Source organism: Bacillus sp. JJ1122, assembly GCF_036964885.1.
Classification (GTDB): Bacteria; Bacillota; Bacilli; order Bacillales; family Cytobacillaceae; genus Mesobacillus.
The window spans coordinates 72,078-116,699 of the sequence record NZ_JBALQL010000024.1 but is presented as its reverse complement, the minus strand read 5'-3'; the positions used below and the strand labels follow the sequence as shown (position 1 = coordinate 116,699).

The 44,622-nt window shown below is 42.2% G+C and carries 45 protein-coding genes and 1 pseudogene (1 of these 46 cut by a window edge); 43 read left to right on the top strand and 3 right to left on the bottom strand.

The features are described from left to right. The 20 genes and pseudogenes from V7201_RS14805 to V7201_RS14710 all read left to right on the top strand — a co-directional run. Window positions 1-195 (top strand): annotated as a pseudogene (locus V7201_RS14805) (hypothetical protein); the annotation flags it as partial. 187 nt (window positions 196-382) lie between these two features. Further along, window positions 383-1,945, top strand: a complete 1,563-nt coding sequence (gene rny, locus V7201_RS14800) for a ribonuclease Y (RefSeq protein WP_335377517.1) — start codon at window positions 383-385, stop codon at window positions 1,943-1,945. A 137-nt stretch (window positions 1,946-2,082) separates the two neighbouring features. Beyond that, complete coding sequence (locus V7201_RS14795) at window positions 2,083-2,880, top strand: TIGR00282 family metallophosphoesterase (protein ID WP_335377509.1); 798 nt, start codon at window positions 2,083-2,085, stop codon at window positions 2,878-2,880. Window positions 2,881-3,031: 151 nt separating this feature from the next. Then, entirely contained in the window at window positions 3,032-3,292 is a 261-nt protein-coding gene (gene spoVS, locus V7201_RS14790) for a stage V sporulation protein SpoVS (protein ID WP_010193268.1), read from the top strand. A 138-nt stretch (window positions 3,293-3,430) separates the two neighbouring features. Continuing rightward, on the top strand, window positions 3,431-4,372 hold the full coding sequence (locus V7201_RS14785) for a dipeptidase (protein ID WP_335377508.1): 942 nt from the start codon (window positions 3,431-3,433) through the stop codon (window positions 4,370-4,372). Between the two features lie 285 nt (window positions 4,373-4,657). Beyond that, window positions 4,658-6,391 carry a 2-oxoacid:acceptor oxidoreductase subunit alpha gene (locus V7201_RS14780; protein ID WP_335377507.1) on the top strand — a complete coding sequence of 578 codons (1,734 nt, stop codon included), beginning with the start codon at window positions 4,658-4,660 and terminating at the stop codon, window positions 6,389-6,391. A 1-nt stretch (window position 6,392) separates the two neighbouring features. Continuing rightward, entirely contained in the window at window positions 6,393-7,259 is an 867-nt protein-coding gene (locus V7201_RS14775; protein ID WP_335377506.1) for a 2-oxoacid:ferredoxin oxidoreductase subunit beta, read from the top strand. Window positions 7,260-7,682: 423 nt separating this feature from the next. Further along, the gene (miaB, locus tag V7201_RS14770) at window positions 7,683-9,227 is read left to right on the top strand and encodes a tRNA (N6-isopentenyl adenosine(37)-C2)-methylthiotransferase MiaB (RefSeq protein WP_335377505.1); all 1,545 of its coding nucleotides are present in this window, start codon (window positions 7,683-7,685) and stop codon (window positions 9,225-9,227) included. Window position 9,228: 1 nt separating this feature from the next. Then, on the top strand, window positions 9,229-9,669 hold the full coding sequence (locus tag V7201_RS14765) for a RicAFT regulatory complex protein RicA family protein (RefSeq protein WP_335377504.1): 441 nt from the start codon (window positions 9,229-9,231) through the stop codon (window positions 9,667-9,669). Window positions 9,670-9,888: 219 nt separating this feature from the next. Then, window positions 9,889-10,434 carry an outer spore coat protein CotE gene (locus V7201_RS14760; RefSeq protein ID WP_335377503.1) on the top strand — a complete coding sequence of 182 codons (546 nt, stop codon included), beginning with the start codon at window positions 9,889-9,891 and terminating at the stop codon, window positions 10,432-10,434. A gap of 470 nt (window positions 10,435-10,904) precedes the next feature. Continuing rightward, on the top strand, window positions 10,905-11,342 hold the full coding sequence (locus tag V7201_RS14755; RefSeq protein WP_335377502.1) for a hypothetical protein: 438 nt from the start codon (window positions 10,905-10,907) through the stop codon (window positions 11,340-11,342). 98 nt (window positions 11,343-11,440) lie between these two features. Then, window positions 11,441-11,878 carry an NUDIX hydrolase gene (locus tag V7201_RS14750; protein ID WP_335377501.1) on the top strand — a complete coding sequence of 146 codons (438 nt, stop codon included), beginning with the start codon at window positions 11,441-11,443 and terminating at the stop codon, window positions 11,876-11,878. Between the two features lie 222 nt (window positions 11,879-12,100). Further along, window positions 12,101-12,244, top strand: coding sequence for a hypothetical protein (locus tag V7201_RS14745; protein ID WP_335377500.1), 144 nt, complete (start codon window positions 12,101-12,103; stop codon window positions 12,242-12,244). 29 nt (window positions 12,245-12,273) lie between these two features. Beyond that, a complete protein-coding gene (locus V7201_RS14740; RefSeq protein WP_335377499.1) occupies window positions 12,274-12,600 on the top strand; it encodes a hypothetical protein in 327 nt (108 codons plus the stop codon). Between the two features lie 101 nt (window positions 12,601-12,701). Continuing rightward, complete coding sequence (locus V7201_RS14735) at window positions 12,702-13,208, top strand: GNAT family N-acetyltransferase (protein ID WP_335377498.1); 507 nt, start codon at window positions 12,702-12,704, stop codon at window positions 13,206-13,208. Window positions 13,209-13,360: 152 nt separating this feature from the next. Further along, on the top strand, window positions 13,361-13,987 hold the full coding sequence (locus tag V7201_RS14730; RefSeq protein WP_335377497.1) for a response regulator transcription factor: 627 nt from the start codon (window positions 13,361-13,363) through the stop codon (window positions 13,985-13,987). Window positions 13,988-14,221: 234 nt separating this feature from the next. Further along, complete coding sequence (gene mutS / locus V7201_RS14725; protein ID WP_335377496.1) at window positions 14,222-16,882, top strand: DNA mismatch repair protein MutS; 2,661 nt, start codon at window positions 14,222-14,224, stop codon at window positions 16,880-16,882. A gap of 29 nt (window positions 16,883-16,911) precedes the next feature. Then, entirely contained in the window at window positions 16,912-18,897 is a 1,986-nt protein-coding gene (gene mutL, locus V7201_RS14720) for a DNA mismatch repair endonuclease MutL (RefSeq protein ID WP_335377495.1), read from the top strand. A gap of 133 nt (window positions 18,898-19,030) precedes the next feature. Further along, window positions 19,031-19,477 carry a hypothetical protein gene (locus V7201_RS14715; protein ID WP_335377494.1) on the top strand — a complete coding sequence of 149 codons (447 nt, stop codon included), beginning with the start codon at window positions 19,031-19,033 and terminating at the stop codon, window positions 19,475-19,477. A gap of 122 nt (window positions 19,478-19,599) precedes the next feature. After that, window positions 19,600-20,118, top strand: coding sequence for a DinB family protein (locus tag V7201_RS14710; protein ID WP_335377493.1), 519 nt, complete (start codon window positions 19,600-19,602; stop codon window positions 20,116-20,118). Between the two features lie 84 nt (window positions 20,119-20,202). Here the strand turns inward: V7201_RS14710 and mreBH are convergent, their stop codons facing one another. Continuing rightward, complete coding sequence (gene mreBH, locus V7201_RS14705) at window positions 20,203-21,210, bottom strand: rod-share determining protein MreBH (RefSeq protein ID WP_335377492.1); 1,008 nt, start codon at window positions 21,208-21,210, stop codon at window positions 20,203-20,205. A 275-nt stretch (window positions 21,211-21,485) separates the two neighbouring features. Here mreBH and miaA point away from each other — a divergent pair, with 275 nt between their 5' ends. The 4 genes from miaA to V7201_RS14685 all read left to right on the top strand — a co-directional run bounded on the left by miaA (window position 21,486) and on the right by V7201_RS14685 (window position 24,483). Further along, on the top strand, window positions 21,486-22,439 hold the full coding sequence (gene miaA / locus V7201_RS14700) for a tRNA (adenosine(37)-N6)-dimethylallyltransferase MiaA (RefSeq protein ID WP_335377491.1): 954 nt from the start codon (window positions 21,486-21,488) through the stop codon (window positions 22,437-22,439). Between the two features lie 29 nt (window positions 22,440-22,468). Continuing rightward, window positions 22,469-22,699 carry an RNA chaperone Hfq gene (gene hfq / locus V7201_RS14695; RefSeq protein WP_207498257.1) on the top strand — a complete coding sequence of 77 codons (231 nt, stop codon included), beginning with the start codon at window positions 22,469-22,471 and terminating at the stop codon, window positions 22,697-22,699. Between the two features lie 396 nt (window positions 22,700-23,095). Further along, window positions 23,096-24,043, top strand: coding sequence for a stage V sporulation protein K (spoVK, locus tag V7201_RS14690; RefSeq protein WP_335377490.1), 948 nt, complete (start codon window positions 23,096-23,098; stop codon window positions 24,041-24,043). Between the two features lie 209 nt (window positions 24,044-24,252). Continuing rightward, window positions 24,253-24,483 carry a glutaredoxin family protein gene (locus V7201_RS14685; protein WP_335377489.1) on the top strand — a complete coding sequence of 77 codons (231 nt, stop codon included), beginning with the start codon at window positions 24,253-24,255 and terminating at the stop codon, window positions 24,481-24,483. Window positions 24,484-24,523: 40 nt separating this feature from the next. Here V7201_RS14685 and V7201_RS14680 read toward each other — a convergent pair whose 3' ends face one another. Then, on the bottom strand, window positions 24,524-24,991 hold the full coding sequence (locus V7201_RS14680; protein ID WP_335377488.1) for a hypothetical protein: 468 nt from the start codon (window positions 24,989-24,991) through the stop codon (window positions 24,524-24,526). A gap of 359 nt (window positions 24,992-25,350) precedes the next feature. Between V7201_RS14680 and V7201_RS14675 the strand changes: the two genes are divergently transcribed. Continuing rightward, window positions 25,351-26,370, top strand: a complete 1,020-nt coding sequence (locus V7201_RS14675) for an STAS domain-containing protein (protein ID WP_335377487.1) — start codon at window positions 25,351-25,353, stop codon at window positions 26,368-26,370. 57 nt (window positions 26,371-26,427) lie between these two features. Here the strand turns inward: V7201_RS14675 and V7201_RS14670 are convergent, their stop codons facing one another. Further along, on the bottom strand, window positions 26,428-27,033 hold the full coding sequence (locus tag V7201_RS14670; protein ID WP_335377486.1) for a trimeric intracellular cation channel family protein: 606 nt from the start codon (window positions 27,031-27,033) through the stop codon (window positions 26,428-26,430). A 182-nt stretch (window positions 27,034-27,215) separates the two neighbouring features. Here V7201_RS14670 and hflX point away from each other — a divergent pair, with 182 nt between their 5' ends. The 18 genes from hflX to V7201_RS14580 form a co-directional block, all read left to right on the top strand. Then, window positions 27,216-28,475, top strand: a complete 1,260-nt coding sequence (hflX, locus tag V7201_RS14665) for a GTPase HflX (RefSeq protein WP_335377485.1) — start codon at window positions 27,216-27,218, stop codon at window positions 28,473-28,475. A gap of 43 nt (window positions 28,476-28,518) precedes the next feature. After that, window positions 28,519-29,790, top strand: coding sequence for an aminotransferase class I/II-fold pyridoxal phosphate-dependent enzyme (locus V7201_RS14660; RefSeq protein ID WP_335377484.1), 1,272 nt, complete (start codon window positions 28,519-28,521; stop codon window positions 29,788-29,790). A 144-nt stretch (window positions 29,791-29,934) separates the two neighbouring features. Then, complete coding sequence (locus V7201_RS14655) at window positions 29,935-30,339, top strand: MerR family transcriptional regulator (RefSeq protein ID WP_335377483.1); 405 nt, start codon at window positions 29,935-29,937, stop codon at window positions 30,337-30,339. A 102-nt stretch (window positions 30,340-30,441) separates the two neighbouring features. Next, the gene (gene glnA / locus V7201_RS14650; protein ID WP_335377482.1) at window positions 30,442-31,779 is read left to right on the top strand and encodes a type I glutamate--ammonia ligase; all 1,338 of its coding nucleotides are present in this window, start codon (window positions 30,442-30,444) and stop codon (window positions 31,777-31,779) included. Window positions 31,780-32,309: 530 nt separating this feature from the next. Beyond that, window positions 32,310-33,635: a phenylacetate--CoA ligase family protein gene (locus V7201_RS14645; protein ID WP_335377481.1), complete on the top strand. Its 1,326-nt coding sequence runs from the start codon at window positions 32,310-32,312 to the stop codon at window positions 33,633-33,635. Window positions 33,636-33,655: 20 nt separating this feature from the next. Continuing rightward, window positions 33,656-34,609 (top strand): 1,2-phenylacetyl-CoA epoxidase subunit PaaA, encoded by a 954-nt coding sequence (gene paaA / locus V7201_RS14640; protein ID WP_335377480.1) that lies wholly within the window; start codon window positions 33,656-33,658, stop codon window positions 34,607-34,609. Window positions 34,610-34,752: 143 nt separating this feature from the next. Continuing rightward, the gene (paaB, locus tag V7201_RS14635) at window positions 34,753-35,100 is read left to right on the top strand and encodes a 1,2-phenylacetyl-CoA epoxidase subunit PaaB (RefSeq protein WP_335377479.1); all 348 of its coding nucleotides are present in this window, start codon (window positions 34,753-34,755) and stop codon (window positions 35,098-35,100) included. Continuing rightward, the gene (gene paaC / locus V7201_RS14630; RefSeq protein WP_335377478.1) at window positions 35,097-35,915 is read left to right on the top strand and encodes a 1,2-phenylacetyl-CoA epoxidase subunit PaaC; all 819 of its coding nucleotides are present in this window, start codon (window positions 35,097-35,099) and stop codon (window positions 35,913-35,915) included. Before paaB ends, paaC begins: the two co-directional genes overlap by 4 nt. Window positions 35,916-35,921: 6 nt before the next feature. Further along, window positions 35,922-36,404, top strand: a complete 483-nt coding sequence (gene paaD / locus V7201_RS14625; RefSeq protein WP_335377516.1) for a 1,2-phenylacetyl-CoA epoxidase subunit PaaD — start codon at window positions 35,922-35,924, stop codon at window positions 36,402-36,404. Between the two features lie 156 nt (window positions 36,405-36,560). Continuing rightward, on the top strand, window positions 36,561-36,869 hold the full coding sequence (locus V7201_RS14620; protein ID WP_335377477.1) for an EthD family reductase: 309 nt from the start codon (window positions 36,561-36,563) through the stop codon (window positions 36,867-36,869). After that, the gene (locus V7201_RS14615) at window positions 36,862-37,641 is read left to right on the top strand and encodes an enoyl-CoA hydratase-related protein (RefSeq protein WP_335377476.1); all 780 of its coding nucleotides are present in this window, start codon (window positions 36,862-36,864) and stop codon (window positions 37,639-37,641) included. The genes V7201_RS14620 and V7201_RS14615 overlap by 8 nt, the downstream gene beginning before the upstream one ends. Before the next feature lie 14 nt (window positions 37,642-37,655). Continuing rightward, a complete protein-coding gene (locus V7201_RS14610; RefSeq protein ID WP_335377475.1) occupies window positions 37,656-38,429 on the top strand; it encodes an enoyl-CoA hydratase-related protein in 774 nt (257 codons plus the stop codon). 35 nt (window positions 38,430-38,464) lie between these two features. Further along, a complete protein-coding gene (locus tag V7201_RS14605) occupies window positions 38,465-39,982 on the top strand; it encodes an aldehyde dehydrogenase family protein (protein ID WP_335377474.1) in 1,518 nt (505 codons plus the stop codon). 133 nt (window positions 39,983-40,115) lie between these two features. Beyond that, window positions 40,116-40,991, top strand: a complete 876-nt coding sequence (locus V7201_RS14600; RefSeq protein WP_438825054.1) for a 3-hydroxyacyl-CoA dehydrogenase — start codon at window positions 40,116-40,118, stop codon at window positions 40,989-40,991. A 12-nt stretch (window positions 40,992-41,003) separates the two neighbouring features. Continuing rightward, the gene (locus V7201_RS14595; protein ID WP_335377473.1) at window positions 41,004-42,212 is read left to right on the top strand and encodes a thiolase family protein; all 1,209 of its coding nucleotides are present in this window, start codon (window positions 41,004-41,006) and stop codon (window positions 42,210-42,212) included. After that, a complete protein-coding gene (locus V7201_RS14590; RefSeq protein WP_335377472.1) occupies window positions 42,213-42,989 on the top strand; it encodes an enoyl-CoA hydratase-related protein in 777 nt (258 codons plus the stop codon). 134 nt (window positions 42,990-43,123) lie between these two features. Continuing rightward, on the top strand, window positions 43,124-43,999 hold the full coding sequence (paaX, locus tag V7201_RS14585; RefSeq protein ID WP_335377471.1) for a phenylacetic acid degradation operon negative regulatory protein PaaX: 876 nt from the start codon (window positions 43,124-43,126) through the stop codon (window positions 43,997-43,999). Window positions 44,000-44,457: 458 nt separating this feature from the next. After that, window positions 44,458-44,622, top strand: the beginning of a protein-coding gene (locus V7201_RS14580; RefSeq protein WP_335377470.1) for a hypothetical protein. The gene runs 213 nt beyond the window's last position; 165 of the gene's 378 nt are visible here — the first part of the coding sequence; its start codon is at window positions 44,458-44,460; its stop codon lies beyond the right edge, outside the window.

Here is a 44,622-nt window from a genome sequence, read left to right as displayed (position 1 = left end):
CCTGTTGATTGTAGTGGAAGGCGCGTAGACTCCTGCGGGCGCAGCTGGTCAGGTGAGACCCCGCAGGAGCGAAGCGACGAGGAGGCTCAGCGCCAGCCCCGCGGAAAGCGAAGCGCCTGGAACGAAAATCAACAGCCTTGTTTAACAGAGCCAATAAAAATTAGAAAAAATAGAATAATGAATAAAAAGGTTTAGAATCCTTGGGGGACAAACCCTTGACAATAAAATTTAGCAGCTTTACAATTAAAAATGTATATTTTACATTTTCATGGTATTAAAAACGTTTAAAAGCATTAGAGCTGTATGTTGATGCTTGAAACAATGTACATGCCGACACTTTAAAAAACGTAACACAAGTTCATAGCAAGAGGAGGTGAAAATGATGGATCCTATTATTTTGATCATCTCCATTTTGCTTGGCCTATTCGTCGGTGCAGTTGTTGGCTATTTTTATCGTAAATCCGTTGCGGAAGCAAAAATTGCAGGTGCCAGAAACGCTGCTGAGCAGATTATCGAAGATGCGAAGCGCGGAGCAGAGGCTATGAAAAAAGAAGCCCTGCTAGAGGCTAAGGATGAAAATCACAAGCTGCGCACTGAAGCAGAGCGTGAAATTCGTGAGCGAAGAAATGAACTGCAAAAACAAGAAAATCGTTTATTGCAAAAAGAGGAGAATCTTGACCGTAAAGATGAAACGTTGAATAAACGGGAAAATCTTTTAGAGAAAAAAGATGACGCTCTTTCCAAAAGACAACAGCATATTGAAGAGATGGAAAGCAAAGTGGACGAGATGGTACGAAAACAGCAGGCTGAACTAGAACGCATCTCGGGCTTAACGCGTGATGAGGCTAAATCCATCATTTTGGAACGAACTGAGCAAGAACTTGCTCACGACATTGCACTAATGATTAAGGAAAACGAAAACAGGGCGAAAGAGGAATCCGATAAAAAAGCTAAGGAAGTTCTTTCACTAGCCATCCAAAGATGCGCAGCTGACCATGTTGCTGAAACAACTGTGTCAGTCGTAAACCTTCCGAATGACGAAATGAAGGGACGCATTATCGGCCGTGAGGGACGGAATATCCGTACCCTGGAAACGTTGACGGGAATCGACCTCATTATTGATGACACTCCGGAAGCAGTAATCCTTTCCGGTTTCGATCCAATCAGGCGTGAAACAGCCCGTTTAGCTCTAGACAAGCTAGTTCAGGACGGACGTATTCATCCGGCTCGAATTGAGGAAATGGTTGAGAAGGCACGCCGTGAAGTGGATGAGCACATCCGTGAGGTTGGGGAACAAACAACTTTCGAGGTGGGCGTTCACGGACTGCATCCAGACTTAATCAAAATTCTTGGCCGTTTGAAGTATCGAACCAGCTACGGACAGAATGTTCTAAAGCATTCAATGGAAGTAGCGCAGTTGTCCGGCTTGCTTGCTGCTGAGTTAGGTGAAGATGAGACATTGGCTCGCCGCGCAGGACTCCTGCATGACATCGGAAAGGCGATCGACCATGAAGTAGAAGGTAGCCACGTAGAAATCGGGGTGGAACTTGCTACTAAGTATAAGGAGCATCCTGTTGTCATCAATAGTATTGCTTCTCACCATGGCGATACAGAGCCAACTTCGGTTATTGCAGTACTCGTTGCTGCTGCTGATGCATTGTCAGCTGCAAGGCCTGGTGCCCGCAGCGAAGCGCTTGAAAACTACATTAGACGCCTTGAAAGATTGGAAGAAATTTCTGAGTCATATGAAGGAGTCGAAAAGTCGTTTGCAATTCAAGCAGGCAGAGAAATCAGGATTATGGTAAGACCAGATCAAATTGATGACTTGCAGGCTCACCGCCTGGCCCGTGATATCCGTAAGAAAATCGAGGAAGAGCTCGATTATCCAGGTCATATCAAGGTTACAGTCATCCGTGAGACTCGGGCAGTTGAATACGCAAAATAAAGCGGTGCTTTTGCACCGCTTTTTTTATTGATGATAATGTACTGTTATATGCTCATCTATAGATTTACTTAAAGATATGTGAGTATGATACAATTTGATTTACACGGCTTAAATTTGAGACAGGAAAGGGAATTTTGATGCGAATTTTATTTGTGGGAGACGTAGTAGGTTCTCCAGGACGAGATATGGTAACCGAATACCTGCCAAAGTTGAAAGAAAAATATCGGCCGACTGTGACGGTCATCAATGGGGAAAATGCGGCCAGCGGAAAAGGGATAACTGAAAAGATTTATCGCCAATTTCTTGAAGAGGGAGCACAGGCTGTAACGCTTGGAAACCATGCCTGGGATAACCGTGACATTTTTGAATTTATTGATAATGCCAAATATCTAGTGAGACCTGCCAATTTCCCTGAAGAGGTACCGGGAAAGGGCATTGTATATTTAAAGATTAATCAGGAAGAGCTTGCGATCATCAATTTACAGGGGAGAACCTTTTTAACTCCGATTGACTGTCCCTTTAAAAAGGCAGATGAGTTGATTGCAGAAGCAAGGAAAAGAACGCCGATGATTTTTGTGGATTTTCACGCTGAGGCAACAAGTGAGAAGCAAGCGATGGGCTGGTATCTCGACGGTAAAGTATCAGCAGTTGTAGGAACGCATACTCATGTCCAGACAGCGGATCAGAGAATCCTGCCTAATGGTACAGCATTTTTATCCGACGTGGGCATGACGGGGCCATATGACGGCATATTGGGCGTCGAGAAGGAAGCTGTCCTCAGAAGGTTTTTGACAAGCCTTCCCACGAGGTTTGAGGTCGCGAAGGACGGTCGCTCTCAGCTATCTGCTGTCTTGATTGACCTTGACAAGAAAACAGGCAAGGCAGTGAAGATACAAACAATCCTTGTTAATGATGACCACCCATTCTATACGTAACCAAAAGAATCTGTTTTCACGACTTTCTCCGCAGATTTTTTATTGTGGGTCATATGTAGGCTTCCTCCTGAATATAGTAGCAGTGGAACAAACAAACCTGGATGTCCACTTATGGCATCCAGGATCGGGACAATATAAGGAGGAGCCAGGAATGGAAATATTAAAAGTTTCAGCAAAATCTAATCCTAATTCTGTAGCTGGTGCGCTTGCTGGAGTACTGCGTGAAAGAGGCGGCGCAGAAATCCAGGCGATTGGAGCGGGTGCATTAAATCAGGCCGTAAAGGCAGTAGCGATCGCAAGAGGGTTCGTAGCACCTAGCGGCGTCGATCTAATTTGCATCCCGGCATTTACTGATATCCTGATTGATGGCGAAGAACGAACGGCAATCAAACTGATCGTAGAACCTAGGTAACTCTGGCGGAAGTCCGCCATAAAGATAGAATTTGTTTATTTAAGGATATATATGGTATAGATAATCTGCCTGTTTGCTTTTGCAAGCAGGTTTCTTTCGTTTTTTGCCGTATTATCAATATAAATAGGAGGAGTTCTTATGAAAATATTCGATGCTCACTGTGATGTATTATATAAGTTATTTATGAATCCAGACCTCGATTTCGGCAGTTCAAAGGAGTTGCAGGTAAATCTGGAGCAGTTGGTCATTTCAAAGACCAAAGTTCAATTCTTTGCCATCTATGTCCCGGAGTCGGTCCATCCTGATTTGAAATTTCAGGCAGCACTTAGGATGGCGGACTTATTTTACGAGAAGGTTCTCTCACCCTATCCGCAGATGAAGCTGGTAAAAAGCAAAGAGGATATACGTGAGTTGGGTGAAAAGGAAATAGGGGCGATGCTGACGCTGGAGGGATGTGACGCAATTGGCCAGGATCTGTTGAAATTGCGAACGCTGCTAAGGCTTGGAGTCAGAGCAGTGGGGTTGACATGGAATTATGGAAACTGTGTTGCAGACGGTGCATTGGAAGAACGAGGAGCAGGACTTTCAAGATTCGGCAAACAGGTAATAAAGGTGTTAAACGACACAAATACGGCATGCGATGTCTCCCATCTATCAGAGCGGGGATTCTGGGATGTAATCGAAACAAGCAGGCATATGTTTGCTTCGCATTCCAATTGTCATTCTCTTTGTCCGCATCCGAGAAACCTGCGGAATGATCAGGTCTTGGCATTAATTGAAAGGGACTCAGTAATGGGACTTACATTTGTGCCGGAATTTTTATCGGGAACTAAGGAAGCTGTTTTAGATGATGTTCTCCGTCACCTGGAATATGTATGTTCATTAGGAGGAGAGAACCATGTGGGGTTTGGCTCTGACTTTGACGGTACCGAATTTTCGGTAACAAAGCTAGCTGGAAACAATCAATACGAAAACTTATGGAATGAATTACAAAAATACTATTCTGATATACAAGTAAAGAAGTTTTTATTTTCGAATATGGCGGATCGACTCCCGTGGGGAAACGGCAAAAACCAATAGCATCAAGGGGTTCACCTGTTTTTTAGTTAAAAGCGGAAGGCGATGAACTTATAATATTTTAATAAATAAAAAAATATTCATATTTTCGTCAATATTTCCTTATAAAGGGTTGCTTTTTTTTTCACATAGGTCTAGAATTGTAAGCGTTTAGTACCATCCTTTTGCTAGATTTCAGATGCGATTTTGTTTGAAAACCGTTAATTCTAGTGAATGACTAGGAAAAGTGCTACACTTAATAACGAACGTTTTTACATATTTTTTTACGTATCTAAAGGGGTGTAAGAGATGATCAATCAACTTTCATGGAAAGTTGGCGGACAGCAGGGAGAAGGAATTGAATCTACCGGGGAAATTTTCTCTATTGCATTGAACCGTCTAGGCTACTACTTGTATGGCTACCGTCACTTTTCATCACGTATCAAAGGCGGACATACAAATAATAAGATTCGAGTAAGCACTACAGAGGTTCGATCTATTTCTGACGATTTAGATATTCTTGTAGCTTTCGACCAGGAAACAATCGATGTAAACTACAAAGAATTGCATGAGAATGGCGTAATTATTGCTGATGCTAAGTTTGACCCAAAGAAGCCAGAGGATACTCAAGCCGCGATGTATGCGGTTCCATTTACGGAAATGGCTACTGAACTGGGAACATCTCTTATGAAAAACATGGTTGCCATCGGTGCGACTAGTGCTATTTTAGATTTGGATATCCAGGTTTTTGAAGAAGTCGTCCAGGAAATCTTCGGACGCAAAGGACAACAAGTTGTCGATAAAAATATGGAAGCCATCAAAGCGGGCTACGAATATACGAAACAACAATTAGGCGATTCCGAGACTATGCAGCTTGAAAAAGCGGACGGTCTAAAACGCCTATTTATGATTGGTAACGATGCGATCGCACTTGGTGCTGTGGCAGCAGGCTGCCGTTTCATGGCTGCATACCCAATCACACCTGCATCAGAAATTATGGAATATTTGATCAAGAAACTTCCTGCTCTTGGCGGAACAGTTATCCAGACAGAAGATGAGATTGCGGCCGTTACGATGACAATTGGCGCAAACTATGGTGGCGTGCGTGCGCTAACAGCTTCTGCAGGTCCTGGTCTTTCATTGAAGATGGAAGCAATCGGTCTTTCAGGTATTACTGAAACTCCGCTTGTAATTGTTGACACTCAGCGTGGCGGCCCATCAACAGGTCTTCCTACTAAGCAGGAACAATCCGACCTTATGGCAATGATTTATGGAACTCACGGTGAGATTCCTAAAATTGTTATGGCTCCAAGTACTGTTCAGGAAGCCTTCTACGATACGACAGAAGCTTTTAACCTTGCAGAAGAATATCAGTGCCCGGTTATCGTGCTGACTGACCTTCAGTTATCATTAGGAAAGCAGACTGTTGAACCGCTTGCATTTGACAAAGTTGAAATCCGCCGTGGGAAATTAGCTACTGAAGCACTACCTGAAATTGATGACAAGGGTTACTTTAAGCGTTATGAAGTGACTGAAGATGGTGTATCACCACGTGTCGTCCCAGGAATGAAGAACGGTATCCACCATGTTACTGGCGTTGAGCATGACGAAACTGGAAAACCTTCAGAATCTGCTGCGAACCGCATTGCTCAGATGGATAAGCGCTTCCGCAAGATCAGCAATCTGAAGTTCGATACGCCAATCCATAAAAACGCTCCACACGAGGAAGCTGATCTATTGATCGTAGGTTTTAACTCTACACGGGGTGCAATTGAAGAAGCAATGGGAAGACTTGAGAAGGATGGTTTGAAAGTAAACCACGCACATGTGCGCCTGATCCATCCATTCCCAGCTGATGAAATGATGCAGCTTGTTAAATCTGCAAAGAAGGTTGCAGTTATTGAAAATAATGCAACAGGACAGCTGGCAAACATTATGAAGATGAACGTGGGAAGTCATGAGAAGATCACTAAGATTCTCAAGTATGACGGAAATCCATTCTTGCCGCAGGAAGTCCATACAAAATGCAAGGAGTTGTTCTAGGATGGCGACTTTTAAAGAATTTCGCAATAATGTAAAACCAAACTGGTGCCCAGGCTGTGGCGACTTCTCTGTACAGGCGGCAATTCAGCGTGCTGCTGCGAATGTTGGACTAGAGCCCGAAGGATTGGCAGTTATTTCAGGTATCGGCTGTTCTGGCCGTATCTCCGGATATATTAACTCTTATGGATTCCACGGTATCCATGGACGTGCGCTTCCTATCGCGCAAGGCGTGAAAATGGCTAACCGTGATTTGACAGTTATCGCTTCAGGTGGAGACGGTGACGGATTCGCGATCGGAATGGGACATACAGTCCATGCAATCCGCCGTAACATCAATATTACTTATATCGTTATGGATAACCAGATTTACGGTTTGACAAAGGGACAAACATCCCCTCGTTCTGCTGCTGGATTCAAGACGAAATCAACTCCAATGGGTTCAATCGAACAAGCGATTTCTCCAATGGAATTAGCTTTGACAGCTGGCGCTACATTCGTGGCACAAAGCTTCTCAACTGACCTTAAGGATTTAACCGCTCTTATCGAAGCAGGAATCAATCACGAAGGTTTCTCTTTAATCAACGTATTCAGCCCATGTGTAACTTACAATAAAGTCAACACATATGACTGGTTCAAAGAAAACCTGACAAAGCTTAGCGATATCGAGGGATATGACCCATCAAACCGCGAAGCTGCAATGCAAACTTTGATGCAGCATAATGGACTTGTAACGGGCTTAATCTATCAAAACACCGAGCGCAAATCATACCAGGAGCTAGTTAGCGGCTACTCAGAAACTCCACTTGTAGATGCAGACCTTAAGCTTGATCAAGCTCACTTTGATAAGCTAGTTGCAGAATTCATGTAATTAAAATTGTCTTCTAAACCAAAGAGGTACTTGGAATGGAAATATTAGACCCCAATCATTTGATTGGGGTTTTTATTATCGTTTATTCGTGACAAGCATCACACCTAAAGATATATTGTTGAGGTAATATTGGATATTAGACAGGCAATTTTTATAAAGGAATGCTGTATTTACAGTGCCTACTATTGTTTTCATTGAGTGAAGAGTTTATACTATTATAATGTGTATATTTAATATTTTCAGGGTTTCAAAATTAATTATCCCTGTTTTTTAAAATGCGGCAGTGTTCTGGTGATAGACTCCAGTGCCTGACCGTTTTCACTCTGCATGAGCTGTTAATAACACCCTTATTCATAGCAGCGGATTAATGCAATTCGTAGCGGCTCAAATCGCTCACGCTTTTCTAACGAAAGGGGATCTACAATGAACGAAAAACAACGCTTGGAAAGCCAACAAGTACAAATTGCTGATTCTTCAGACAAAAAATCCGATAAGGATTACAGCAAGTACTTTGAAACAGTTTATACAGCTCCTTCCTTGAAGGATGCGAAGAAACGCGGCAAGGAAGAAGTAGCGTATCATAAGGACTTTGCCATTCCTGAGCAGTTCCATGGAATGGGCCAGGGACGTAAGTTCTACATCCGCACGTTTGGCTGTCAGATGAATGAACATGACACAGAAGTTATGGCAGGAATCTTCTTAAACCTTGGTTATGAGCCGACTGACACGGTGGAAGACGCAAATGTCATTCTTTTAAATACTTGTGCGATCAGAGAAAATGCCGAAAATAAGGTTTTTGGAGAACTTGGGCATCTAAAACATCTGAAAAAAGAAAAGCCTGATCTCCTGCTGGGTGTATGTGGCTGTATGTCACAGGAAGAATCAGTTGTAAATAAGATCTTAAAAACATATAACCAGGTTGATATGATTTTTGGAACACATAATATCCACCGTTTGCCAAACATTCTCCATGAAGCATATATGTCGAAGGAAATGGTTATTGAGGTTTGGTCTAAGGAAGGGGATGTAATTGAAAACCTTCCTAAAGTTCGCCGGGGCAATATTAAGGCATGGGTTAACATTATGTATGGCTGTGATAAGTTCTGCACATACTGCATCGTTCCTTATACTCGCGGCAAGGAGCGCAGCCGCCGTCCAGAAGATATCATTCAGGAAGTACGTCAGCTTGCTGCACAGGGCTATCAGGAAATTACCCTGCTAGGGCAGAACGTAAACGCGTATGGAAAAGACTTTACTGATATGTCATTTGGTCTTGGTGACCTGATGGATGAAATCAGTAAAATTGATATTCCTAGAATCCGCTTTACAACAAGCCATCCTCGCGACTTTGACGATCATTTGATCGAAGTGCTCGCAAAAGGCGGTAATTTGATGGATCATATCCATCTTCCGGTACAATCTGGTTCCACTGATGTATTGAAGATAATGGCACGTAAATATACACGTGAACAATATCTTAAGCTAGTCCGTAAAATTAAGGCCGCAATCCCTAATGTTACTATGACTACAGATATCATTGTAGGCTATCCGAATGAAACCGAGGAGCAATTTGAAGAAACAATGTCCCTTGTTCGTGAAGTTGGCTTTGAAGCTGCATATACGTTCATTTATTCACCAAGGGAAGGAACACCTGCTGCGAAGATGCAGGACAATGTCCCGATGGAAGTAAAGAAAGAGCGTTTGCAGCGATTAAATGCACTTGTTAATGAGCAATCTGCACAGTCCATGAAAAAATATCAGGATCAGATTGTTGAAGTATTGGTAGAAGGCGAAAGCAAGAACAACCCTGATGTCCTTGCTGGCTATACAAGCAAGCAGAAGCTTGTGAATTTTGTCGGTCCAAAAACAGCGATTGGCAAAATTGTGAAAGTGAAAATTACAAATGCAAAAACATGGTCATTAAACGGGGAAATGATCAAAGAATTTGAACCAGTTGAGGTGAAGTAAGTTGGCTAAATACAATAAAGATGACATTATCAAGCGTTCAAGAGAAATAGCATTAATGATTGCTGAGACGGAGGAAGTAGACTTTTTCAAGCGTGCAGAAGCGCAGATTCACGAAAATGAAAAAGTAAAAACCATTATTTCTTCTATCAAAGGTTTGCAAAAACAGGCTGTTAACTTCCAGCACTACGGAAAAACAGAAGCTCTACAAAAGACAGAAGAAAAAATTGCTTCCTTAGAGCAGCAGCTTGACGAAATTCCAGTGGTACAAGAATTCAAGCAATCTCAAATGGAGGTAAATGAACTTCTTCAATTAATTGCTACAACGATTTCAAATACCGTTACGGATGAGGTGGTTGCTTCAACTGGCGGAGATGTTCTTCGCGGGGAAACTGGCGCAGCGATAAAAAATGGCGAGAGCTGTGGCAGCAGCTGCAGTCATTAAACACTTAAAATTTTATTGGAACATGGTATCTATACAAGATAGATACCATGTTTTTTTATGTTCTGGCCTCCACTTTTTCATCAATCGGGAACATTCAACGCGAATGGGCATACAATGAACTATGCCTAAGTTTTTACTAGCTGTTCTAAAATTAATCGCACACTAGTCTAATATCACGCATAGGATGAATTGAAAAAGATTGAGGAGGTTTCGCTCGCAATGGGAGATTACAGAGAGATTATCACGAAAGCCGTCGTAGCGAAAGGACGCAAGTTTACACAGTCCAATCATACGATCAACCCAGCGCATCATCCGAGCAGCATTCTAGGCGCTTGGGTCATAAACCATAAGTATAAAGCAAAAAAGGTCGGCAAAACAGTTGAGGTAAGCGGGTCTTATGACAACAATATCTGGTATTCCTTTGATGATAATACAAGAACAGAAGTAGTAACAGAAAAAGTAACATACTGCGATGTCATCAAGCTGAAATACCGCGACCCAGATTGCATGGATGACCACGATGTACTTGTCGAGGTGCTTCAGCAGCCTAACTGCATCGAAGCAGTCATCTCGCCAAACGGCAATAAGATCATCGTGCATGTAGAGAGGGAGTTCATGGTTGAAGTCATCGGAGAAACAAAGGTATGTGTTCTTGTCCATCCAGGCGGATGCGACTGTGACGATGATGAATGGGGCCATGGTGTCGATGACGACGAGTTCGAAGACCTGAACCCAGATTTCCTTTTAGGAACTGAAGAAGAATAACATCGAACTAGGAAGCTCGCACTTCCTAGTTTTTTTTATTCTTGACATGTGAATTGTTTTTTTGGACTGATGATATCGCCAACTTAAGGGGATGGCCCATTGATGAGTAGCAGTAGCAGGTTCTTGATCAGTTGCTATTATATTTTGAGGTGTGTTAAAGGTCAGTATTACCTTTTAGCATTTATTGATTGAGCAGAGGGTAGTGGGATCATCCAAAATGCTTGCACATTTCCAACGTACATAGACAGGTGCGACGAAGCATTTAAAAGTCCTCCATGATTACCCTTGCGCCGCAAAAAATCGACTACATAGAACGAAAAGGTACAATGAAGGGATAACACAGCCTCTTAACCTAATAATAAATAACAATTATTGCTTTAACAGTAATATTCCAGCGTTTAAGGAAAGGAATGCACTAAATTAAGACGAATTATATAATTAGCAGAAAATGCAGGTGGAGGAGAAGAAATGTGGAGATACAATTTACTGTTCCATGGTTTACTTATGATGAAAATCCGACTTTTCCATTGCCAGAAAACTATAATTATTGGGTGCCATTGACTCAATATTATTTAAAGAAGGCTAATATGATTGAAATACAGTGCTGGAATGAGGAAAAAGAAATTCTGACTGAAATAAATACAGTATTCGCAGAGGTATTTAAAGAGGAAACAAACTTAACAATATTTAAATTTAGTAAAAATAGAAGTATAGAAGTTTATTTGACGCAGCACTATGAAATGGCTGAAAAATTTAAATGGTTTACGGTTAATTTTTATAATGACAGTAACGTGATCTTTCATTCCGGCCATTGGGCTACAGAATTTGTCGTTGTAGACCCTGGTAAAGCTGATATGGATTTTATAAAAGCAGTCACTCCGAGCGATACAAATTTCCTTCAGTACTAAAAAGAAATATAGATACAGAGTCTAAATCAAGCTTCTTATACTGAATAGAAACAAGTGTACCCAGTCACTCTTTTAGAGAGAGAGGAAGAAGTAACAGTATGAACATTTTTGGTTTCAAAGAGGATGATGTGGATTACATTTATAGGCCTTGTATCTATGGTCTTATTTTCAATGAACATAAGGATAAAATCGCAGTAATTCAAACCGATGATGGCAATTATTTTTTGCCTGGCGGAGGCCTGGAAAACGAAGAATCGCATGAAGAATGCCTCTTAAGAGAAGGTATTGAAGAAATGGGCATGACGCTAGAAATAGGATCGTTTATAGGGTGCGCCCTACGTTACTTTTATTCGGCAAATGATAGGAGCTACTATTTAAGTGAGGGGCATTTTTACTTCTGTAACATATTATGCAAGTCAGGGAAGCCGACAGAAGATGGTCACTACCTAAGGTGGTTGGAACCAGCTAAGGCCATAAATTGTTTGTTTCACGATCACCAAAGTTGGGCAGTAGGGAAGGTTTTGAAAAAGGATTGATAAAAAATTCAAACAAATTGTGTATAAGGAGCAGGTCCGCAGTCTCTACATGGATGATGAGCCCAGTTCATTGGGAAAATTAAATAAACCAAAATACCTCTTCCAATCGATCACTGCTTAATGTTAAGGTAAGCATAACATCCCCTCAAAATAAAATTTGTTTGACTTAAGGAAATTATGGGAAGATATTTTCTAGAATAGTCAATGATAATGAGGGCGATTATGAATAACAACTTTGAACATCTAATTTTTCGTGAGGAACTCAGACGGCTGCATATTGAATATCAAAGGTGTAATGATGTCAGGATCAGGAAAGAAATCTCTAAAGACATCGAACTATTGGAGAATGCGATCAAAACGATCTGAAAAAAGTAAATAAAGCAGGAGATTTTTCTATGAATAAACTTTTAAATGACCCAGACTTCCTTCAATTCTGCGAAACTGCCTTGCCAATAGAAGTGGTGGAGAAACTAACAAATAACAATATTCGCGGGCTTGAAAATATAGCCCTAAGATCAATATCGACACGTAAAAAGCTGCCGGCCAATGTCGTGAATGTTTTATTGGTATACTTCTTTAGCGAATTTGCTAATCAAGTATACAATCGGAATGATTTAGCCAGATTATACGATTATTGGGCATCAAACGAAGTTAGGACGATGCAGCAGGCAGTAGAAATGACGAACGAGAATATAGAGAAAGTATTAAACTCATTAAAATAATTTATTTTGTAAACAGGCTGAATTTTAGCCTGTTTTTTTTGCAGGAAAACCGTGTTTCATATAGAAATAGTAATTGAAAACGCTTAAAGGGGCTCAAATATATGGAAGGGAACTTTCAAATAAGATTAGCAACACAAGAGGAGACACAGGATGTAATTGCCTTTCTTAAAAAGATTGCTCAATGGATGAAAGATAACAGGATTAATCAATGGCAATATCTTTTAATCGGTGGGGATGATGAGGAAATTAAAGAAGCCATCTTACATAGGGATACGTATATTCTCTTGAAAGAAGAGAACATGATCGGAACTTTTACACTTTCCAGCCGCCAAAGTGAGTGGGACCAACATATTTTTGGTGTCGAAACAAATTCTGAGTCACTATACTTGCATAGACTTGCTATCAGTCCAGAAAATATGGGCAAGAGGCTGGGAATGGAAATAATAGAATGGATTCATCAGAATGTTAATACCGAAAAAGAATACATTAAGCTTGATTGTGTTGCAAACAATCCTAAACTAAATCGGTTTTATAAGGATAACGGCTTCGAATATATTGGAGAAAAAGATCAGCATAGTAAATATCAAAAGCCTTTATTAATCAAATAACAGATTTTTATTAGACCTGCTCCAGGTCTTTTTTTATGAAAACATTCACTCAATGTTAATAAACGCTGCAATATTAAGGAGAAGTACCGGGTTAAAATGGAAGGGTAAAGAGAACAGAAGAAATTGTAAGCGTGACGTGGGAGAGGAAGAACATGAATGTATTGATCATCGACGACCATGAAATTGTGCGAGATGGATTAAGCGTGCTTTTAGAGAAGTCGTTTTGCATCGATGAAAGAATTTGTGCATGTGATGATTATGAGGGGCTTAAGGCTGCTGAACAGTTTCCAGCTGACCTAGTGTTGCTTGAAGTTTCGATGCTAACACGATTTGATGGTCCGAGTACATTGGATAAATTGAGGAAAAAACTGCCGGAGGCCAAAATTGTTATATATTCAATGCGTGATGATATTGGGTATCAGAAAAAATTATATGAGGCAGGAGCAGATGGATATTTAATCAAGCTGCATAATCGGGACGAATTTGTTCAATCACTCGATCGGATTTTAGCTAATCAGAAGGTATTCGATACGTTTGAATTGAAGGGCGATGGTGGAGTTGAGCATTTTCAGAAACTCGATTTGCCGATCACAAAGCGGGAACAGGAGGTCTTCATCCTGACGGTCATGGGCTTTTCACAAAAAGATATTGCTGATAGACTCAGTATTTCAGTCAAAACAGTCGAAAACCATCGCCAGAAAATCGGTGAAAAGCTGGAAACACATAAACGTTACGAATGGGTCGAACTCGCACGTAAATATAAAGTCTTCCAAAACTAACAAGCAGGACTGAAAAAGTCCTGCTTTTATGCGTTAAAGCATTGGGGGTCAGACCCCCGACACGGTAAAACGTTAAAGCGGTGGGGGCCAGACCCCCGATGCGGTGATGCTTTGGTGTGGTGATTGGGGATTGGTAATTCTTTTTAAGGGGATTCTATCGAAAATTCACTTTTGTCGAGTTATAATAGATATTTAGAGTATAAGATCGAATTATAGTGAATGTTGGAGGATAATATGGCTACATATACCCCTATGATAAAGCAATACCTGCAAGTTAAGGCAGACTACCAAGATGCCTTTTTATTTTTCCGCCTTGGCGATTTTTATGAAATGTTCTTTGAAGATGCACTGAAAGCATCTCAAGAGCTTGAGATTACCCTTACCAGCAGAGAGGGTGGCGGAGAGGAACGGATTCCGATGTGCGGAGTGCCTTACCATTCTGCTCCAAACTATATTGAACAGCTTATTGCGAAAGGATATAAAGTAGCAATATGCGAACAAACCGAAGATCCGAAAACAGCAAAAGGTGTTGTGAAGCGAGAGGTTGTCCAGCTGATCACACCTGGTACGATGATGGAAGGCCGCGGACTTACAGATAAAGAAAACAATTTTATCGCGTCTGTTTCCATTTTCCCTGGAGATAAGTATGGATTTGCCTGCAGCGATCTGACAACTGGTGAAAGCAGGGCCACGCTTTTAACAGGAAACATCGAGGAATTGATCAATGAGCTGACGATGTCCGGTGCAAAGGAAGTAGTCATTGCAAGCTCGCTTTCTCCTGAAATCGAAAAAAAGCTGAAGGAACGTTCGATTCTAGCTTTATCGATCGAAGATAACACGGAACTGAATGAATCTTTCATGGAGCTTTTTTCAGAGCTTGAAGATGCTGAATTAAGAACAACAGCATCAAGATTATTCAATTATTTGTTCAGGACCCAAAAACGCAGTCTTGATCATTTGCAGAAAGTATCTGTTTACAAAGTACAGCAATATATGAAAATAGATTATTTTTCAAAGCGAAATCTTGAACTGACCGAAACAATCCGTTCCACTGCTAAAAAAGGCACGCTTTTGTGGCTGCTGGATGAAACAATGACGGCTATGGGCGGAAGGATGCTCAAGCAATGGATCAACAGGCCGCTCATTGATCAAGAGGATATTCGCCGCAGGCAGGGAATGGTCGAGCTGTTTGTAGGACAATTCTTTGAACGGCAGGAACTAAGAGAAAAACTAAAAGAAGTTTATGATCTTGAAAGGCTTGCTGGCAGGGTTGCATTTGGCAACTTGAATCCAAGGGATTTGATGCAACTAAAAAGGTCGTTATTACAGGTGCCTTCTTTAAAGCATATTTTACAGAACCTTTCACATGAAGAAGCATCACGCATGGCTGATCGCCTTGACCCTTGTGAAGAAGCCGCGGATTTGCTCGAGCAGGCTATCGTTGATAATCCTCCAATGTCTGTCAAGGAAGGCAATATCATACGGGATGGATATGATGAGCAGCTCGATCAATACCGGGATGCAAGCAGAAACGGAAAAACATGGATCGCGATGCTCGAGCGCCAGGAGCGTGAGAAAACGGGCATTAAATCCTTGAAGGTCGGCTACAACCGAATCTTTGGTTACTATATTGAGGTGACACGCGCCAATCTGCATTTGCTTCAGGAAGGCCAGTATGAACGGAAGCAGACCCTCTCGAATGCTGAGCGCTTTATCACTCCTGAACTGAAAGAAAAGGAAGAATTGATTCTTGCAGCCGAGGAAAAAAGCGTTGAGCTTGAGTACCAGCTATTTACCGGCATACGCGAAACAATCAAAGAATATATCCCAAGATTGCAGGGACTTGCGAAAGCACTCAGTGAATTGGACGTCCTGCTTGGATTTGCCGAGCTTAGCGAACAGCGTCGATATGTAAGACCGTCGTTTTCTGTTGACAGGGAAATTGTGCTCAAAGATGGCCGTCATCCTGTAGTAGAAAAGGTTATGAATGCACAGGAATATGTTCCAAATGACTGCTTTATGGATTCGGAAAGGGAAGTTCTCCTTATTACTGGGCCAAATATGTCTGGTAAAAGTACGTATATGCGCCAAATTGCGCTTACGGCTATCATGGCGCAAATAGGCTGCTTCGTACCTGCATCTGAAGCGGTGATGCCAATCTTTGACCAGGTATTCACGAGGATTGGTGCGGCGGATGACCTGGTATCAGGACAGAGTACGTTTATGGTCGAGATGCTTGAAGCGAAGAATGCGATTACGAACGCTACGGAGAACAGTTTGATTCTGTTTGATGAAATTGGCCGGGGAACATCTACCTATGACGGAATGGCACTAGCCCAGGCAATGATTGAATATATCCATGATAAAATTGGTGCAAAGACACTTTTTTCAACTCATTATCATGAACTGACAACGCTTGAAAATGAGCTGTTGAAATTGAAGAACGTCCATGTAAGCGCAGTTGAACAAAATGGGAAGGTTGTTTTCCTTCATAAAATCAGGGAAGGCGCAGCAGATAAAAGCTACGGAATCCATGTTGCCCAGTTAGCTGAATTGCCAGCAGAGCTAATTGAGCGTGCAGCAGAAATCCTGCAGATTCTCGAGCAGACAGACGCGCAAATTTCAACTGAACTTCATGGACAAAGAAGCGCAGGTCATGAAACACCGGTTAAGACTGAGGACATGCAGGAATCTCACAGACTTCAGATTGCTGAAACAGCTGCCGCTGCCCAACTGTCATTCTTTGATGAAGACCCAGCGCCTAAAAGAGAAAGTACAATCAGCAAAAAGGAAAAGCTGGTACTTGATAAATTAAGCGGGATTGAAATTCTTGATATGACTCCGCTTCAGGCAATCAATGTACTGTATGAATTGCAGAAAAAGCTGCGCGGTTAATGATCCAAATCGATGCTGGAGGTGGGAAAATGGGGAAAATCATTCAACTCGATGATGCTTTATCTAATAAAATCGCAGCGGGCGAGGTAGTAGAGCGTCCAGCATCTGTTGTGAAGGAATTGCTTGAAAACTCGATCGATGCCGGCAGTACAGTAATCGAAGTCGATCTTGAAGAAGCAGGGCTTGCGAGGATCAGGATAACTGATAATGGGGATGGCATTGAAGAAGACGATGTTCTTACAGCCTTTCAGCGCCATGCGACCAGTAAAATCAAGAATGAGAACGACTTGTTCCGGATCAGGACGCTTGGTTTCAGAGGAGAGGCTCTGCCAAGTATTGCTTCTGTTTCTAGATTGGAAATGAAGACCTCAACAGGGGTCGAAGGAAACAAGATTACAATCGAAGGCGGCAAAGTAGAGTCGCTTGATAAGGCAGATGGCCGAAAAGGAACAGATATCACGATCACTGACTTATTTTTTAACACACCGGCTCGCTTGAAATATATGAAGACAATCCACACAGAGCTTGGGAATGTCACGGATGTCGTAAACCGGCTTGCACTTGCTAATCCGGATATCAGCTTCCGGCTCGTCCATAATGGCCGCCAGTTATTAAAGACTGCGGGCAATGGAGATGTACGCCAGGTACTCGCAGCAATCTATGGAATCAATATGGTAAAAGCGATGGTCCCGATATCAGGAGAGTCACTGGATTATAAAATCAAGGGATATATCTCCATGCCTGAAATAACAAGGGCATCAAGGAATTATATTTCAACTATGATCAATGGCCGGTTCATTAAAAACTATGCACTGGTAAAAGCCATTCAGGAAGGGTACCACACATTGCTTCCGATAGGAAGATTTCCTGTGGTCCTGTTAAATATTGAAATGGATCCACTTTTGATTGATGTTAATGTCCATCCCTCAAAAATGGAAGTGCGATTGAGCAAGGAGCAAGAATTGAATGAGCTGGTTTCCAGAGTTATCAAAAACGCATTTAAAACGAAGGAATTGATACCAGCTGGATTCGTAGCGCAAAAAATTGAAAAGCCAAAGTCGGAACAGACATTCATGGATCTTGACCACCTCCCTTCTTCTGAAAAAAGTGCACATAGTACTCATTCTAACAGCATGATTGGCAGTGGGCACATCATTGAAGAGAAAGCAACTGAATTAAGTCAGCGTTATACTGCTGCTGAACAGAAGGATTTCACTAGAACGGATGCTCCAGACTGGCGGAAGGCATTTACAGCTGCAGAACCATTAATAAGGCCGGAAACGAATGAAAGGGAACAGAGCATTCAAGGAAATGTGCAGGATAAAGAGGCACATGCCGGTGAAACAGAAATAAACGATTCTCCCGTTTCAGGACTGGGTTTGGAGGTCCATTTGGATGAGCCTGGCATTGCAAAGGCAGAAGGCAATCCCTACCGAGTCCCGCCTCTCTATCCTATTGGCCAGATGCATGGCACTTACATTCTTGCTCAGAATGAGCGTGGACTTTATATAATTGACCAGCATGCTGCCCAGGAGCGGATCAAGTATGAATACTTTCGGGATAAGGTAGGCCAAGTAGCGACAGAACTTCAGGAAATGCTAGTGCCTATCACACTTGAATATTCTGCTGATGAATGCATTAAAATCAATGAACATCAGAAAGAACTTGAAAAGGTCGGAGTCTTCCTTGAGCCATTTGGCTACAATAGCTTTATCGTGCGCTCACATCCCCAATGGCTACCGCGCGGGGAGGAACAAGAGCTGATTGAAGATATGATTGAACAGCTGCTGGCGATGAAAAAAGTAGATATCAAGAAGCTGCGCGAAGAAGCAGCAATCATGATGAGCTGCAAGGCATCGATCAAGGCAAACCATCATTTGCGAAGCGATGAAATCCAGGCCTTGCTCGATGAATTGCGGCGATCTTCTGACCCATTCACATGTCCGCATGGAAGGCCAATCATTGTACATTACTCTACTTATGAAATGGAAAAAATGTTCAAGCGTGTTATGTAAAAATAAACTCAAATGCAGTGCTTTCATCCGTGGAAGCACTGCTTTTTATTTTTGTGTAAATTCAAAAAATGGATAGTAGAAAGCTGATTTAAGAAGTATATTTAATGTAGAAGAGAAGAATGGAGGTGCTCCATTGTTTGTTTTTTCGCTATTATTTGCCATCATGCCAATTGTCATTATTATTTTCTTCGTAGCTTTCGCAATGAAAAACAAAGAAAAAGGGGGAGAGAGTGTGGTCAGGCATCTATATATTTATCTCGTATTGTTCGCAACGTTAATGATGGTCATTGGCGGAGGTGTTTCAATTTTTATGGCAACCGCCGACCTTGTCAGTCCATCAGGCTATTATCAGAGCTTTACAGAATATAAACAAATGAATCAAAATGGGAAAATTGAAGGTTCAAAAACTGAATTGAGTGAAGACGCACTTCGCAGCAACTATGATGATTATTTAAACGAAGAAAAGACTCGCCAGAAGGGTCGTGCCCTTAACCAGATTATAAAAAGTCTCGGATTTATCGTCATCCCGCTGCCAGTATTTTTATATTTTAATAAGCTTCGTAAACAGCAGGTTGAATAATTAAATTGGCACTGTTTATCAATAGTGGTATGGTGCCTTTCTATTTATTCTGCCATACAGGATTCTTCTAGCTTAAGACGAATAAATAATCTTTAGAATGATGTAAAAGGAGAGACATGTAATTGCTTAAACGACCATTAATTGATGAATATCCCGAATACACAAGAAGCTATATTCATTTAGTTCCAGAAGGGGATATAATAGATATTCTTGCTTCACAGTCGGATGACACTTACACACTACTTTCAAACCTGACAGAAGCAGAAGCCAATTTCCGGTATGCAGAAGGAAAATGGTCACTAAGTGAAGTCGTTGGCCATTTAACCGATACCGAACGGATAATGGGGTACAGATTGCTGCGTATTTCAAGAGGAGATCAGACCGTTCTCCCCGGATACAGTGAAAATGACTATGTAAAAGAGGCGCGCTTTCATTTGAGGTCCCTCACAGATTTGCTTGAGGATTATAAGTTAGTCAGAAGGTCTACAATCAGCTTAATGAAGGGTATACCTCAACATGCATGGGAGCGGGTAGGTTCGGCTAATGGATATGAAATTACAGCGAGAGCACTTCCTTTCATGGTTGCAGGACATGAACTTCATCATATGAATATCATAAAAGAGAAATATTTGAAAATTTAGAACTCGCTCTTGCGTGATTGGTATGTTATGTAAGTTGAAATAGCAAAAAACTCGTCCAAAAAAGACGAGTTTTTTTGCGTAGTATTATCTCACTGCTGGCTGAAGCTTATGAATGTACTGTAGCGCTTTTCCAGTACCGATTGCAACAGACTCCAAAGGATTTGGAGCGATATGGACAGGTACGACCATCTCGCCGCCTAACCAGTCCTGAATACCATTCAGCAATGCTCCGCCACCTGAAAGGATGACACCACGGTCCACGATATCACCACTTAGTTCCGCCGGGCAATCTTCAAGAGTTGCACGGATTGCTTCCATAATATGAAGAAGGGATTCCTTGATGGCATCTCTGATTTCATATGAATTAAGTCTAACAGTTTTCGGAAGTCCTGTTACAAGGTCTCGGCCGCGAATATCAATTTCCATCATTTCATGATCAACGAGGGCATAGCCGATTTCCATCTTGATTTTTTCGGCTGTTCTTTCACCGATTAAAACATTGTACTCTTTGCGCACATATTGAATGATGTCTTCGTCCAATCTGTCGCCAGCAATACGAATCGAATGGCAAGCTACAACACCGCCATAGGAGATGATTGCAACCTCGGTAGTACCTCCGCCAATATCTACAACAACATTTGCTACAGGCTCATCAACAGGAAGGCCTGCTCCAATTGCTGCAGCAACAGGCTCTTCGATTAAATGAACTTTTTTTGCGCCTGCATTTCTCACAGCATCCTGAATCGCGCGACGTTCAACACTAGTTGATCCAGAAGGTGTACATACAACTACATCTGGTTTGCGCAGACCAAATCCGCCTGTTTTTGAGGCTTTCTTCATGATTTGTTTAAGCATTTCAGTTGTCACATCAAAGTCAGCGATTACTCCATCCTTTAACGGGCGGATTGCGACAATCTTTCCGGGAGTCTTCCCAATCATTTCCTTTGCTTCCTTGCCGACAGCAAGTACGTTTTTTGTTTCTGTATCAATCGCTACAACTGAAGGTTCGTTAAGAGCGATTCCTTTATTTTTACTATATACAAGTGTGTTAGCTGTTCCTAAATCAATTCCAATTTCTGTAGTAGATAACATTTCGATTTCACCCAGTTCTCTATAAATTAGTAAATCCATCATAGACTTCTATTAAACTATCATGAATTTGGGGGTGAAAGGGCTTTTGTTACGTAATCGTTATCTAATTGTAAAAGTACAGGAAAATTTATTCAGAAATTCTAGATTTAAGAATACAGTTGCTAAGATAAGGGTATAATGCATAGATGTTCAACTGCTTTCTATTTAATGGTAAAATAAATTTATAGTTGGAACAACAATCCAACAGCTTCAAAGAAAAGGCAGTGTGAAGTTTTTTGAAACAAAAACAGAAATTGATTGTGTTAATTGGGCCGACAGCTGTCGGTAAAACAAAGCTGAGCATCGAGCTAGCAAAGAAATTTAATGGTGAAATCATCAGCGGAGATTCAATGCAAATTTATATGGGCATGGATATTGGGACCGCAAAAGTCACTAAAGAAGAAATGGAAGGTATTCCTCATCATCTAATTGATATTAAAGAGCCGGATGAAAGTTTTTCAACAGCGGAATTTCAAGAACTAGTCCGCACGAAGATCAATGAAATCAGCTCAAGAGGAAAGGTTCCAATGATTGTCGGCGGCACAGGACTTTATATTCAGTCCGTCATTTATGACTATCATTTTACAGATGCTCCATCAGACCTGAGCTTTCGCAGTATGCTGGAAAAAGAAGCCGAGGAACATGGCCAAGATTATTTGCATGAAAGGTTGAAAGCTGAGGACCCGGAAAGTGCTTCGCGAATTCATCCGAATAACGTCCGGCGTGTGATCAGAGCATTAGAAATCATTCATTGCACAGGAAAAACAGCGGCTGAGCTTCAGGAGAAACAATCTCCAGAGTTATTGTATGATACTGCCATTATTGGTTTGATGATGGACAGAGAGTTACTCTATAAACGCATCAATTTACGCGTCGACCTAATGCTTGAGCAAGGTCTCCTGGAGGAAGTTAAATATTTTTACGATCTGGGGCTGAAAGACTGCCAGTCTATCCAGGCAATTGGCTATAAAGAGCTTTATGAATATTTTGCTGGTAAAACCGATCTTGAAACTGCGGTTGAAAATTTAAAACAAAATTCACGCCGCTACGCAAAAAGACAGCTAACATGGTTTCGAAACAAGATGAATGTGGAATGGTTTGATATGTCAGTGTCAAATGATGCTGAAAAAAAATTCGCTGAAATTTCTAAGTTCATTGAAGGAAAGCTTGAGATTAGAGCGAATACATAATAATAGAGATAAAAGAGGAGGATCCGCCCATGAAACAAGTGAACATTCAGGACCAATATTTAAACCAGTGTCGTAAAGACAACATTAACTGTACCGTTTTCCTATTGAACGGATTTCAATTGAGAGGCCAAATTAAAGGTTTCGATAATTTTACTGTTCTTTTTGAATCTGATGGAAAGCAGCAACTTGTATATAAACATGCCATTTCAACTTTTGCGCCACAAAAGAACGTTCAAATCGATTATGAAGGCCAAGCTTAATAATAAAATGATCAGGAAACCCGCCAATGGCGGGTTTTTCTTTTGGAGAGGGATAGTTGAAGCCTAAGAGGTTGAATTCGAATACACCTTTTAAATTTATCGGAAAAGATCAAAAAACTTTTAGGGCATTAAAATGATTTTTAAAAATGAATTCCTTCTTAATGGAATACATATAAATATATGAGTATTTCTTGGGAAACCGCAGATTCTGACAAATGGAGAAAATTGCTGTGGCAGTATGTCGTATGGTAAATAATCAAGAAGTTTCTGAGATAAAGTACACCAGGTATACGGCATCCCTGATCTGAATTATGTAAAATTCTACCCAAACAGGGCATATGCCTTATAGAAGGCAATACGGTAAGTATACTGTTTCGAGAATGAGAGGTGAAATCTTTGGACCAACCGCTTCGAAAGAAAAACAACGGTCAAATCAGTATCGTTTTGAACGCACAGAAAAGGAAAACAATAACGAAAGAATTGCCTGATTCGCAGCTGGTTCCAAAGTCGATCCCGCAAGAGCATGCTGCCTTAAAGGATATTGAGGAAGAGCTCGGGACGCTTGTTGGCATGGAAGAAATGAAACGAATGATTAAAGAAATATATGCCTGGATATATGTGAATAAAAAACGGGAAGAAATGGGGCTGAAAGCGGGCAAGCAGGCTCTGCACATGATGTTCAAGGGGAACCCGGGAACTGGAAAAACTACAGTAGCGAGAATCATTGGAAAGCTGTTCCTGAAAATGAACGTCCTTTCAAAGGGACATTTGATTGAGGCTGAAAGGGCCGACCTTGTGGGTGAATATATCGGGCATACAGCACAAAAGACAAGGGATTTGATTAAGAAATCAATGGGAGGCATATTGTTTATCGATGAAGCCTATTCGCTTGGACGGGGCGGGGAAAAGGACTTTGGCAAGGAAGCAATCGATACCCTGGTGAAACATATGGAGGATAAACAGCACGATTTCATTTTAATCTTAGCCGGATATTCTCGGGAGATGGAGTATTTTTTGACGTTGAACCCAGGATTGCATTCCAGGTTTCCGCTTGTCATCGATTTTCCAGACTATTCGATAGACCAGCTGATGGAAATAAGCCAGCGGATGCTAAAGGAAAGGGAATACAGTCTAAGCCATGAGGCAGAGCGAAAACTTCGTGAGCATCTCGTTACAGTAAAATCTACGCTTGGTCCAGCAGCTTTTTCGAATGGTCGGTATGTACGCAATGTGATTGAAAAATCAATCAGAGCACAGGCTATGAGGCTGCTGATGCAAAACCAATATGACAGGCATGAATTAATGACAATCCGCAGCAATGACCTTGTTTTTTCTAATGATTAAAAAACACTGAAACTAAAAGGGTTATTCAAAAAGATTGTTGTTTAAAATGAGCTAATTAAACTCAATAAAGTAGAAAAACAACCATCTCAAAAATGTCGCAAATAATTTAGTAAATGAAAATAATGTCAGCAGCTATTGTTGACATTATTTTTCGCATTTGTTAATATACCCTTAAGGGTATATAAAATTTGATAATCGGGGGATTTTAAATGAACAATATTACAGTTTACACAACAAATACTTGTCCTTATTGCACAATGTTGAAGAATTTTTTAGATGACAAGGGAATTGCCTATAAGGAAATCAATGTCCAGCAAAATCCAATTGAAGCTCAAAAGCTTGTAGACGCAACTGGGCAAATGGGAGTACCTCAATCAAATGTTAACGGTCACTGGGTTTTAGGTTTCGATCCTAACTCAGTTATAGCTCACTTGAAATAAGAAAATCAGTAAAAGGATTCCAGCAAGAGTGGAATCCTTTTTATTTTGATATAAGTACCTCTTCCTGCCACATCTGGTACAAATAGATCAATAAAGAAAAGAGAACAAAAAGGGTGAAACGGCCTAATGGGGTAATGTTATGAAGCTGGTAAATTCCCAGTTTCTCCTGAAACAAATAATGAATAGGAAAGATCGCAAACATAAAGTCAGCTACTATGTTTGTTGTAAGGTATTTCCAGAAATGTCCATAAGTATAATAAAAGATCCAAATAGTCACAATTAAAAAACCGCCAAATAAACCTGATACGAATAATGGCTTAAGCAAGGGGATAATCATAACTTTAATCTCCCAGTGTTTTTGATTATAAGCAAACACATTATAAACCGTCATCAAAAGGGAGGCGAAGATGGCAACAGGCATGTATCGTTTTATTCCTTCTTTTTTTAAGAAAAACAAAGTGAACCAGGGAAGTATGAGCATGCCCCATAAAAGTACTTTATTAAACAAATCTGTTCCTCCCTATTAGATTGGTTTGTTTTAGTATTTCTTGTCAGTAAAATTTTATCCTTTTGCTGGGTGTAAGCCTTAGTAAAGTTCATCGTGGGAAACTATCTTTGTTTAACCGCCATTTACTCCCCCTTAAAGAGTTTTTCCTAATAAGAAATGAACTGCAGTATAGGTTGTAATAATATCTCGACATATAATATGTCATATATTTTTTGATTTAGGTTTTGTATTTGTTTGTTTTGGGTAAAAAGAATCGGGGTTTCACTACTTAATTCTTATAATTAGGGAGAAAATAACGAAGCTTATTAATAACTTCGTGCTTTACATACCAATACATAGATAGATAAAGGAGTTCTTTTATGGGGTCTGAAATGAATTATAAAATCGGTGGTATTGATTTTGGCTGGGATTTAGATAAGGGGAGATTCATATTTGAAGGTGAGGATGCTGTCCTTTTTTGGATTTCGTCAGCAATGAAGACTTTTTTTGATACAATTGAAGAAATTTCAGGGGAAGAGGCTTCAAATCTTGTGTTTGAATCCACTGGATTCCGGCAAGGACTTGTTGTGGGACAATACTTTGAGAGAATAAAGGAAATCAGTGTCTCAGAAGCAGCAGACATGATCACCACCACTTACGCTTCCGCAGGCTGGGGTCTTACACGGATAGAAGATTTGAATTTTGAATCGAAAACATTTACAGCGATAATGAGAGATAGCTGGGAGCATAAAGTGAATGTTGCTCAGGGGAAAACAAAGGGGGGGAGTTTTCTTCCCGCCCACTATGCGGGTGTATTTTCCGGTCTTTTTGGCACGACAATTTGGTATAAAATCAAGCAGCAACAGCTTGAAGGACACGAATACAGCATCATTGAATATTTCCCTTCAGACATTAAAATATCAGAAAATATTCATCAGCTTGCACGTAAAAAAGAGTCAGAACAAATCAGACAGCTTGAAGGCCTTGTGGAGGAAAAAACAGCTGAATTAAAAGAACTGGTTAACAGGCTTTCCTCCCCAATCATTCCTGTTCTTGATGGAGTAGTAGTAGTTCCTTTGATCGGAAAGTACGAGGAGGATCGATCTGAACAGCTTATCATTAATACATTAAATAAACTTCCCTCGCATAAAGCGAGCTACCTTGTTCTTGATTTGACAGGTCTGGATCAAGAAATCGGGCAACATACTGTCAGTCTGATCGAAAAAATTGGCTCAGCAGCGAAATTAATAGGAACGAAAACGATCCTTGTAGGCATCTCATCCGCACTTGGAATTGCCATTACTCAATCAAGTATCAACCTCTCAAAGTTTGATTGCTTCCAAACTTTGCAGCATGGCATTCATTATGCGATTGGTCAGATGGGGCGGAAAATAATATAATGAAAAAAGGCTTCGCACTGCGGAAGCCTTTTTTGGTTCTTTTTATAAAGCGCTGCTTCAATCCAGGCCAAGTTTCCTGACAGGCAGATGCCATTTGAAGGTGTACGACATGACACGGAGTGTGGTGATGACTAGAAACAATCCGTACAATTCCACAGCTTGATCAGCCATTCCCAGGCCGATGACAAGGCCAGCAAGTACAGCCCAAACAGCATAAATTTCGGCCTTCAATACAAGTGGTTTACGGCCTGCGAGCAAGTCACGAATGATCCCGCCACCGCTCCCTGTGAGCACGGCTGCGACGATGACTGCACTTAAAGGATGGCCCATGTTAGAAGCATAGATGGCACCTTGTATGGCAAAAGCAGCCAACCCGATTGCATCAAAGAAATTGCCCCATCGCTGCCAGTGTTTTAACAGGTTGCTTGGAAAGATAAAAACAATTGTAATGGATAGTAAGGCTAAGTTAAAAAACAGCCCCTGATCCCATAAAGCTGATACAGGTACGCCAATCAGCAGGTTTCTGATGGCCCCGCCTCCAAATGCAGTCACAATCCCCAATATATAAACTCCGAAGATATCATATTCTTCTTCCATCGCAATAATCGCACCGCTGATCGCGAATGCTACTGTTCCAATCATGCTGAGTACTTCCCATGTCATTTTATCTTTTTGCTCCTCTTGTGAAATTAATCTTTCAATACTAAAATAGGAAAATGCAAACATATTGATTTTATCACTTTCGTCCCGATTTACAACCACTTTAGCCCAATATTGCAAAATTTTTGTTTACCTATAATATTTGGTATGATGTTTTTAGCTATATAATGAAAGAAGGGTGTTATTTGGAACGAGAAAATGTACTTGAGAAAGTAATTCTTGTAGGCTGTCAGACGGCCGATGAAGACGATCTCCGCTTTCAATATTCAATGGAAGAACTTGAATCCCTCACAGAAACAGCGCAGGGGACGGTAATGGTGCAAGTTGCCCAGAAACGGGTTAAGGTTCATCCGGCTACATACATAGGAAAAGGAAAGGTAGAAGAACTTCAGGCGCTTGAAGAGGAGCTTGAGCCAGACTTAATTATTTTCAATGATGAATTATCTCCAAGCCAAAACCGAAATCTTTCTGCAGGGTTAAAAGCAAGGGTAATTGACCGGACACAGCTGATTCTTGATATCTTTGCCCAGCGAGCTCGCTCAAAGGAAGGGAAGCTCCAGGTTGAGCTTGCACAGCTTCAATACCTATTGCCTCGTCTTGCCGGAAAAGGAATTGAAATGTCACGGCTTGGTGCAGGTATTGGAACGAGAGGACCAGGGGAGACGAAACTGGAATCGGATCGCCGCCATATCCGCAGAAGGATTGATGATATAAAATCGCAGCTTGCTGTAATTGTTCAGCATCGTGATCGCTACCGTGAACGACGAAAGAAAAACAAAACGTTCCAGATTGCGCTTGTCGGTTATACGAACGCCGGGAAGTCAACGCTGTTTAACCGGCTGACAGAAGCAGATTCTTATGAAGAAAACCAATTGTTTGCGACGCTGGATCCGATGACGAGAAAAGCGATTTTACCAAGTGGTTTTACAGCCTTGCTGACCGATACTGTTGGGTTTATTCAGGATCTGCCGACAACTTTGATTGCCGCTTTCCGGTCGACTCTTGAAGAAGTCAGGGAGGCAGACTTACTGTTGCATGTAGTCGATATGTCAAATCAGGATTATTTTTCGCACGAACAAACGGTAAATAAATTGCTTGAGGATCTCGAAGTTCATCATATTCCGCAGATCACTGTCTATAATAAACGGGATATTGTACACCAGGATTTCGTCCCGAACGCAAAAAACGAAACTGCTTTCATTAGTGCATTTAGTGAAGAAGACAGGAAAAATCTGCTTGCGAAAATGGAGCAAACCATTATCGGGATGATGGAATCATTCCACGTCATTGTTCCTTCAGATGAAGGTAAACTGCTGGCGCAGCTGAAAAATGAAACGATCTTGCGCGAGCTTTCATTTGATGAAGAAAAACAGGGGTATGTTTGCAAAGGATTCTCTTTGGCTGACCATCAGATTACCGGGCAGCTGAAAAGGTTTTCTTTTTAAATCTGAAATTTATTTAAGCATTTACATTAGATAGGAGATCAACATGTTTACACAGCTGAAAAATGGTCAAAAGCTGCAGCCGCTCGTAAGTGAGATCGAGCAGCAGATTGCCGGAGTGCATAAGAAAATAGATGAGCGAATTGATACAAATCAATACAGAGTACTGCAAAGCTTCCAAAGTAACCGAGTGAGCGATTCGCATTTTATCCCTACGACAGGCTATGGATATGACGACGCTGGCAGGGAGACGCTTGAAAAAATTTATGCGGAGGTCTTTGGCGGGGAAGCTGGGCTGGTCCGCCCGCAAATCATTTCGGGAACACATGCAATTTCTATTGCACTGTTTGGAATCCTTCGACCTGGAGACGAACTGTTATATATTACTGGCAAGCCGTATGACACACTGGAAGAAATCGTTGGTATCCGTGGCACAGGGAATGGATCTTTAAAGGAATTTGGCATTTCCTACAATACTGTCAATCTGACAGATAAAGTGGAAATAGATTGGCGGGCTGTAGAGAAGGCGATTAAGCCAGAAACTAAGATGATCGGGATCCAGCGTTCAAAGGGGTATGCGACAAGGCCTTCATTCACAGTAGCTGAAATTGGAGAAATGATTAAGTTCGTAAAGGAAATAAAAAGCGATGTCGTTGTTTTCGTGGATAACTGCTATGGTGAATTCGTCGAAGAGATGGAACCGTGCCATGTTGGTGCGGATTTAATGGCAGGCTCGTTGATCAAGAACCCTGGAGGAGGCATCGCTAAAACAGGCGGATATATCGTAGGGAAGGCAAAATATGTCGAGTCATGCTCTTACAGAATGACCTCTCCCGGCATAGGGGCAGAGGCTGGGGCATCACTTTATTCACTTCAGGAGATGTATCAGGGATTCTTTATGGCACCGCATATTGTGGCGCAGGCGTTAAAGGGTGCAGTTTTTACAGCTGCGTTTCTCGACCGTCTTGGAATGAACTCATCACCAAAATGGGATGCCCAGCGTACAGACCTGATTCAGTCAGTCCAGTTTGATGATAAGGATAAGATGGTTGCTTTTTGCCAGGCGATCCAATTTGCTTCACCAGTTAATTCGCATGTTACCCCCTACCCTGCTTATATGCCTGGATATGAAGATGATGTAATCATGGCAGCTGGTACATTCATCCAGGGAGCAAGTATAGAGCTGACAGCAGACGGCCCTACCAGAGCCCCGTACGTCGCTTATGTCCAGGGGGGACTGACCTATTCACACGTGAAAATGGCTGTTTGCCTTGCTATTGATTCTTTAATAGATAAAGGTTTAATTAATTTAAAATAGGAAAATATACAACAGGACAGTTTGTTTTAAATGTCCTGTTATTTTTTTGTGAAATTTCATGTCAGATAATCTAACATATGTTTGACAACATATCTAACATTGAATATAATGAGATTATCTTAAAAGGGAAGGAGGAGAAATCAAATGGGCGGAAGCGAAATTCGCCGGAATATGCCACTATTCAGTATCGGAATTGTCATGCAATTAACAGATTTAACAGCAAGACAAATCCGTTATTATGAAGAGCACGAATTGATTTCTCCGGCAAGAACTGAAGGCAATAAACGGCTCTTTTCCTTAAATGATATTGATAAGCTTCTTGAGATCAAGGATTTGATCGATCAGGGAGTAAACATGGCAGGCATCAAGCAAATTTACAATGTGAAACAACAGACAGCCATAAGTGCTGCTGAAAAAAAAGAAGCAGAAAAAACAAGGCGGGAACTTTCGGATGCCGATTTGCGGAAATTGCTGCGCAAGGAGCTGCTCCAGGCAGGCCGTTTCAACAGATCATCCAACAATGGAGACATGTCGAGGTTTTTTCATTAAGTACTTTTCGTATTCATGTAGGCTTTGCATGATAGATATTCATAGATAATGGCCAAAAATTTTGCGAAAAGCATTCATTTAAAATCTAGGAGGAAATTAAGAATGGCAAAGTATACAAGAGAAGACATTGTAAGATTATCAAAAGAAGAAAACGTAAAATTCATTCGTTTGCAGTTCACTGACATCCTAGGAACAATCAAAAACGTGGAAATTCCTATCAGCCAGCTTGAAAAAGCGCTTGATAATAAAATGATGTTCGATGGTTCTTCAATCGAAGGCTTCGTCCGTATTGAAGAGTCTGATATGTACCTTATTCCTGATTTAGATACTTGGGTAGTGTTCCCTTGGACTGCTGAAAAGGGTAAGGTTGCTCGCTTAATCTGTGATATCAACAATTCAGACGGAACACCATTTGCAGGTGACCCACGTGGAAACCTTAAGCGTATTCTAAAAGAAATGAAAGAGCTTGGCTTCACAAACTTCAACTTGGGGCCAGAACCAGAATTCTTCCTTTTCAAACTAGATGCAAATGGCGAGCCAACACTTGAGCTAAACGACAACGGTGGATACTTCGACCTTGCACCAACAGACCTTGGCGAGAACTGCCGACGTGATATCGTTCTTGAACTTGAGGAAATGGGCTTTGAAATCGAAGCATCTCACCACGAGGTTGCTCCAGGGCAGCACGAAATCGACTTTAAATATGCAGATGCTTTAACAGCTTGTGACCAGATTCAAACGTTCAAGCTTGTTGTAAAAACAATCGCACGTAAGCACGGCCTGCATGCTACATTCATGCCAAAGCCGTTGTTCGGTGTGAATGGTTCAGGAATGCACTGCAACATGTCGCTATTCCGTAACGGCGAGAATTCTTTCTACGATCCAAGTGATAAAAAGCTAGAACTTAGCGAAACAGCTTACCAGTTCATCGCTGGAACACTTAAGCATGCATCAGGCTTTACAGCTGTTACAAACCCAACTGTAAACTCTTATAAGCGTCTTGTGCCAGGCTATGAAGCACCTTGTTATGTAGCATGGTCTGCTAAAAATCGTTCACCATTGATCCGTATTCCGGCATCACGCGGACTGAGCACACGTGTTGAGGTTCGAAGCGTTGACCCTGCAGCAAACCCATATCTTGCTATGGCAGTATTGCTAAAAGCCGGTTTGGACGGAATCAAGAACAAATTGACTCCTCCAGCTTCAGTTGACCGTAACATCTATGTAATGAACAAGGAAGAACGTGTCGAAGAAGGTATCGACGATCTGCCGCCAACATTAGCAGCAGCTCTTGACCAGTTGAAGAAAAACGAAGTAATCTGCTCTGCTCTTGGTGAGCATATCCTTGAACACTTCATCGAAGCAAAAGAAATCGAATGGGATATGTTCCGCACACAAGTTCACCCTTGGGAACGCGAACAATATATGAGCATGTATTAATAAATAGACAGAACTCCTTGAATTCCTTCAAGGGGTTCTTTTTTTATGATGCAACTGGGGGTGTAGTGAAAGATGAACCATTTATTGTTTACTGCCGAAAAATAATCAGAATAGGTAGCTAGGGGAGAGATAACTTTTTCATTTTAGCTTAAAGAGTATCAGCTATTTGATGAATTTTGATACAAATCTAGCGGAAAAGTTTGTTTTAATTATGATTCGAACGTAAATCACAAAGGTTAAAATATAATCACCACGATTTCGCCAATGATCACTCCAATTCCACTAACAATCACTACGTTTTGCTTCATAATCACTACGAAAATAATCGCATTCGCTACGAAATCCGCGAAAATCATTACTTTATCCAGTAGATGGTAAAATTCCACATTAAATATTAAAATTTTCAGAAAAATAATTGACTTTTTACTGTAGACACGGTATCTTTGTTTTAAAATATATAACACATTTATTGTGTTACGGTAATATAACGTTATATAAATAAAATTTTATGTAATACAGGGGGCGAAATCTTGATTTTACATGAAATCGAAACCAAAAGCCGTGAGTTTATTGAAGAAATTCAACTTCAGAGACTTAGAGCTACCGTAGAAAAAGTTGCCCAGCGTGTGCCTTTTTACCGTGAGAAGTTTGAAAAAGCCAATTTCTCTCCAGAAATGCTTAATAGTTTGGAAGATTTGGAAGCGCTTCCGTTTACCGAGAAGCAAGATTTGCGAGATAACTATCCATTTGGATTATTCGCAGTGCCCCAAAATGAGATGGTGAGGGTTCATGCTTCATCAGGAACAAGCGGAAAACCGACAGTCGTCGGCTACACCCAGAATGATATTGAAATGTGGAGTGAGATTGTTGCCAGGTCAATCGCTCTTGCAGGCGGGAAGCCAGGCAAGTACCTTCACAATGCATATGGATATGGACTTTTTACCGGAGGTCTTGGGCTTCACTATGGAAGCGAAAAGCTAGGGATGGTGACGGTTCCTGTCTCGGGAGGAAATACTCAAAGACAAATCATGCTGATTGAAGACTTTAAGCCTGAAGTCATTTGCGGAACGCCATCCTACATTTTAAATATTGCTGAAACGATGGAAGAGATGGGGAAGGATCCGCGGCAAACATCATTAAAATACGGCATATTTGGCGCAGAACCTTGGTCTGAAGAAATGAGAAAAACTCTAGAGGAAAAATTGGATATCAAAGCTTGTGATATTTACGGTTTGAGTGAAGTCATTGGGCCAGGTGTCGCAAATGAATGTCACGAAGCACAGGCAGGACTGCATGTGGCAGAAGATCATTTTTATGTAGAAGTCATTGATCCTGAAACGATGAAACGAGTACCTGATGGTGTGGAAGGGGAGCTCGTTTTCACGAGCCTTACGAAAGAAGCTTTTCCAATCATTCGCTACCGTACTGGGGATATTGCATCCCTGTGCAGGGAGAAATGCAGCTGCGGCAGGACGACAGTGAGAATGTCGAGGGTAAAGGGACGAATCGACGACATGCTGATTATCAATGGTGTCAACGTTTTCCCATCGCAAATTGAACATTGTCTGCTGACTGTTCCAGAACTAGCTCCGCATTATCAGATACAGATTTTACAAAAGCGGACTTTAAAAGTGCTTGAACTGCATGTTGAGATGAATGACGAATTTTTCACAGCAATAGGCGAAGATCCTATTTCTGACACCGTGTATGTGCTGGAACAAAGAATTCAAGCATTGCTTAAAAGCCAGTGTCTGATTTCTATAGAAGTCCGTGTGCATCGCCCGAAAACGATTCCGCGTTCGGAAGGCAAGGCAGTCCGGATTGTCGATAAAACGAAAGAACCAATCGGAACATAATTGTTAAGGAGGTCAACAGCATGGTAAATCCAATTTCTTATGACCAGCTTTCTGAGGAAGCGAAGTATCAGCATTTCATGGAGCGGATTGAAGCTGGCGAGAAAATTGAAGCAGATGACTGGATGCCGGATGAATACAGAATGACGCTGATCAAGCTGATTTCGATGCATGGCATCAGTGAAATAATGGGTGCTCTCCCAGAAAAGGAGTGGGTACCTAAAGCCCCTTCATTAAAGAGAAAGCTGGGTATCATGGCGAAGGTGCAGGATGAGATGGGCCATGGGCAGCTGCTTCTGCGCGTTGCGGAAGATTTAATGAAGCCTCTTGGAAAGTCGAGAGAGAATATCATTCAAGACTTGCTTTCTGGTGACTTGAAATTCCATAACGTCTTCCACATGGAAGCAAAAACATGGGGGGACGCAGGGCTGATCGGCTGGCTGGTCGATGGTGCGGCGATCATTACACAGACGAATATGCTGGATGCCTCCTATGGACCATATGCAAGAGCATTGAAGCGGATCTGCGCCGAAGAGGTTTTTCATGCGCAGCACGGTGAGGCAATCATTATGGCACTAGCTGAAGGAACGGATGAACAAAGAGCGATGATCCAGGATTCCATTAATCGGTGGTGGGACGCATTGCTGATGTTCTTCGGGCCAGGAGACGCATCAACAACCGGGACATCAAAACAGGATACAACCATTAAATATGGAATCAGGACGAAAACAAACGAAGACCTCCGCCAGGATTTCTTCACAAAGTATATTCCAAGAGTCTTATCCCTTGGTTTGAAACTGCCTGATGAAACGATGCACTTTGACCAGGAAAGCGGAATGTGGCAATACAAGCAGCCAGACTGGAGCAAATTTAAACAAATCATTAAAAACAACGGACCAAAATCAAAAGAACGACTAAGACTAAGAGAAATCTCATACAGCAACAACAAATGGGTCATCGACGCACTAAGCCAATAACGCATTAACGTAATGGGGGTCAGACCCCTAACAGGTTAATGCGGTGAAGCGCTGGGGGTCAGACCCCCAACAAGGTGAAGCGGTAAAGCGGCGGGGGACTGGCCCCCGGTGCGGTGAACTGTTGAAGGGAAGGGGAGAGTTGGATGTCTGGGAAGGGTTTTTACCAGGAGTTTGAGGTGTTCAGCAAGCGGACGGATACTTCGCCTTTGCAGTACCAGTTTTCGCTGCTGGCTCCGAACCATGAGCTTGCTCTTGTGATGGCGCAGGAGAATTTCATGAGGCGTGAGCCGGTGGCGGATATATGGGTTGTCAAACGGGATGATGTCCGGAAGATGACGCTTGAGGAACGCCAGACCTTACAAAGGCTGGACAATAAGGATTACCGGAATACAAAGGGCTATGGCTATCTGAAAAAGAAATGGCGCCATTATGAGCAAGGCATGCTTGATGAACAAGAAATTATGTCATGGGGAGGGAAGCAGGAGAAATGATATGTACACATGAAGATGCTATGAAAAATGAATCTTACCGCCAGTCAGCGGCAGAGCTCCTTTTCCAGCTTGCTGATGATGATTTCATCCTCGCTTACCGCGGTTCCGAGTGGCTGGGCCTTGCTCCTCACATTGAGGAAGATGTCGCGTTTTCTTCTATCAGCCAGGATACGATGGGCCATGCGGCGATGTTTTACCAGCTTCTTCACGATTTAGGGGCAGGTGATCCAGACGAACTCGCTCATGCCAGACCGGCGACAGACAGAAAGAATGCCATTTTGCTAGAAAAAGTGAATGGCCCAGGAACTTATTTGACTGAACCACATTACGACTGGGCGTTCGCTGTTGTCAGGAACTATTTCTACGCTCAAGCGAAGAAGGTTAAGATCGAGTCGCTGAAGAACTCATCTTACCAGCCATTGGCAAATGCAGCTGTAAAGGTGAACATGGAGCTCTACTACCATCTGCTGCACTGGAAAACCTGGTTTTCTCAGCTTGTCAGCGCAGGTGGAGAAGCAAAGACGAGAATGGAAGCAGCGATGGTGACTGTTTTTGAGGAACTTGACGGCCTGTTCTCCTTGGGAGCCAACGGCGATGACTTTACACAACATAAGTTAATAGAGTCAGAGGAAGTCTTAAGAAACAAATGGGTGCAAATGATGTCACCTGTTTTCGAATCACTTGACCTTAAACTGCCAGAGAAATTCGGCATGAAGAGTGGCAATGGACGGAATGGTGATCATACTTCAGAGTTGGAAGCTGCTCTCGATACTTTAGGTGAAGTGTATAAAATTGATGCGGCAGCAAGCTGGTGATGGATGATGCTAAAAGATAAAGTCATGGCAGCACTCCAAACAGTCAAGGATCCTGAAATTGACAGTGTCTCGATCATTGAACTGGGGATGCTTGAAGAATGGGAAATCTCACCAGATGGAGTTTTGATAAAACTCTTGCCGACTTTCATGGGCTGTCCAGCTTTAGATATTATCAAGAAAAATGTAGTGATTGCACTTGAGGCAATTGAAGAAATCAACAAGGTTGAAGTCCAGTTCGTTTTTCACCCGCCGTGGACTTCCGACCGGGTGTCTGATATTGGCAGGGAACGTTTGAAGGAATTCGGAATTGCCCCTCCGCCAAGACATATTGCTGAAACTGGAGAATGGCAGGCGGATTGCCCATATTGCGGTTCGACTTACACAACGCTGGAAAACCTTTTTGGTCCTACAGCATGCAGAAGCATTTTATACTGCAAAGCCTGCAAGAATCCATTCGAGGCGATGAAACCAGTATCTACTTTGATGTGACATGCTTGTCTAAAAAAAATAAACTAGTCAATCACATCTAATGATTAATAGCTTAAAGAATTACAGCATATATTCACCTTGGTGAAAAAATGGTTTTTATTAATGGAACAAGGTTCAACTACTAAAAAAACACGTATGAAAAGGGAGAGATTTTTAATGGTAAAACTAATCGCGCTATACAAGCATCCACAAGACAAAGAGGCATTTGACAAACACTATTTCGAAACACATGCTCCACTGACTGCGAAAATTCCGGGACTTCGTAAAATGGAAGTAACTCGTATTGTCGGCAGTCCAATGGGCGGAGAAGGCAAATATTATCTAATGTGCGAAATGTACTATGATGACCATGAAGCATTAAAAGCTGGAATGAAATCACCTGAGGGTAAGGCTTCTGGAAAGGATGTAATGAGTTTTGCTGGTGATCTGGTCACATTGATGATCGGTGAAGAGCAAGATGAATAGAAACTATGAACTGATCGACACCTCCGTCAAAGGGGAGATTGGACTCATTGAGCTTAATCGCCCCAAGGTTCTTAACGCGCTGAACAGGCAAATGGTTTCAGAGGTCCTTTCTGCGATGGAGGACTATGATAATGACCCTGCAATCAAAGTCATTTTTTTAGCTGGCAAGGGCAGGGCGTTTGCAGCGGGTGCTGATATCGATGAAATGATGGATGCCGATGCAATCAGCATGGAAACGCTGAACCAGTTCACGGATTGGGATCGTCTCGCATGGATCAAGAAACCTGTGATTGGAGCGGTACATGGCTTTGCTCTTGGAGGCGCTTTTGAACTGGCACTTTGCTGTGACATGCTATTTGCTTCTGAAAATGCGGAGTTCGGCTTTCCGGAAGTAAATCTTGGCGTTATGCCAGGTGCCGGTGGGACTCAAAGGCTGACCAAGCTTGTCGGCAAAACAAAGGCAATGGAATGGATCCTGAGTGGAAAGTGCATTTCAGCAAAGGAAGCACTGCAATATGGCATCATAAATGCGACTTTCTCTGAAGAAGTCTTGATGGAGGAAACGCTAAAATTTGCAGCCGCAATAGCAAAGCAAGCCCCTATTGCAGTAAGGCTCATTAAAGAATCTATCTTAAAAGCTGTTGATTATCCTTTATATGAAGGCATGCAATACGAGCGCAAAAATTTCTATATGCTTTTTGCCACTGAGGACCAGAAGGAAGGCATGCGGGCTTTTAAGGAAAAAAGAAAGCCGGAGTTTAAAGGGAAATAAGGGGGTACATAGCTGTGTTTGAAACCGTTTTGTATGAGGTGCGGAATCAGGTAGCCTACATTACCCTGAACCGCCCTGATAAATTGAATGCCTTCACTGAACAACTAAACAAGGAAATCCAGATGGCAGTCAAGAATGCTTCTCGTGATAAAAGCGTTCGTGCCCTTGTCCTGACTGGAGCCGGCCGAGCATTCTGTTCCGGTGAAGACCTCTCTGGTGTTTCTGAAGATATGGACCACGGGGAAGTACTTCGGAAGCGGTATAACCCAATGCTTCTCGAGCTGGACCGTTGTGAAAAACCGGTAATCGCAGCTGTTAATGGAGTGGCGGCAGGTGCAGGAATGAGTCTTGCCCTCGCATGTGATTTTCGAATCGCCTCTGAAAAAGCCAGTTTCGTAGAAGCCTTCATTCATGTTGGCCTAGTACCTGATGCTGGAAATTTATATTACCTGCCTCGGCTTATAGGGCATGCAAAAGCAATGGAACTAGCCGTTTTTGGAGAAAAGATTCCGGCTGAAAAAGCAAGGGAGCTTGCCCTTGTAACAGAGGTCATTCCAATGGAAGAGTGGGACGAAAAGGTAGCAGCTTTTGCCGAAAGGCTTGCATACATGCCAACGAAAGCGATTGGTTTAATAAAAAGAAGCCTGAAAGCAAGCTGGCACTCCAATCTCGAAGAGTTTTTGGAAAGAGATGCCCAAAGCCAAAGAATCGCAGGACAAACAGCTGACCATAAGGAAGGCGTCCAATCATTTCTGGAAAAAAGAAAACCAGTTTTTAAAGGCGAGTAATAGAAACAATCAATCCACTAAAGGAGATGGAACGCGTGACAACAGTTAAAGAACAAAAATTCGAAACAATGTCAGTTAAACGCGAGGCATATCAGCTGATTATTAACGGAGTTCGCCAGGACAGCACGAACGGCGAAACATATAAAGTCTTTAATCCGGCAACAGGTGAAGAGGTTGCTAAAGTTGCGAAGGCATCCAAGGAAGACGCTGAACTGGCAGTACAGGCTGCAAGAAATGCTTTCGATTTTGGAAAATGGCGCCATTTCCCTGTAAATAAGCGCTCTCGTACTTTGAATAAAATTGCTTCGATCATGAGATCCCGTTTCAACGAGTTGGTAGAATTGGAGATTCTTGACACAGGTAAATCACTTGCTGCTGCTCAGGGACAGGTCATGCAGGCGATTGAAGATTTCGAGTTTTACGCTGGTGCAATTGTCAGCCACCGCGGTTCTGTCAACAGTATGCCAGGAGCTTTCCAGAATATCACCGAAAAAGAGCCTGTTGGTGTATGTGCACAAATCATTCCTTGGAATTATCCATTAATGATGGCTGCCTGGAAAATCGCTCCGGCCATTGCTGTTGGATGTTCGGTTATTGTAAAACCTGCATCACTGACACCTTTAACAGCAATCGTTCTTGGTGAAATCTGTATTGAAGCAGGCGTACCTGAGGGTGTTGTAAACGTCATTCCAGGATCTGGTTCAGAAATCGGAAACTACCTTGTTGAACATGAAAAGGTAGATAAAGTAGCTTTCACAGGTTCAACGCCAATCGGAAAAGATATCATGGCAAGAGCCTCTCAAACTCTTAAACGCGTAACACTGGAGTTAGGCGGAAAATCTCCAAGCATCATTTTTGATGATGCAGACATAGATGCTGCGGTAGATGGATCATTGTTTGGAATCTTCTATAACACTGGCCAGTCGTGCGAAGCGCGCTCCAGACTGTATGTTCATGAGAATGTTTACGATGAATTCATGGAAAAATTCGTGGCAAAAACAAAGCAGTTGAAGCTTGGCAATCCGTTTGATAAAGAAACCCATGTCGGTGCTGTTATCAGCGAGGACCAGCTAAATGTAATCGACGGCTATGTGAAATCGGCAAAGGAAGACGGAGCAGAAATTTTAACAGGCGGCAAAGCTGCTGCTCTTGAAGGCTATGAAAATGGCTACTGGTATGAGCCGACAATCATCGCTGAAACCAACCACAGCATGAAGGCTGTAAAAGAGGAAATCTTTGGGCCGGTAGTAGTGGTCATGAAATTTAAAGATGAAAAAGAAGCTGTCAAGCTTGCGAATGACAGTGAATATGGCCTCGGTTCAGCCATCTGGACAAAGGATTATGGACGTGCTACAAGAGTGTCTAAGCTAATCCAGGCTGGTATTGTTATGGTCAACTGCCCATTCTCGGCATTCCCTGGAACACCATTCGGCGGCTATAAGCAATCTGGTTTTGGACGTGAGCTGTGCATTGAAACACTTGATCTATATACAGAAACAAAGAGTATAGTCTCTTACTATGGCAGCCGCCCGCTAAACCCGTTTAATCTGTAAAAACGTGGCGAGCACTCATTATTGCGGGTGCTCGCCTTTGATTTTTAAGGATGAATAAAGCTAGCTATTAGGGAAGCGGAAAACAACAGACAGGTATAGCAGAGCCAATTTTTAAAAAAGGAGGACGAATATAATGAAGAAACTAGTCGTAATCGGTTCTGGCGTCATGGGCAGAGGCATCGCCTATGTCAGCTGTTTAGGCGGTTTTGATACAGTTTTAATCGATGTAGAAGAAAAGCAGCTGCGCAATGCAGAACAGGAAATCAACAGCATTTTTGAAAAAGGAATGGCGCGCGGAAAAATCACTGCAGATGATATGGAATCTGCAAAATCAAGACTTAAATATTCAAACTTTCTTGTAGATAACGTCAAGGATGCCGATTTGATCATTGAGGCGGTACCGGAAAAAATGAATATCAAAAAGACGATTTTTGAGGTCATCGACCAGCATGCACCAGCACACTGTCTGTTTGCATCGAACACATCGACGATGAGTCCCACTGAGATTGCATCTTTTACCAAGCGTCCGGAGAAAGTGATTGCAATGCACTTTTTCAATCCAGTCCATAAAATGCCGCTCGTTGAAATTGTCCGTGGCCTTGAAACAAGCGATGAAACAGCAGAAGCCATTAAGCAGGCTGCCATCCAAATGAACAAGGAAACTGTCACCGTCAATGAATTCCCAGGGTTTGTGACTAGCAGGATCAGTGCGCTTGTAGGCAATGAAGCATTTTACATGCTTCAGGAAGGCGTTGGGACAGCGGAGGAAATTGATAAGGCAATCAAACTTGGGCTGAATTATCCAATGGGTCCATTCGAATTAGGGGATCTAGTAGGATTGGATACACGTCTCAATAATTTGAAATACTTGCATGAAAAGCTCGGTGAAAAATATAGACCGGCCCCTCTGCTGGAGCAATACGTGAAAGCAGGACGGCTTGGAAGGAAGACGGGCCGTGGAGTCTATGACTATAGCACTTCGCCAGAAATTGCTGGTTCGACTAAGTAAAGGAGGATGACGATGAGAGAAGTTGTAATTGTTGACGCAGTCAGGACTCCGATTGGAAGATACAACGGCAGCCTGCGCCAGATCCGTCCGGATGATTTAGGAGCAGTTGTGATTAAGGCACTAATTGAGAGAAACCGCGGCGTTCCTCCAGCAGGAATTGAAGAAGTTGTGCTTGGGAATGCCAATCAGGCGGGTGAGGATAACCGGAATGTGGCCAGGATGTCAGGTTTATTAGCGGGCCTTCCTGTAGAGGTTGCTGGGACGACTATCAATCGTTTGTGCGGATCTGGATTGGATGCGGTTAACTATGCGGCCAGGGCGATTTTAGCAGGAGAAGGTGACATCTTCATCGCAGGAGGAACCGAAAGCATGACACGAGCACCATTTGTCATGGCTAAGCCGCAGGCAGAGTTTCCAAGAGGAAATATGGAGATGTTCGACACAACGATTGGCTGGCGATTCGTGAATGACAAGCTAAAGGAAATGTTCGGTACGGACAGTATGCCGGAAACAGCTGAAAACGTTGCAAAAAAGTATGATATTTCACGTGCAGCTCAAGATGAGTTTGCTGCTGAAAGTCAGCTTCGCGCGCAAAAGGCTATGGAGGCAGGGCGTTTTGAAAACGAAATTGTCCCTGTTATTTATGAGGATAAAAAGGGTAATAAAACGATCATAGATCGGGATGAACATCCGCGACCAGGTACAACAGCGGAAAAATTATCAAAGCTGAAGCCGCTCTTCAAGGATGGTACGGTCACTGCCGGCAATGCATCCGGAGTAAATGATGGTGCTTCTGCATTACTGTTGATGAGCCGGGAAAAAGCAGATGAACTAGGAGTAAAGCCGCTGGCCCGTTATGTTATTTCAGCGACGGCAGGCCTGGAGCCATCGATTATGGGAATGGGGCCGGTTTATGCAGTGGAAAAAGCGTTAAAACGAGCGGGATTATCTGTTTCAGATATCGACCTTATTGAGCTGAACGAGGCGTTTGCTGCCCAGTCTCTAGGCTGCATCCAGGAACTAGGGCTTGACCAGTCGCGGGTCAATGTCAACGGTGGAGCTATCGCTTTTGGCCATCCCCTTGGTGCGAGCGGCGCAAGGATATTAACGACTCTTTTGTATGAAATGAAAAAGCGGGATGCTAAATACGGTCTTGCGACAATGTGTGTCGGAGTAGGCCAGGGAATTGCAACGATTATCGAAAATATAGGAGAGAACTAAATGAAGAATATCAAATTCCAGAAAGAACAGCATATCGCTTATATCACGATTGATCGTCCTGAATCACTGAACTGCTTTAATTTTGAAACGCTGCAGGAACTTGGCGGTGCAGTAGAAAGTCTGCACACCGATCCTGATGTCAGAGTGGTTATTTTTACAGGAGCTGGAGACAAGGCATTCAGCGCCGGTGCAGATTTGAAGGAACGAAAAAATCTCTCAGAGGCTGAAGTACGAAGAAATGTGAAGAAAATCAGGGATGTATTCAGTGCGGTTGCTGAATTGCCTCACCCAACAATTGCAGCAGTAAACGGTTTTGCCTTTGGCGGCGGATTCGAATTGATGCTGGCATGTGATTTTAAAATTGCCGCAGAAAATGCCTTGATGGGCATGACAGAAGTGAGCTGGGGAATCATTCCAGGTGCGGGAGGCACACAGCGGCTTTCCAGGCTGATTGGCGAGATGAAGGCGAAGGAATTGATTTTTACAGCAAGGAAAATTTCTGCGGATAAGGCTCTTGAGCTTGGAATTTTAACTGATGTCGCAGCAAAAGAAAACGTTATGCCAGCTTGTAAGGAACTAGCGGAGGAAATCCTCCAGAATGCACCCATAGCAGTAAGACAGGCGAAGTATGCGATCCAGCATGGCAGCAGCACTGATCTGCAGACTGGGCTTGCAATTGAGTCAAAGGCCTATGAAGTAACAATTCCAACAAAGGACCGTGTCGAAGCATTAAATGCTTTCAGTGAAAAACGCAAGCCAGTTTTTACAGCAGAATAAAAAAATCCATAGGGAAAATTTCCTATGGATTTTTGCTATTTAAGCAAATTGTTTTTGCAAAATAATGATAATACTGTAAAATGTTCTATAACGGATTTTATCCGTTCAACTAAAAAAATGAGGATGACAGAAGCTTGAATACTAGATCAATGATTTTTACACTATATGGTGACTATATATCCCATTATGGGAGCAAGATTTGGATTGGCAGCTTGATTCGGCTGCTTAATGAATTTGGGCACAACGATCAGTCTGTCAGAGCCGCCATTTCCAGGATGAACAAGCAAGGATGGGTCCAGGCTGAGAAGATTGGCAACAAGAGCTATTACTCGCTGACTCCACGTGGCCAAAAAAGAATTGATGAAGCGGGTAAGCGTATCTTTAAGCTGAAGCCTGAAGAGTGGGATGGCAAATGGAGAATCCTGATGTATACGATTCCTGAGGAAATCCGGAATGTCCGAGACGAGCTGCGGAAGGAATTAATCTGGAGCGGATTTGGTTCAATGTCAAACAGCTTTTGGATATCCGCCAACAATCTCGAAAGGCAAGTAAATGATTTGATTGAAAAATACGAGATTAAACAGTACGTTGATTTCTTTGTGGCCGAGTACAATGGTCCCCATGAAAATCAGAGATTGGTAGAAAAAAGCTGGGATTTACACGAAATCAATGCAAAGTATCAGGATTTCATCAGTGAATACAGCCAGAAATACATCATCGATAAAAACAAAATACAAAAGGGAAGCATGTCAGACGCAGAATGCTTCGTAGAGCGGACAAAGCTCGTCCATGAATACAGAAAGTTCCTGTTCTTCGATCCAGGACTGCCAGAAGAGCTATTGCCTGAAAAATGGCTTGGAAGCCATGCGGCCTCACTATTCAGCGAATACTACAAGGAGCTGGCGGAGCCCGCATCCCGGTTCTTCGAGTCCGTCTTTAAAGAAGGCAATGAAATTAAGCACAAAGCTGTTGATTATGATGTTATGGACCATCCGTATATCATGGAATAATTGGTAGAGGCATAAACCTGCTAGGGTTGTGTCTCTTTTTTTTACAGGCAAAATCGTAATAGTCCTTTTTTTGATAAAGGGGAAGATGTGATGGGTGTAATGGAATAAGAATGATAACAAACCAGAGAGAAAAATAAGAAGATGAGCCGTTATGGAAGGGTACGAGAACAATTGAAACGGCAAAATAGGGGTCCGAGAACAATTGAAAGAGAAAAACCGGGGTTCGAGTTGTTATGGGAAGGGGTCCGAGAACAAATGAAAGAGAAAAATCGGGGTTCGAATTGTTATGGGATGAGCTACCAAAACAATTATAAGAGAAAAATCCGTACCGAGTTGGTTTGAGTTTTGACTGATCTACATACCTACAACACTCCAAAATGGTCATTAAAGATATACTCGCCAAAGGAAAAAGATATATATAAAACGAATATATAAAATCGAAAAAGGAGGAGTGAAGAATGAAAAAAGTTTTATCGCTCATATTTATACTTTTCCTAATTTCAGGCTGTAACGATGTAAATTGGCCTGGTGATGCGTTTAATGGTAATCCGTCAGCTCAGGACATCCTGACTGACAACCCAGATGCGGACATTTTCGTCATGGATGGTTACGTTTTTTCCAAT

Bases quoted from the DNA above. Each gene is read 5' to 3' on its own strand.
- rny (WP_335377517.1), top strand. From the start codon at position 383: ATGGATCCTATTATTTTGATCATCTCCATTTTGCTTGGCCTATTCGTC.
- V7201_RS14795 (WP_335377509.1), top strand. From the start codon at position 2,083: ATGCGAATTTTATTTGTGGGAGACGTAGTAGGTTCTCCAGGACGAGAT.
- spoVS (WP_010193268.1), top strand. From the start codon at position 3,032: ATGGAAATATTAAAAGTTTCAGCAAAATCTAATCCTAATTCTGTAGCT.
- V7201_RS14785 (WP_335377508.1), top strand. From the start codon at position 3,431: ATGAAAATATTCGATGCTCACTGTGATGTATTATATAAGTTATTTATG.
- V7201_RS14780 (WP_335377507.1), top strand. From the start codon at position 4,658: ATGATCAATCAACTTTCATGGAAAGTTGGCGGACAGCAGGGAGAAGGA.
- V7201_RS14775 (WP_335377506.1), top strand. From the start codon at position 6,393: ATGGCGACTTTTAAAGAATTTCGCAATAATGTAAAACCAAACTGGTGC.
- miaB (WP_335377505.1), top strand. From the start codon at position 7,683: ATGAACGAAAAACAACGCTTGGAAAGCCAACAAGTACAAATTGCTGAT.
- V7201_RS14760 (WP_335377503.1), top strand. From the start codon at position 9,889: ATGGGAGATTACAGAGAGATTATCACGAAAGCCGTCGTAGCGAAAGGA.
- V7201_RS14750 (WP_335377501.1), top strand. From the start codon at position 11,441: ATGAACATTTTTGGTTTCAAAGAGGATGATGTGGATTACATTTATAGG.
- V7201_RS14745 (WP_335377500.1), top strand. From the start codon at position 12,101: ATGAATAACAACTTTGAACATCTAATTTTTCGTGAGGAACTCAGACGG.
- V7201_RS14740 (WP_335377499.1), top strand. From the start codon at position 12,274: ATGAATAAACTTTTAAATGACCCAGACTTCCTTCAATTCTGCGAAACT.
- V7201_RS14735 (WP_335377498.1), top strand. From the start codon at position 12,702: ATGGAAGGGAACTTTCAAATAAGATTAGCAACACAAGAGGAGACACAG.
- V7201_RS14730 (WP_335377497.1), top strand. From the start codon at position 13,361: ATGAATGTATTGATCATCGACGACCATGAAATTGTGCGAGATGGATTA.
- mutS (WP_335377496.1), top strand. From the start codon at position 14,222: ATGGCTACATATACCCCTATGATAAAGCAATACCTGCAAGTTAAGGCA.
- mutL (WP_335377495.1), top strand. From the start codon at position 16,912: ATGGGGAAAATCATTCAACTCGATGATGCTTTATCTAATAAAATCGCA.
- mreBH (WP_335377492.1), bottom strand. From the start codon at position 21,210: ATGTTATCTACTACAGAAATTGGAATTGATTTAGGAACAGCTAACACA.
- hfq (WP_207498257.1), top strand. From the start codon at position 22,469: ATGAAACAAGTGAACATTCAGGACCAATATTTAAACCAGTGTCGTAAA.
- V7201_RS14685 (WP_335377489.1), top strand. From the start codon at position 24,253: ATGAACAATATTACAGTTTACACAACAAATACTTGTCCTTATTGCACA.
- V7201_RS14675 (WP_335377487.1), top strand. From the start codon at position 25,351: ATGGGGTCTGAAATGAATTATAAAATCGGTGGTATTGATTTTGGCTGG.
- V7201_RS14670 (WP_335377486.1), bottom strand. From the start codon at position 27,033: ATGACATGGGAAGTACTCAGCATGATTGGAACAGTAGCATTCGCGATC.
- V7201_RS14660 (WP_335377484.1), top strand. From the start codon at position 28,519: ATGTTTACACAGCTGAAAAATGGTCAAAAGCTGCAGCCGCTCGTAAGT.
- V7201_RS14655 (WP_335377483.1), top strand. From the start codon at position 29,935: ATGGGCGGAAGCGAAATTCGCCGGAATATGCCACTATTCAGTATCGGA.
- glnA (WP_335377482.1), top strand. From the start codon at position 30,442: ATGGCAAAGTATACAAGAGAAGACATTGTAAGATTATCAAAAGAAGAA.
- paaA (WP_335377480.1), top strand. From the start codon at position 33,656: ATGGTAAATCCAATTTCTTATGACCAGCTTTCTGAGGAAGCGAAGTAT.
- paaB (WP_335377479.1), top strand. From the start codon at position 34,753: ATGTCTGGGAAGGGTTTTTACCAGGAGTTTGAGGTGTTCAGCAAGCGG.
- paaC (WP_335377478.1), top strand. From the start codon at position 35,097: ATGATATGTACACATGAAGATGCTATGAAAAATGAATCTTACCGCCAG.
- paaD (WP_335377516.1), top strand. From the start codon at position 35,922: ATGCTAAAAGATAAAGTCATGGCAGCACTCCAAACAGTCAAGGATCCT.
- V7201_RS14620 (WP_335377477.1), top strand. From the start codon at position 36,561: ATGGTAAAACTAATCGCGCTATACAAGCATCCACAAGACAAAGAGGCA.
- V7201_RS14615 (WP_335377476.1), top strand. From the start codon at position 36,862: ATGAATAGAAACTATGAACTGATCGACACCTCCGTCAAAGGGGAGATT.
- V7201_RS14600 (WP_438825054.1), top strand. From the start codon at position 40,116: ATGAAGAAACTAGTCGTAATCGGTTCTGGCGTCATGGGCAGAGGCATC.
- V7201_RS14595 (WP_335377473.1), top strand. From the start codon at position 41,004: ATGAGAGAAGTTGTAATTGTTGACGCAGTCAGGACTCCGATTGGAAGA.
- V7201_RS14590 (WP_335377472.1), top strand. From the start codon at position 42,213: ATGAAGAATATCAAATTCCAGAAAGAACAGCATATCGCTTATATCACG.